This is a genomic window from Delftia sp. SD018, assembly GCF_017355445.1.
Lineage (GTDB): Bacteria > Pseudomonadota > Gammaproteobacteria > Burkholderiales > Burkholderiaceae_C > Comamonas > Comamonas acidovorans.
The window spans coordinates 112,102-159,083 of record NZ_JADDRN010000015.1; the positions used below are offsets into that span (position 1 = coordinate 112,102).

Annotated in this window: 43 protein-coding genes and 1 pseudogene (1 of these 44 running past the window's edge); 21 read left to right on the forward strand and 23 right to left on the reverse strand. The window is 69.3% G+C overall.

What is annotated here, in order from left to right; all coding sequences use genetic code 11:
- Both INR38_RS16415 and INR38_RS16420 read left to right on the forward strand, forming a co-directional pair.
- Window positions 1-171: the 3' end of a cation:proton antiporter gene (locus INR38_RS16415; RefSeq protein ID WP_043820084.1), read on the forward strand. 1,092 nt of this gene lie to the left of the window's left edge; only the last 171 of its 1,263 coding nucleotides appear in the window; the start codon falls outside the window, past its left edge; it ends in the stop codon at window positions 169-171.
- Window positions 161-1,285, forward strand: coding sequence for a YbdK family carboxylate-amine ligase (locus INR38_RS16420; protein WP_013804717.1), 1,125 nt, complete (start codon window positions 161-163; stop codon window positions 1,283-1,285). Before INR38_RS16415 ends, INR38_RS16420 begins: the two co-directional genes overlap by 11 nt.
- Before the next feature lie 20 nt (window positions 1,286-1,305).
- Here INR38_RS16420 and INR38_RS16425 read toward each other — a convergent pair whose 3' ends face one another.
- From INR38_RS16425 to INR38_RS16440, 4 genes are all read right to left on the reverse strand, one after another.
- On the reverse strand, window positions 1,306-3,426 hold the full coding sequence (locus INR38_RS16425) for an alpha/beta hydrolase domain-containing protein (protein WP_207442990.1): 2,121 nt from the start codon (window positions 3,424-3,426) through the stop codon (window positions 1,306-1,308).
- Between the two features lie 108 nt (window positions 3,427-3,534).
- Window positions 3,535-4,518, reverse strand: a complete 984-nt coding sequence (locus INR38_RS16430; protein WP_207442989.1) for a tripartite tricarboxylate transporter substrate binding protein — start codon at window positions 4,516-4,518, stop codon at window positions 3,535-3,537.
- 48 nt (window positions 4,519-4,566) lie between these two features.
- The gene (locus INR38_RS16435; RefSeq protein ID WP_016450609.1) at window positions 4,567-4,938 is read right to left on the reverse strand and encodes a hypothetical protein; all 372 of its coding nucleotides are present in this window, start codon (window positions 4,936-4,938) and stop codon (window positions 4,567-4,569) included.
- Window positions 4,935-6,383 (reverse strand): acyclic terpene utilization AtuA family protein, encoded by a 1,449-nt coding sequence (locus INR38_RS16440; RefSeq protein ID WP_199960469.1) that lies wholly within the window; start codon window positions 6,381-6,383, stop codon window positions 4,935-4,937. Before INR38_RS16440 ends, INR38_RS16435 begins: the two co-directional genes overlap by 4 nt.
- A 70-nt stretch (window positions 6,384-6,453) precedes the next feature.
- On the opposite strand from INR38_RS16440, the gene INR38_RS16445 reads away from it, so the two are divergent.
- The 5 genes from INR38_RS16445 (at window position 6,454) to INR38_RS16465 (ending at window position 11,208) form a co-directional block, all read left to right on the forward strand.
- Window positions 6,454-7,353 (forward strand): LysR family transcriptional regulator, encoded by a 900-nt coding sequence (locus tag INR38_RS16445; RefSeq protein ID WP_192368944.1) that lies wholly within the window; start codon window positions 6,454-6,456, stop codon window positions 7,351-7,353.
- 65 nt (window positions 7,354-7,418) lie between these two features.
- Window positions 7,419-8,384 (forward strand): thiamine-phosphate kinase, encoded by a 966-nt coding sequence (gene thiL / locus INR38_RS16450; protein WP_207442988.1) that lies wholly within the window; start codon window positions 7,419-7,421, stop codon window positions 8,382-8,384.
- A 38-nt stretch (window positions 8,385-8,422) separates the two neighbouring features.
- Complete coding sequence (locus tag INR38_RS16455; protein ID WP_207442987.1) at window positions 8,423-10,075, forward strand: DUF4139 domain-containing protein; 1,653 nt, start codon at window positions 8,423-8,425, stop codon at window positions 10,073-10,075.
- Window positions 10,076-10,205: 130 nt separating this feature from the next.
- Complete coding sequence (locus INR38_RS16460; protein WP_207442986.1) at window positions 10,206-10,706, forward strand: phosphatidylglycerophosphatase A; 501 nt, start codon at window positions 10,206-10,208, stop codon at window positions 10,704-10,706.
- A gap of 10 nt (window positions 10,707-10,716) precedes the next feature.
- Entirely contained in the window at window positions 10,717-11,208 is a 492-nt protein-coding gene (locus INR38_RS16465) for a CinA family protein (RefSeq protein ID WP_207442985.1), read from the forward strand.
- Here INR38_RS16465 and INR38_RS16470 read toward each other — a convergent pair.
- The 4 genes from INR38_RS16470 to INR38_RS16485 all read right to left on the reverse strand — a co-directional run bounded on the left by INR38_RS16470 (window position 11,189) and on the right by INR38_RS16485 (window position 15,389).
- Window positions 11,189-11,503: a helix-turn-helix domain-containing protein gene (locus INR38_RS16470; RefSeq protein ID WP_012202639.1), complete on the reverse strand. Its 315-nt coding sequence runs from the start codon at window positions 11,501-11,503 to the stop codon at window positions 11,189-11,191. The two genes, INR38_RS16465 and INR38_RS16470, sit on opposite strands and share 20 nt — an antisense overlap.
- 33 nt (window positions 11,504-11,536) lie before the next feature.
- Window positions 11,537-12,361, reverse strand: coding sequence for a UPF0149 family protein (locus INR38_RS16475; protein WP_065348080.1), 825 nt, complete (start codon window positions 12,359-12,361; stop codon window positions 11,537-11,539).
- 271 nt (window positions 12,362-12,632) lie between these two features.
- The gene (locus INR38_RS16480; RefSeq protein ID WP_012202629.1) at window positions 12,633-13,775 is read right to left on the reverse strand and encodes an acyl-CoA dehydrogenase family protein; all 1,143 of its coding nucleotides are present in this window, start codon (window positions 13,773-13,775) and stop codon (window positions 12,633-12,635) included.
- 48 nt (window positions 13,776-13,823) lie between these two features.
- Window positions 13,824-15,389 (reverse strand): AMP-binding protein, encoded by a 1,566-nt coding sequence (locus tag INR38_RS16485; protein WP_013804729.1) that lies wholly within the window; start codon window positions 15,387-15,389, stop codon window positions 13,824-13,826.
- A 162-nt stretch (window positions 15,390-15,551) separates the two neighbouring features.
- On the opposite strand from INR38_RS16485, the gene INR38_RS16490 reads away from it, so the two are divergent.
- From INR38_RS16490 to INR38_RS16505, 4 genes are read left to right on the forward strand one after another with little or no spacing between them, the layout of a single operon-like run.
- Window positions 15,552-16,730, forward strand: coding sequence for a thiolase family protein (locus tag INR38_RS16490; RefSeq protein WP_207442984.1), 1,179 nt, complete (start codon window positions 15,552-15,554; stop codon window positions 16,728-16,730).
- 22 nt (window positions 16,731-16,752) lie between these two features.
- The gene (locus tag INR38_RS16495) at window positions 16,753-17,532 is read left to right on the forward strand and encodes an SDR family NAD(P)-dependent oxidoreductase (RefSeq protein WP_013804731.1); all 780 of its coding nucleotides are present in this window, start codon (window positions 16,753-16,755) and stop codon (window positions 17,530-17,532) included.
- Window positions 17,533-17,578: 46 nt separating this feature from the next.
- Window positions 17,579-18,541, forward strand: a complete 963-nt coding sequence (locus INR38_RS16500) for a tripartite tricarboxylate transporter substrate binding protein (RefSeq protein ID WP_207442983.1) — start codon at window positions 17,579-17,581, stop codon at window positions 18,539-18,541.
- Between the two features lie 21 nt (window positions 18,542-18,562).
- Window positions 18,563-19,687, forward strand: coding sequence for a CaiB/BaiF CoA-transferase family protein (locus INR38_RS16505; RefSeq protein ID WP_207442982.1), 1,125 nt, complete (start codon window positions 18,563-18,565; stop codon window positions 19,685-19,687).
- Window position 19,688: 1 nt separating this feature from the next.
- Here INR38_RS16505 and INR38_RS16510 read toward each other — a convergent pair whose 3' ends face one another.
- Entirely contained in the window at window positions 19,689-20,471 is a 783-nt protein-coding gene (locus tag INR38_RS16510) for a helix-turn-helix domain-containing protein (protein ID WP_063327609.1), read from the reverse strand.
- Between the two features lie 194 nt (window positions 20,472-20,665).
- Here INR38_RS16510 and INR38_RS16515 point away from each other — a divergent pair, with 194 nt between their 5' ends.
- On the forward strand, window positions 20,666-21,490 hold the full coding sequence (locus tag INR38_RS16515) for a hypothetical protein (protein WP_065347456.1): 825 nt from the start codon (window positions 20,666-20,668) through the stop codon (window positions 21,488-21,490).
- A gap of 19 nt (window positions 21,491-21,509) precedes the next feature.
- Here the strand turns inward: INR38_RS16515 and INR38_RS16520 are convergent, their stop codons facing one another.
- Window positions 21,510-22,334 (reverse strand): IclR family transcriptional regulator, encoded by an 825-nt coding sequence (locus tag INR38_RS16520; protein WP_207442981.1) that lies wholly within the window; start codon window positions 22,332-22,334, stop codon window positions 21,510-21,512.
- 160 nt (window positions 22,335-22,494) lie between these two features.
- Between INR38_RS16520 and INR38_RS16525 the strand changes: the two genes are divergently transcribed.
- From INR38_RS16525 to INR38_RS16550, 6 genes are all read left to right on the forward strand, one after another.
- Window positions 22,495-23,475 (forward strand): tripartite tricarboxylate transporter substrate binding protein, encoded by a 981-nt coding sequence (locus INR38_RS16525; RefSeq protein WP_034389537.1) that lies wholly within the window; start codon window positions 22,495-22,497, stop codon window positions 23,473-23,475.
- Between the two features lie 27 nt (window positions 23,476-23,502).
- Window positions 23,503-25,875 carry a cytochrome P450/oxidoreductase gene (locus tag INR38_RS16530; protein WP_207442980.1) on the forward strand — a complete coding sequence of 791 codons (2,373 nt, stop codon included), beginning with the start codon at window positions 23,503-23,505 and terminating at the stop codon, window positions 25,873-25,875.
- Between the two features lie 415 nt (window positions 25,876-26,290).
- Window positions 26,291-26,842: a GNAT family N-acetyltransferase gene (locus INR38_RS16535; protein ID WP_034389533.1), complete on the forward strand. Its 552-nt coding sequence runs from the start codon at window positions 26,291-26,293 to the stop codon at window positions 26,840-26,842.
- A gap of 87 nt (window positions 26,843-26,929) precedes the next feature.
- Entirely contained in the window at window positions 26,930-27,451 is a 522-nt protein-coding gene (locus INR38_RS16540) for a sigma-70 family RNA polymerase sigma factor (protein WP_207442979.1), read from the forward strand.
- Entirely contained in the window at window positions 27,448-28,419 is a 972-nt protein-coding gene (locus INR38_RS16545) for a FecR domain-containing protein (protein WP_207442978.1), read from the forward strand. The genes INR38_RS16540 and INR38_RS16545 overlap by 4 nt, the downstream gene beginning before the upstream one ends.
- A gap of 109 nt (window positions 28,420-28,528) precedes the next feature.
- The gene (locus INR38_RS16550) at window positions 28,529-30,985 is read left to right on the forward strand and encodes a TonB-dependent siderophore receptor (protein ID WP_207442977.1); all 2,457 of its coding nucleotides are present in this window, start codon (window positions 28,529-28,531) and stop codon (window positions 30,983-30,985) included.
- Window positions 30,986-31,046: 61 nt separating this feature from the next.
- On the opposite strand, the gene sugE is transcribed toward INR38_RS16550, so the two are convergent.
- The 3 genes from sugE to INR38_RS16565 all read right to left on the reverse strand — a co-directional run bounded on the left by sugE (window position 31,047) and on the right by INR38_RS16565 (window position 33,321).
- Window positions 31,047-31,364, reverse strand: a complete 318-nt coding sequence (gene sugE, locus INR38_RS16555) for a quaternary ammonium compound efflux SMR transporter SugE (RefSeq protein ID WP_012202617.1) — start codon at window positions 31,362-31,364, stop codon at window positions 31,047-31,049.
- A gap of 191 nt (window positions 31,365-31,555) precedes the next feature.
- Window positions 31,556-32,044, reverse strand: coding sequence for a putative toxin-antitoxin system toxin component, PIN family (locus tag INR38_RS16560; RefSeq protein WP_012202616.1), 489 nt, complete (start codon window positions 32,042-32,044; stop codon window positions 31,556-31,558).
- Window positions 32,041-33,321 (reverse strand): THUMP domain-containing protein, encoded by a 1,281-nt coding sequence (locus INR38_RS16565; protein WP_012202615.1) that lies wholly within the window; start codon window positions 33,319-33,321, stop codon window positions 32,041-32,043. The genes INR38_RS16560 and INR38_RS16565 overlap by 4 nt, the downstream gene beginning before the upstream one ends.
- Before the next feature lie 115 nt (window positions 33,322-33,436).
- Between INR38_RS16565 and INR38_RS16570 the strand changes: the two genes are divergently transcribed.
- Together INR38_RS16570 and rocF are read left to right on the forward strand one after the other, a co-directional pair.
- Complete coding sequence (locus tag INR38_RS16570) at window positions 33,437-34,510, forward strand: ornithine cyclodeaminase (protein WP_012202614.1); 1,074 nt, start codon at window positions 33,437-33,439, stop codon at window positions 34,508-34,510.
- Window positions 34,511-34,527: 17 nt separating this feature from the next.
- Complete coding sequence (rocF, locus tag INR38_RS16575; RefSeq protein ID WP_207442976.1) at window positions 34,528-35,493, forward strand: arginase; 966 nt, start codon at window positions 34,528-34,530, stop codon at window positions 35,491-35,493.
- A 6-nt stretch (window positions 35,494-35,499) separates the two neighbouring features.
- On the opposite strand, the gene rtcA is transcribed toward rocF, so the two are convergent.
- The 5 genes from rtcA to INR38_RS16600 form a co-directional block, all read right to left on the reverse strand.
- Entirely contained in the window at window positions 35,500-36,558 is a 1,059-nt protein-coding gene (rtcA, locus tag INR38_RS16580) for an RNA 3'-terminal phosphate cyclase (RefSeq protein WP_099734990.1), read from the reverse strand.
- Window positions 36,559-36,567: 9 nt separating this feature from the next.
- On the reverse strand, window positions 36,568-37,383 hold the full coding sequence (locus INR38_RS16585; RefSeq protein WP_063327618.1) for a nucleotidyltransferase domain-containing protein: 816 nt from the start codon (window positions 37,381-37,383) through the stop codon (window positions 36,568-36,570).
- A gap of 158 nt (window positions 37,384-37,541) precedes the next feature.
- Window positions 37,542-38,759: an RtcB family protein gene (locus INR38_RS16590; RefSeq protein WP_207442975.1), complete on the reverse strand. Its 1,218-nt coding sequence runs from the start codon at window positions 38,757-38,759 to the stop codon at window positions 37,542-37,544.
- Window positions 38,760-38,818: 59 nt separating this feature from the next.
- Complete coding sequence (locus INR38_RS16595; RefSeq protein ID WP_207442974.1) at window positions 38,819-39,316, reverse strand: hypothetical protein; 498 nt, start codon at window positions 39,314-39,316, stop codon at window positions 38,819-38,821.
- Between the two features lie 56 nt (window positions 39,317-39,372).
- Complete coding sequence (locus INR38_RS16600) at window positions 39,373-40,512, reverse strand: slipin family protein (RefSeq protein ID WP_180318399.1); 1,140 nt, start codon at window positions 40,510-40,512, stop codon at window positions 39,373-39,375.
- A gap of 697 nt (window positions 40,513-41,209) precedes the next feature.
- Here INR38_RS16600 and rtcR point away from each other — a divergent pair.
- Window positions 41,210-42,817, forward strand: coding sequence for an RNA repair transcriptional activator RtcR (gene rtcR, locus INR38_RS16605; RefSeq protein WP_207442973.1), 1,608 nt, complete (start codon window positions 41,210-41,212; stop codon window positions 42,815-42,817).
- Between the two features lie 46 nt (window positions 42,818-42,863).
- On the opposite strand, the gene INR38_RS16610 is transcribed toward rtcR, so the two are convergent.
- The 5 genes and pseudogenes from INR38_RS16610 to INR38_RS28725 all read right to left on the reverse strand — a co-directional run.
- Window positions 42,864-44,480, reverse strand: coding sequence for an RNA polymerase factor sigma-54 (locus INR38_RS16610; protein WP_207442972.1), 1,617 nt, complete (start codon window positions 44,478-44,480; stop codon window positions 42,864-42,866).
- Between the two features lie 54 nt (window positions 44,481-44,534).
- Entirely contained in the window at window positions 44,535-45,323 is a 789-nt protein-coding gene (gene lptB / locus INR38_RS16615; protein WP_012202605.1) for an LPS export ABC transporter ATP-binding protein, read from the reverse strand.
- Window positions 45,320-45,982: a lipopolysaccharide transport periplasmic protein LptA gene (lptA, locus tag INR38_RS16620; RefSeq protein WP_013804753.1), complete on the reverse strand. Its 663-nt coding sequence runs from the start codon at window positions 45,980-45,982 to the stop codon at window positions 45,320-45,322. The genes lptB and lptA overlap by 4 nt, the downstream gene beginning before the upstream one ends.
- Before the next feature lie 171 nt (window positions 45,983-46,153).
- A complete protein-coding gene (locus INR38_RS16625) occupies window positions 46,154-46,804 on the reverse strand; it encodes a thiol:disulfide interchange protein DsbA/DsbL (RefSeq protein WP_071954005.1) in 651 nt (216 codons plus the stop codon).
- Between the two features lie 81 nt (window positions 46,805-46,885).
- Window positions 46,886-46,982, reverse strand: a pseudogene (locus INR38_RS28725) (sporulation protein); the annotation flags it as partial.

Here is a 46,982-nt window from a genome sequence, read left to right on the forward strand (position 1 = left end):
GCGCCCGAGCTGGGCGCGCAGATCGCAGGCGTGGCCCTGCCCACCATTTTGGTGATGGAGGTGCTGGGCGCCGCCCTGGCCACCGTGGCCATCTACCGCTCCGGCGAAAGCTCCCGTCCCTGGAAGCCGCTGAGCCGCACGAATACCGCAGGAGATGAACGTGAGTCTTGAAGCCTTCAACTCGTCCGAACCGCTGACCCTGGGCGTGGAGCTGGAACTGCAGCTGGTCAACACCCACGACTACGACCTGGCCCCCTACGCCGAGGACATGCTGCGCCTCATGCTCAAGAACCCGCTGCCCGGCAGCGTGGTGCCCGAGATGACGAACAGCATGATCGAGATCTCCACCAGCGTCTGCCATTCGGCCTCGGAGGTGCTGGGCCAGCTCAGCCAGATCCGCGATGCGCTGGTCAAAAGCGCCGACAAGCTCAACATCGCCGTGGTGGGTGGCGGCACCCACCCCTTCCAGCAGTGGCATGAGCGGCGCATCTACGACAAGCCGCGCTTCCAGGAGCTGTCGCAGCTGTACGGCTACCTGTCCAAGCAGTTCACCATCTTCGGCCAGCACGTGCACATCGGCTGCCCCGACGCCGACGCGGCGCTGCTGATGCTGCACCGCATGTCGCGCTACATCCCGCACTTCATTGCGCTGTCGGCCTCCAGCCCCTACGTGCAGGGCCACGACACGGCCTTCGACTCGGCGCGGCTGAACTCGGTATTCGCCTTTCCGCTGTCGGGCCGCGCGCCCTGCGTGCTGCACTGGAGCGAGTTCGAGCAGTACTTCGACAAGATGACGCGCACGGGCGTGGTCAAGAGCATGAAGGACTTCTACTGGGACATCCGGCCCAAGCCCGAGTTCGGCACCATCGAGATCCGCGTGTTCGACACGCCGCTGACCATCGAGCGCGCAGCCGCCCTGTCCGGCTACGTGCAGGCGCTGGCTGCCTGGTTCATGGACACCCAGCCCTTCACGCCCGTGGAGGACGACTACCTGGTCTACACCTACAACCGCTTCCAGGCCTGCCGCTTCGGCCTGGAGGCCGTGTACGTGGACCCGGCCACGGGCGAGCACATGCCGCTGGCCGACCACATCCTCAAGACCATGGATGCCGTGGCCGACTACGCGGCCCGCCATGGCGCCGCGCCCGCCCTGCACCTGCTGCGCAGCGACGTGGCCGCCGGCAGCAACGATGCCCGCTGGCTGCGCGAACGCCAGCGCAGCGAGCAGCTGCTGGCCGAGGTCTCGCGCCAGGCGGCCATGCGCTTTCGCGGCCAGGCCGTCTGAGGCCTGCGTTCAGCGCAGGCTCAAGGCAGCACCGCCGCCGCACGCGCGGCGGTGATCTGCGCGTCGGCGTCGCGCTGCAGCAGCAGGCGCTGGCGCACCAGGTCCTGGGCCGCGGCCGTGACGGCGCTCACGTAGCCGGCCTGATCAACATACAGCTCCTCCAGTGAAGGCCGTCCGTCACCGGCCGCCAGCCGCGCCGCGCGCGTCTTGTGGAAGGGGATGAAGCTGCCCGTGAGGTTGGACAGGTCCACGATGCCCGGCGTGGCCACGTAGTTGAACTCCATGCTGGTGCCCAGCGGTGCCCGCGCCTCCACGCTGCGGATGCCGGCGCGCGTGAGGCCGGTGGCCGCATCGACCTGGGGCACGAGGATGGCGTAGTCCTTGCCCGTGGCGCGCGGCGGCTGCAGCGTGGCGATGCCGCTTTCGTCCTGCGGCACGTACTGCGGGCCGAAGTCGAGCAGCGCAAAGCCGTTGTGGCGCGCCAGGTAGCGGAACTCGGGGATGGCGGTCTGCACGCCGCCCACGCTCCAGCTCAGGCCCTTCATGGCGGGAAAGACCAGCTTGTCGGGCCGCACCAGGGTGCCGTCGGCCAGCTTGGGCACCTGGCTGGCCGGCGGCTCGGTGCCGCGCACCACCCAGTCCTCCAGCGCGACGAACAGCGCGCGGAACGTGTCGTTGAAGTGCACCACGGTGCCGGCCGGATAGACATTGCGCGTGGGCGCATAGCCGATGCTGGCCGTGCCGCCTGCGCCGCCATGCTGGGTGCTGGCGTAGTAGTAGATGCGCGCATTGGCGGGCTGGGCGATGTCGCGCAGGCCATTGGCATCGGTCAGCACGGGCGAGCCCTGCAGCTGCCAGAACTCCGTGCCCGACAGGCCCAGGAAGAACTTGGGGCAGGTGTTGCTGGCTTCGCAGCGCTTCATCACTCCGCCCTGGCGGCCGCTGACCTCGTCGCTGTAGTCCTTGTCCAGGCCGCGCGGCGCGGTCTGTCCGAAGGCCGTGTGGTCGGTGCGCAGGCCGCCCCCGCCGCCGGGCACGGCAAAGCGCGTGTTGATGTTGGTCTGGCGCGCGGCCACGTGGGCATACATGCCGTCGAAGACCTTGCCGCCATCAAGCGCCTGGTTGAAGCCCAGGTGCAGGAAGGTCTTCATGGCATTGCCCGACTGCGAGGTGCCCTGGCCGATGGTGTGCGTGATGCGCCCGGCCAGCGGGTTGGCCTTGCCGTCGGCGTCGGCCGCCTTGGCGCGGAAGAAGCTCACCGTGTCGCGCAGCGCGGCCAGGCCCACGCCCATGACCTTGGGGTCCTTGGCCACGTAGACCAGCTCATAGAGGTACTGCGGATCGAACCCGCCCTTCAGGCAGACGCTGGTGGCCGCAGGCGTGCCGGGGAAGGGATTGGCAGCGGCATCGCAGCTGGCGAACTTCCAGTCGCCCGCAGGCACGGTCTGGCGCGCATCGGTTTCGTTGATGCGGCGCGTGAGCGAGTAGCCGGCCTGGGTGTTGTCCAGGCTGGCGGGCTCGTAGGGGATCATGGTCCCGTTGAACACGCCGCCGGGCAGGGTCATGGAGGGCACGGCGGCGGCCGGGACCAGCTCGGTGCGGTAGCTCCCCGTGATGCTGCTGCCGTCCTTGTTGCGGGCCACGGGCACGGTGACCGTCAGGCGCGCTGGCGTGGACTTGGGCACATCGCCCTGCCAGGCCGAATACAGCAGCACGTAGCCGCGCTCCAGGTAGACCGCATCGCCGGGCGTGGCCGTGGGGTTGGGCATGGTCAGGATGTTGCCGCGATTGGGCGCGTCATAGCGCAGCACGCCGCTGGCCTTGGACATGTCCTTGGGCTTGAGCATGACGAAGTCGGTGCTGTACTCGACCATGCCGCGCGCATTGACGGGCGCCAGCGCCAGGTCCTGGATCACGGCGTTCTTCGGGTCGGCCGGGTCCAGCTCGCCGCGCAGCACGCCGGTCACTTTCTCATAGGCGCCAACACTGCCGTAGCTGCCGGCAAAGTCCTCGGTGGCGCTGATGCTCAGCTGCATGCGAGGCGCCTGCGAGCCGGCGGGCGAGTCACTGCCGCCGCAGGCGGTCAGCAGGCCGGATGCGGCCAGGGCAAGGGCCAGTGGATGGGTGGATCTGATGTGCATGTTGTCTCCTTGGGGTCATGGCACAGGCAAGGCTCCGCCCTGGCCGCCGTGCATTGCGGCGGCCTAGGACGGTTCGGAAAAAAAGGGAACGGGAGAGCGGGGAGCGGCCTACTCGGGCTGGATGCCGGCGGCCTTGATCACCTGGCCCCACTTCTGGGTCTCGCCCGCCTGGAAGGCGGCCAGCTCCTGGGGCGTTGCGGTCCAGCTCTCGGAGCCGGACATCTCGAAGAAGGACTTGGCGCCCGCGCTGTGCACGGCGTCGGACAGCAGGCGGTTCAGACGGGCCACCACGGCCTCGGGCGTGCCAGCGGGCGCGTAGGCCGCGAACCAGTAGCCCATGTCATAGCCCTTGACGCCGGCTTCCTCCAGCGTGGGCACCTCGGGCAGCTGCGGGCTGCGTTTGGTGGTGGAGTAGCCCAGGGCGCGCAGCTTGCCCGACTTGACCTGGGGCACGCCGGTGGAGGTGTCGGTGATCATCAGATCAATCTGGCCGCCCAGCAGGTCGGTTATGGCCAGCGGATTGCTCTTGTAGGGCACGTGCATCAGATCCACGCCGGCCAGCTGCTTGAGCATTTCACCGGCCACGCGGCTGGAGGAGCTGCCGCTGCCGAACGACAGCTTGCCCGGCTGCTTCTTCGCCGCCGCCAGCAGATCGCCCACGTTCTTGTACGGCGCATCGGCGCGCACCACCAGCACCTGGCCGCCCTTGCCCAGCCCGGCCACGGGCGCGAAGTCCTTGACCGCGTCATAGGGCAGCTTCTTGTACAGATGCTGGTTGGCCGCATGCGTGGTGTTGGTGGTGATCAGCACCGTGTAGCCATCGGCCGCCGAGCGCGCCACCTGCTGGGCCGCGATCATGCCGCTGGCGCCGCCCTTGTTCTCGACCACCACGGCCTGCTTGGTCGCCGTGGTCACGGCCTGGCCCAGCGCCCGTGCCAGCTGGTCGGTGGCGCTGCCGGCCGCAAACGGCACGACGAAGGTGATGGGCTTGGACGGATAGTCCTGCGCCAGGGCCGGTGCTGCAGCGGCTGCCAGCGCGCAGGCGGCCAGCACGAGCGCATGGCGGCGGGGAAGGTTCTGCGAAAAGTTCATGTCTGTCTCCTTTGTTGTGATGAATGTGTGACGGGCAGGTCCTGCCGGCTACTCTGGCGCCAGGTGGGGCAGCAGCGAAGCCGGTATGTGGACCTGCATCTGCAGCAGCCAGTACGACAGCGCCTTGCCGTGGCTGTCGAGGTTGAGCGCGTCGTTGACGCCGCCGTCCAGCACCGCGTCCAGCACCCAGTTCATGGCCTGCAGGCGCTGCAGCACGAAGCGCTGCACGCGCGCCGGGCGCCGGGCGGCGAAGTGCGCGGCCACGCGCTCTTCGGTGATCTGCTCCACCAGCACGGGCCAGCAGGCGGCATTCCAGGCGATGAGGCTGATGTTGGAGCGGTTGCCCTTGTCCCCCGTGCGCCCGTGCGCCAGGCGGTACAACGGCACGGTGACGGGCATCGTGGTCTGCAGTGTGTTCATGCGGCGTGCTCCCCGGCTTCTTTCCCGGCCTCTTTCTCGACCCCTTTGTCGATCTCTTCCTCGGCCCACTTCCACCCGGTGGCTACGCTCTGCTGCGCCAGCAGGCAGGACACCGTGCCCAGCCGCGCGCGCAGCGCCGTGCGCACGCCGCCGCCGCCGGCCGGCCCGCAGGTGTACAGCGCATTGACCTCGCGCGGCAGGCGCTGCGCCTGGGCCTGCGTGGGGCGCAGCCAGGCGGCGCGCAGGCGCACGTCCTGGGGGGCGGCTGCGCTGGCCGGCTGCGCGTCGCGCCAGCGGCCGGCGTCGTCGCCCAGCACGCTGGCCACGCCGATCCAGTCCAGGCGCAGGTCGCCTGCGGCCTCGCCGCCCAGGCGCTCGCGCAGCACCTCGCCGGCCAGCCGGGCGCGCTCCAGGGCGCGCGGGCCGGCATAGGAGATCTCGCCCTCGGCCAGCCAGCCCGAGGCATGGCAGACATTGACCTTGTAGTGGCCGTTGTGCGCATGGCCGCGCACGCCGCTCAGGCGCACGGCGTCAGGCCCCACCTGGTGCACCTCGGCCTCGGACAGGTCGGCCACCACGTCGGGCGTCAGGTAGGCGGCCGGGTCGTGCACCTCGTACAGCAGCTGTTCCTTGACCGTGCGTTCGCTGACCAGGCCGCCCGTGCCTTCGGGCTTGGTGATGGTGCAGTCGCCCGAGGGCTCGATGATGGCAATGGGATAGCCCAGCCGCGCCAGGCCCTGCACGTCCTTGAAGCCCGGGTCGGCGAAGTAGCCGCCCGTGACCTGGGCGCCGCATTCCAGCAGGTGGCCGGCCATGGTGGCGCGCGCCAGGCGGTCCCAGTCGTCCCAGGCCCAGCCGAAATGCGCCATGGCCGGCCCCAGGGTCAGCGAGGGGTCGGACACACGGCCGGCCACCACGATCTCGGCGCCGGCCTGCAGGGCCTCGGCAATCGCGCGCGCGCCGATGTAGGCGTTGGCACTGACCAGCGAATCCTCGGGAAACTCCGCGCCCAGCGCGGCCCGCAGCGCCCCGCGGTACGCCGGGCCGCTGACGTCGTCGCCATGCACCACGGCGATGCGCGGCACGCGCAGGCCCAGGCGCTGCGCCAACCGCTGGATGCAGCGCGCCGCGCCTTCGGGATTCGCCGCACCGAAGTTGCTGACGATGCGTATGCCATGCGCCAGGCAGTCGGCCAGCACGGGCTCCAGCAGGTCCTCCAGCAGGGGTTCGTAGCCCGCGTCGGGCTGCTCGCGGCGCGCGAGCTGGGCCAGCGCCAGCGTGCGCTCGGCCAGGGTCTCGAAGATCAGGCAGGCGCTCTGGCCGCTGGCCGCCAGGGCGCGCACCACGGGCGCGGCGGCATCGGTGCGGTCGCCCGAGAAGCCGGCTGCGCAGCCCACCCACAGCGGGGGCTTGTCCGGGGCAAAGAAGGTTTCCAGATGGTCCATGCAGGCCAATGTAGGCAAGGGCTGCTAATCTGTGAAATCGATTATTCGGATCAACTCATCCAAAAAACAGATGAATATCTCCTCCCGCCAGCTCGATGCCTTCATCGCCCTGGCCCAGCTCAGCAGCTTCACCCTGGCCGCGCAGCGCTGCCATCTGTCGCAGCCGGCCTTCAGCGCCCTGATCAAGGGGCTGGAAGACGGCGTGGGCGTGCGCCTGTTCGACCGCAGCACGCGCCACGTGGCGCTGACGCAGGAGGGGGCGCAGTTTCTCGATGCCGCGCAGCGCATACGCGCCGACCTGGGCGATGCCGTGCACGGCCTGCGCGAGGCGGCGGCGCTGCAGCGCGGGCGCGTGTCCATCGCCCTGCTGCCTTCGCTGGCGGCGGCCTGGCTGCCGCCCGTGCTGGCGCTGTTCCATGCGCGCCATCCGGGCATACAGCTGCAGGTGTCGGACCTGCTGTCCGAGTCCTGCATCGCCCAGGTGGCCTCGGGCCAGGCTGACCTGGCGCTGGCCGCCATCCGCGCCGACACCGAGGAGCTGCAGGCCGAATGGTTCTGCGCCGACCGTCTGCACCTGGTCTGCCGCGCCGACCATGCGCTGGCGGCCCTGCCCGCGCCGACCATGGCCGACCTGCGGGACCAGCCCTTCATCCAGCTCGCCCGCCACAGCAGCGTGCGCCAGTACCTGGAATCGCAGGAGCAGGCCCCGCCCCTCAACACCTTGCTGGAAGTGGAGCACCTGGCCACCGTGATGGGCATGGTGCGCGCGGGCCTGGGCATCAGCGTGGTGCCGGCCCTGGCGCTGTTCCACTTCGTGCAGCCTGGCCTGGTGACGCGCCCGCTGGCCGATGCCGACCGCCGGCGCGACCTGTACCTGGTGCGCAGGCGCCAGCGCAGCCTGTCGCCGGCCGCCCAGGCCTTCCACGCGCTGGCGCTGGAGCATCGGCCCGGTGTGGGCGAGACCACCTGATACGGGGCAGCACGAACCTCGCAGCACAATAGCCCGATCGCCAAACGCATCCGAAAGCCGCCACCGTGGGTGAATTCGACCTGATCCGCCGCTTCTTCCAGCGCCCCGTGCGCCGCGCCGCCCTGGGCGTGGGCGATGACTGCGCCCTGCTCGCCCCGGCGCCGGGCATGCAGCTGGCCGTCTCCAGCGACATGCTGGTCGAGGGCCGGCATTTCTTCGCCGACGTGGACCCGCGCCTGCTGGGCCACAAATCCCTGGCCGTGAACCTGTCCGACCTGGCGGCCTGCGGCGCACGCCCGCTGGCCTTCACCCTGGCCCTGTCCCTGCCGCGTGCCGATGCGGCCTGGACCGAGGCCTTCGCAGGCGGCCTGCTGGCCCTGGCCGACGCCCACGGCTGCGAACTGGTCGGCGGCGACACCACCCAGGGGCCCTTGAACATCTGCATCACCGTCTTCGGCGAAGTGCCGCCCGGCCAGGCCCTGCTGCGCAGCGGCGCGCGCGCGGGCGACGACATCTGGGTCAGCGGCAGCCTGGGCGATGCCCGCCTGGCGCTGGAAGCCCTGCTGAGCCACACCACCCTGCCACCCGGCACGCTGGCCGCCGCGCGCCAGCGCCTGGAAGCGCCCACGCCGCGCGTGGCCCTGGGCCAGGCGCTGCGCGGCATTGCCAGCAGCGCGCTGGATGTGAGCGACGGCCTGCTGGGCGACCTGGGCCACATCCTCGAGCAATCCCGCGTGGGCGCCAGCCTGGATACGCGCCTGGTCACGCCCCTGCTCGATGCCGGCCGGCACACGCCCCTGGCCATCGACCTGCTGCACCAGTGCACCCTGTCCGGCGGCGACGACTACGAGCTGTGCTTCACGGCCCCGGCCGACCGGCGCGATGCCGTGCAGGCCGCAGGCCGCGACAGCGCCACGCGCGTGACGCGCATAGGCTGCATCGAGGAGCAGCCCGGCCTGCGGCTGATCGGCCCGGACGGAGCGGCCATGGCGCCCCGGTGGACCTCATTCGACCACTTCGCTGCGGCCTGACGCCGCGCCAAACCACTTTCATCCGAGAAGGACTGCCCATGGTTCAACGCTCCGCCCTGCCCGCCCTCTCTGCCCTGGCCGCCGCCTGCTTCCTGCTGGCAGGCACCCCGGTCCAGGCCCAGGCACAAGCCCAGGAAGCCACCATCGCCCGCGCCCCCATCGCACGCGTCACCCTGTATGCGGGCGTGGCCTCGGTGGAGCGCACGGCGCGCATCACGGCCGCCACGCGCCAGCTGGTGTTCGAGTGCCTGCCCGGCTCCATCGACCCGCAGAGCCTGCAGGTCAGCGCCGATGCCGGCGTGCGCCTGGGCGACTACAAGCTGCAGTCGCAGCCGCGCGAACTGGCCTCCAAGGCCTGCGCCAGCCCGCTGGAGCAGCAGATCCGCACGCTGGAAGACCAGCTGGCCGCGCTGGAGGCCGACGAGTCCGCCGCCAAGCTCGTGGGCGACTACCTGCAAGGCCTGGCCAAGCCCGGCGATGACGCCAAAGCCCCCGCCCTGCCCGCCGCCAGCCAGCTGGGCGCCGCCACCGAGGCGCTGCGCAGCACCAGCCGCGGCAACACGCTGCGCGCCCACCAGATCCTGCGGCAAAAGCAGGCGCTGCAGGAGCAGCTCAGGCCGCTGCAGCTCGAACGCGACCGTACGGGCGCCGGCAACGCCCAGGTGATGAAGGTCACCGTGCAACTGGCCAGCCCGGCCGATGCCAATGTGCAGCTCACCTACCAAGTGCGCGGCCCGAGCTGGCAGCCCACCTACCGCGCCCAGCTGGACCCGGCCAAGGGCACGGTGGCCATCGAACGCCTGGCCCTGGTGGCCCAGAACAGCGGTGAGGACTGGAGCCAGGTGCAGCTGCTGCTGTCCACGGGCCAGCCTTCGCGCAGCACGCAGGCGCGCCTGCCCAATCCCTGGACGCTGGATGTGGAACGGCCCCGCCCCGTGGCCGCCATGGCCCCTCCGCCAGCGCCTGCCCCGGCGGCCCCTGCGATGATGCTGGAGCGCACCCGCAAGCCCGGGGCGGCCAGCGAGGCCGCCGAACTGCCGGTGCTCGATGTCGCCAGCCTCAACACCGCCTACGCCACGCAGTTCTCCGTGCCCTACCGCATCAGCGTGCCCTCCAGCAGCGAGCGCGTGACCCTGGCCCTGGGCGCGCAGAACCTGCCGGCCACCTTGCTCACGCGCACGGCGCCCGCCGTGGAAGAGGCCGCCTACCTGGTGGCCCAGCTGGCCGTGCCGGCCGGTGTGTGGCCCGCAGGCCCCGTGGCCCTGTTCCGCGACGGCGCCTTCGCCGGCCAGGGCCGGCTGGACTTCGGCAACGCCGCCGCGCTGGCCCAGGGCCTGTCCTTCGGCCGCGATGACAAGGTGGTGGTGCGCAACCTGCCCGTGGACTCGGCCACGGGCAGCGGCGGCCTGCTCAGCAGCAGCACCGAACGCCAGGTCACGCGGCGCTTCCAGGTGGACAACCGCCATGACCGCGCCATCGAGCTGCAGGTGGTGGACGCCGCACCCGTCTCGCGCAATGACCAGATCCGCGTGCAGTCCCAATACAACCCGCAGCCGGCCACCACGCGCTGGAACGACCGCAACGGCATGATCGCCTGGCAGCAGCCGCTGGCCGCTGGCGCCAGCGCCAGCTTCGAGGCCCGCCACCAGATCCGCCATCCGCAGGATCTGGCGGTCGAAGAGCGTCAGTGAAGCACCAGGGCCGCGCTTATGATCTCGCCCCATGAGTGACGCGCCGCTGCGGCCGGAGGTTTCCGGCGATCCTGCTACCCCCACCTTTGCCTCTGCGGCGCGCCCACCGGAAGGCCCGCCGCAGGGCGGCATGGCACGCCCCACGCTGGAATTCATGATGTCCCACCCGGCGCACTTCATCGCCATGGGGCTGGGCTCGGGGCTGGGGCGCATCGCGCCGGGCACCGTGGGCACGCTGTGGGCCTGGCTGTCCTTCCTGCTGCTGCAGCACTGGTTCACGCCCCAGCAGATCGGCCTGCTGATCGCGGGCAGCATTCCCCTGGGCTGGTGGGCCTGCACGGTCACGGCGCGCCACATGCGCGTGGCCGACCCGGGCAACCTGGTCTGGGACGAGATCGTGGCCTTCTGGCTGGTGCTGTGGCTGGTCATGCCCGCGGGCTTCTGGGGCCAGCTCATCGCCTTTGCGCTGTTCCGCTTCTTCGACGCCGCCAAGCCCCAGCCCGTCAAATGGGCCGACCGGTGCTTCAAGGGCTTCGGCTGGCGCGGCGGCTGGGGGATCATGTTCGATGACCTGGTGGCAGCCTTCTGCACGCTGCTGGTCATCGCGCTATGGCGCCATTTCATCGGCTGAAGGAACGGGCATGAACGCATCCAACGAACTCGTCGAAACCCTGGCAGGCCTGCTGCTGCAGCGCGGCTGGATGCTGGCCACGGCCGAGAGCTGCACGGGCGGCATGATCGCTGCGGCCTGCACGGACCGCGCCGGCTCCAGCGAATGGTTCGAGCGCGGGCTTGTCAGCTACTCCAACGCGGCCAAGCACGACCTGCTGGGCGTGCCCGAGGCGCTGATCGCCGAGCACGGCGCCGTGAGCGAGCCCGTGGCGCGCGCCATGGCCGAAGGCGCCATCGCCCACTCACGCGCGCAGTGCAGCGTGGCCGTGACAGGCGTGGCCGGGCCGGGCGGCGGCAGCGCCGCCAAGCCCGTGGGCACGGTCTGGTTCGGCTGGAGCGTGTACGGCACCACGCACAGTGAATGCCTGCGCTTTGACGGCGACCGCGCCGCCGTGCGCCAGGCCACCATGGTCCATGCCCTGCAGCGCCTCAATGCGCTGATCAGCGCAAGGCTTTTATGAGCCGGTGCGCGATCTCCTGCAGCGGTGCAGGCAGGGCGCGGTAGCTTTCCAGCAGGCGCTGCTCGTCCACGGGCAGCGGCGCGTTGTCGTCTTCCAGGCCGGCCGTCAGCTCCAGCGCCGTGGTCTGCAGCGCCAGGGCCACGCGGGCCAGGGTGTCGTTCTTGAGGGTGCGGATGGCCCCCGATTCGATCTGCGACACGGCCGAGGCCGTGATGCCCGCCGCCTCGGCCAGCCGGCCCTGGGTCATGCCCAGTTCGGCGCGGCGGGCGCGTATGCGTTCACCGATATGTCTCATGGCCCGTGCATCCAAAGCCTGTGGCGCGGGCGCTCAGGCGCCGTGGCACTTCTTGAACTTCTTGCCGCTGCCGCAGGGGCAGGGGTCGTTGCGGCCCGGCTGCTCGCCCTTGACGATGGTTTCCTGGCGCGGGCCCATGCTCTTCCAGATCTGGCGCAGGTCGTACAGCGCCCAGATGGCCTCGCCGAACTGCTCCACGCGCTCCTGGCTGGTGCTGGCGGGGCCGTCCTCGTCGTACATGCAGACTTCGGGCTTGCCGGTGTCGTCCTCGGTCAGGGCCACGACGGCGTTGAGCGCCTCGTTGAGCCAGCCGGCGGCTTCCTTGTCGCGCGGGGCAGCCCATTCCTCGGCCCAGTTCTCGACCACGAACATGAAGCCCAGCGCCCAGATCTGGCCGAACGAGGGAATCTCGCCGTCATCGGGACGCTCTTCCTCGGGCAGCGACAGGATGGCGCCGCGCATGTCCATGGCCTCGGGCTGGAAGGTGCGGTCGTCTTCCAGCGTCTTCACGTCGGCGTCCAGCTGGGTGCGGATCTCGTCCATGCGCAGGCCCACCAGCTCCAGAAAGCGCGCCTGCTGCGCCGCGTCCTTGAACACTTCCATCAGCGGCAGCGGCTGGCCCTCGGCCACCTCCAGCGTGCCGCCGTCGCCCAGCAGCATGGGCAGCCACTCGGCGGCCGGCACCTCGCGGCGCGTGCAGATCAGCGCCGTCAGGAAACCGTCGCAGAACTCCCACTGCGGAATCTCGTCGCCGCGCGTGCGCAGCTCGTCGAGCAGATCGTCGAGTTCCTCCAGCGCCTCGGGCGTCAGGGCAGGCTCGTCGGGCAGGGCGGTGGCTTCGTGGGCGTCGTTGGACATGGCGGAAATCTCTAGGGAAAACAGGGGGAAGGAACCAGCCACGGCCAGCCCCTCGAATGAATGGCCCGCAGTGTAGCCGCGCCGCCATGTCCGTGGCGCCCGGTCGGAACTTGCCCCCGAAAGCCCAGCCGCCCCGATCGCCCGTGACCCCTGAGACGGGCGCGGCCCAAAGCCAGGGGCGCCGAGCAAGAGCCGCCTCGCGGCGATGGCGCCGTCCCCCTCCCTCGCGAAGCGAGTAGAGAGGGGGAAGCCGCGCAGCGGCTCAGGGGGTTCAAAGAGTCCTGGCGATGATCTCCTTCATGATCTCGTCGCTCCCCCCGTAGATGCGCCCTATGCGCGCATCGGTCCAGGCGCGGCCGATCTGGTATTCGGTCATGTAGCCGTAGCCCCCGTGCAGTTGCAGGAATTCGTCGAGCAGGCGGTTTTGCAGCGCCGTGGCATTGAGCTTGACCATGGCCGCCCGGTCGGGGGCGAGCGCGCGGCGCAGGTGCAGGGCGATGCAGTCGTCCACGAAGACGCGCAGCATGGTGGCCTGGGCCTTGGCCTCGGCCAGCTTGAAGCGCGTGTTCTGGAAGTCGAACACGGGCTGGCCGAAGGCCTTGCGCTCGCGCGTGTAGGCAATGGTCTTGTGCAAAAAGGCCTCGATGGAGGCGGCCGCGCGCACGGCCACCACCAGGCGCTCCTGGGCCAGTTCGTGCATCAGATACCTGAAGCCCGCGTTCTCCTCGCCCAGCAGGTGGTCGGCCGGCACGCGCACGTTGTCGAAGAACAGCTCCGAGGTGTCCTGCGCCATAAGGCCGATCTTCTCGAGCTTGCGGCCCTTGGAGAAGCCTGGCATGCCGTCCTCGACCACGATCAGGGACACGCCCTTGGCACCCATCTCGGGCGCGGTCTTGGCGACGACGATGACCAGCTCCGAATTGATGCCGTTGGTAATGAAGGTCTTCTGGCCGTTGAGCACGTAGTGGTCGCCCTCGCGCCGCGCCGTGGTGCGCACGGACTTGAGGTCGCTGCCCGCGCCGGGCTCGGTCATGGCGATGGCGCCGATCAGCTCGCCTGCGGCCATGCGCGGCAGCCAGCGGTCCTTCTGGGCCTTGCTGCCATAGGCATGGATGTAGGGCGCGACGATGTCCGAATGCAGCGGAAAGCCCAGCCCGCTGGCGCCCGTGCGCGCGATCTCCTCCAGCAGCACGGCGGCATGGCCGAAGTCGCCGCCGCCGCCGTAGGGCTCGGGCAGCATGGGGTTGAGCAGGCCTTCGCGTCCGGCCTTGCGCCAGACCTCCTTGGGCACGATGCCCTGGCGCTCCCATTCGGCATGGTGGGGGACGATCTCGCGCTCGAAGAAGCGGCGGGCCTGCTCGCGGAACTGTTCATGGTCTTCGCGGTAGACGGAGCGCTCGGTCAGGTCTTGCATGGGTCGGTATCCGGTGGTTGTCGGTGAGGAAAGACGGTGAAGGGCGGTTCAGGCGCTGCGCAGGTTGAAGCCCGCGTGCGGCTGCTCGCGCAGCCTGTCCTTGAGCACGCGGCGCAGCAGCTTGCCCGTGGGCAGGCGCGGCAGCTCGTCCACGAACTGCAGGCGCTGCGGGCGCTTGAGGCGCGACAGCGTGGCGCCGGCCTCGGCGACGATGGCGCGCGCCATCTCGGCGCTGGCCGCATGGCCCTGGCGCAGCACGACCACGGCCATGGGCTGCTCGCCGAAGTCGGGCTCGGGCACGCCGACCACGGCCACCTCCTGCACGGCCGGGTGCGTGGCCAGCGCGTTCTCTATCTCCTGCGGATAGAGGTTGACGCCGCCCGACAGGATGAGGTCGGCCCGCCGGTCGCTGAGGAAGAGGTAGCCCTCCTCGTCCACATGGCCCAGGTCGCCATAGGTGGCCCAGCCGCGCTCGTCGATGGCCTCGCGGGTCTTGGCGGGGTCGTTGAGGTAGGCGAAGGGCGCCACGTCCGAGAAGAACACGCGGCCGATCTGGCCCGCAGGCAGCTCCTGCCCGTCGTCGCCCACGATGCGCAGCCGACCGTAGCTGGCGCGGCCCACGGAGCCTGGACGCCGGCGCCATTCGGCGGAGTTGATCAGGGTGATGCCGCAGCCTTCGGAGCCTGCGTAGTACTCCAGCAGGATGTCGCCCCACCAGTCCAGCAGCGCCTGCTTGACGGCCACCGGGCAGGGCGCGGCCGCATGGATGGCGCAGCGGTGGCTGGACAGGTCATAGCCGTGCCGCACCTCCTCGGGCAGCTGCAGCAGGCGGCCCAGCATGGTCGGCACCCACTGGCTGTGGGTGATGCGGTAGCGCTCGATCATGGCCAGCGCCTGCTGGGCGTCGAAGCGCGCCGTGATCACCACCGCGCCGCCGCCGTCCAGCGTGCGCAGGCAGTAGCGCAGCGGCGCTGCGTGGTACAGCGGCGCGGGCGAGAGGTAGACCGCGTCGGCATCAAAGCCCATGTTGCGCTGCCAGGCCAGGAATTCGGGGTCGGCCTGCGTGCGGTAGAGCGCCGCCGGCAGCGCCTTCTTGATCCCCTTGGGCCGGCCCGTGGTGCCGGAGGAATACAGCAGGTCGCGCCCCAGCGGACGGCTGGACAGGTCGATGGGCGCGGGCGCCTGCGCACGCCAGGCGGCCAGGGCATCGGCCAGCGACGGCAGGCCCGTGGATGCGCAGTCTCCGTCCACCGAATGCACGGTCGCGGCCAGCGCGGCCGGCAGCTGCGCCGCCGTGGCGGCCGAGGCAAAGACATGGCGCGCCCCGCTGTCGCCCAGGATGTAGGCCACCTCGGGCGCCGTCAGGTGGGTGCTGATGACCACCGCGTACAGGCCCGCCAGGCGCGCGGCCAGCACCAGCTCCAGGATCTCCACGCGGTTTTCCATCAGCACGGCCACCGTGTCGCCGGCCGCCAGGCCCTGCCCTGCCATCCACTGCGCCACCTCGCGCGAGCGCTGCGCCAGCGCGCCCGCCGTGTGCTGCTGGCCGCTGTCGCCCATGGTCAGCGCAACGCGGTCGGGCCGGGCATCGGCCCAGCTGTGAAAGTCATGCACGCCTGTCTCCTTTGCTTTTTTGAATCCGCCGTCTCGAATTCATCGGGTTTTCAGCAAGTATTTTTGTTTACGCTCGGTTTTTCATCCGGGAAAACGCTTTGTTCAATGCAAATTTCGAGACTTATCATTCATTTCATGAACCTTCAGTCTCATTAAATCCGCATGAACACACCCGTCATCGTCGATGCCATCCGCAGTCCCATGGCCCGGGCCAAGCCCGATGGCGCCCTGGCCCAGCTCCACCCCGTCGATCTGCTCAGCCAGGTGCTGGATCAGCTCGTGCAGCGCAACCGCATCGACCCCGGCGCGGTGGACGATGTGATCACCGGCTGCGTGAGCCAGGCCGGCGAGCAGGCGGGCACGCCGGGCCGCCTGGCCTGGTTGGCCGCAGGCCTGCCGGCCCATGTGCCGTCCACCACCATCGACCGCAAGTGCGGCTCCAGCCAGCAGGCGGTGCACTTTGCCGTGCAGGCCATCATGTCGGGCACGCAGGACATGGTGATCGCCTGCGGCGTGGAGTCCATGAGCCGCGTGCCCATGGGCAGCTCGCGCATGGGGCAGAACACCACGGGCGCGCGCTTCGATGCGCGCTTTGCGCCGGGGCTGGTGGGCCAGGGCGTGTCGGCCGACCTCGTGGCCGCGCGCTGGGGCCTGGGCCGCGAGGAACTGGATGCCTATGCCGCGCGATCGCACCAGCGCGCCCATGCGGCCCAGTCGGCCGGGCACTTCGAGCGCGAGATCGTGGGCATCACCACGCCTGCCGGCCTCGTCAAGGCCGACGAGACCATCCGCCCGGGCACCACGGCGCAGAAGCTGGGCGCGCTCAAGGCCGTGTTCCAGAACGACGAGCTGTCGGCGCGCTTTCCGCAGATCCGCTGGCACACCACGGCGGGTAATGCCTCGCAGATGACCGACGGCGCCAGCGCCATGCTGCTGATGAGCGAAAAGCGCGCCCAGCAACTGGGCCTGCGCCCGCGTGCGCGCTTCGTGGCGCTGGACGTGGTGGGCGACGATCCGCTGTACATGCTCACGGCCCCCATTCCCGCCACGCGGCGCGTGCTGGCCAAGGCCGGCATGCGGCTGGAGCAGATGGACCACTGCGAGATCAACGAGGCCTTCGCCTCCGTGCCGCTGGCTTGGCAAAAAGAACTGGGCGCCGACCCTGAGCGGCTGAACCCGCGCGGCGGCGCCATCGCCCTGGGGCATCCGTTGGGGGCCTCGGGCATCCGCCTGATGACCACCATGCTGCACGCGCTGGAGGACAGCGGCGCGCGCTATGGCCTGCAATCCATGTGCGAGGCCGGCGGCATGGCCAACGCCACCATCATCGAACGCCTGTGAGCCAGGCACCGGAGACACATCCATGCAACTGCAAGAGAACATGACAGCCCTGGTGACGGGCGGCGTATCGGGCCTGGGCGAGGCATCGGCCCAGGCGCTGCTGGAACGCGGCCTGAACGTGGTGGTGGTGGACCTGAACGAGGACCGCGGCGCAGCCATGGTGGACGCCGCACGCCAGCGCCACGGCAGCCGCCTGCGCTTCGTGAAGGCCGACGTGGCCGACGCCGACCAGATGGCCGCCGCCATTGCGGCCGCCGAGGACTTCGGCGAGTTCCGCGCCCTGGTGCACTGCGCGGGCGTGGGCGGGCCGCTGCGGCTGGTGGAGAAGGACGGCAGCCCCGGCTCGCTGGACAAGTACACGGGCATCGTGCGCGTGAACCTGATCGGCACCTTCAACACGCTGCGCCTGGCCGCCGCCAGCATGGCGCGCAACGAGCCTGTGCAAGGCGAGCGCGGCGCCTGCGTGCTCACGGCCTCGGTGGCGGGCTACGAGGGGCAGATCGGCCAGATTCCCTACGCCTCGGCCAAGGCCGGCATCATCGGCATGACCATCGTCGCCGCGCGCGACCTGGCCACGCGCATGATCCGCGTGTGCACCATTGCGCCGGGCCTGTTCGACACGCCCATCCTGGCCAAGCTGCCCGACAACATCCGCCAGTCGCTGGCCGCCTCCGTGCCCAACCCCGCACGCCTGGGCCACCCGTCCGAGTACGCGATGACCGCGCTGCACATTCTTGAAAATCCCATGCTCAATGGTGAGACGATTCGCCTCGACGGCGCCATCCGCATGAGTCCTCGCTGAGCGCCTTCCGGGCCTCGCAAAACCCAAGGCGCACAGAGGAGACACCATGTTCAAACGCCTCACGCTGGCGGCGGCTGCCTGGCTGTGCGCCACGGCAGCCATTGCAGCCGATGCCTGGCCCACGCGGCCCATCACCCTGGTCGTGCCGGGCGCGGCCGGGGGCTCCACCGACATTCCCGCGCGGCTGCTGGCGCTCAAGCTGGGCGAGCGGCTGGGCCAGCCCGTCATCGTGGACAACAGGCCCGGCGCGGGCGGCTCCATCGGTGCCAGCCAGGTGGCACGCGCGCAGCCGGACGGCTATACGGTGCTGGTGGGCAACACGGGCTCCAACGCCATCAACTACACGGCCTACAAGAAGCTGCCCTACAGGCCCGAGGACTTCGTGGCGCTGACGGACATGATCTCGTTTTCCAACGTGCTGGTCGTGCCGCAGGCATCGCCGGTGCGCTCGCTGGAGGATCTGCTCAAGGCCGCGCGGCAGGCGCCGGGCAAGCTGTCGTTCTCTTCGGCCGGCGTGGGCCAGACCACGCACCTCATGGGCGAGCTGCTGCGCGAGCGCACGGGCGTGGACGTGGTGCATGTGCCCTACCGTGGCTCGGCACCGGCGACGGCGGCCATCGTCTCGGGAGAGACGCAGTTCATGTTCGACAACCTCACGGCCTCGCTGGTGCATATCAAGGCGGGCAAGCTGCATCCCATCGCCGTGACCGGCGCGCAGCGCGAGCCCGAGTTGCCCGAGGTGCCCACCGCCACCGAACTGGGCCTGCAGGACTTCGACAAGGTCGGCTGGATGGGTTTCTTCCTGCCCGCGCAGACGCCGCCCGCCGTGGTGCGCAAGCTCACCGACGGCCTTGTCGCCGTGCTCCGGGACCCCGAGGTGGCGCGCCGCTACCGCGAGCTCGGCGGCCGCCCTGGCGGCATGCCGCAGGCGCAGTTCACCCAGCTGGTGGACAACGACCGCAAGAGCTGGGGCGCGCTGATCACCAGCCGCCAGCTGCAACTCGACTGAACTGATTTCGACGGAGACACCATGAAGGTGCTGGACAGCGTGCGCGTGCTGGAGATTGGCGGCATCGGCCCGGGGCCATTCTGCGCCATGCATCTGGCGGACCTGGGGGCCGATGTGGTGTCCATCGTGCGGCCCGAGGCGGAACCCGCAGCCACCTCAGCCGCCTCCGCGCTGTCGCGCGGCAAGCGCTCGGTGTTCGCCGATCTCAAGTCGCCCGAAGGGCGTGACCTGGTGCTGGCCCTGGTGCGCGATGCCGATGCGCTGATCGAAGGCATGCGGCCCGGCGCCATGGAGCGCCTGGGCCTGGGACCCGAGGCCTGCCAGGCCCTCAACCCGCGCCTGGTCTATGGCCGCATGACGGGCTGGGGCCAGGACGGCCCGCTGGCCCAGGCAGCCGGCCACGACAACAACTATGCGGCCGTCTCGGGCGCGCTGTGGGGATGCGCGCCGGCCGATGCCCGGCCGGTCTCGCCCTTTGCCACGCTGGGCGACATCGGCGGCGGCGCCATGTACCTGATGACGGGGCTGCTGGCCGGCATCGTGCAGGCACGCACCACGGGGCGCGGCACGGTGGTGGATGCAGCCATCGTCGATGGTGCGGCGCACATGCTCAACCTCATGCTGCACGCGCGCCAGCGCGGGCTGGTGGCCGACGAGCGCGGCAACAGCATCCACGACAGTGCGCCGTTCTACGAAACCTATGCCTGTGCCGATGGCGGCTTCATCACCGTGGGCGCCATCGAGCCGCAGTTCCACGCCCTGCTGCTGGACAGGCTGGGCCTGGCCGGTGCCGCAGCGTTCCAGGGCCCGCAGTGGGACCGCGCCGCCTGGCCCGCGCGGCGCGCGCAGCTGCAGACGCTGTTCGCCTCCCGGCCCCGCGCGCACTGGCAGCAATTGCTGGAGGGCAGCGATGCCTGCTTCGGCGCCGTGCTCAGCCCTGTGGAAGCCGCCAGCCATCCGCACCTTCAGGCGCGTGGCGTCTATCTGCAGCCCGAAGGCGGCGCCCTGCAGGCCAGCCCTGCGCCGCGCTTTGACGGCCAGGCCTATGCGCCGGGTCCTGCAAATGCCGCAGGCTCCGACACCGCCAGCGTGCGGGAGAAGGTGAGCGCAGGGCGCGCGCAGGAAGTCTGGCGCAGCGCCCGCTGATTCACGAGAGGCTGGAAGCGCCCAGCATGCCCTCGACCAGGCGCACCAGCGTGATCAGGCGCGGCCCGGCATCGCTTTCCAGCGCGCGGCTCTGCGGGCTGTAGATGGGCAGGGAGACCGAGAACACCCAGTACTCGCCGTCCTTGGCCGTGGACATGGGCACGGCAATGGACTGGATCTCGCGGTGCAGGTCGCCGTGGCTGCGGCAAAAGCCGTGCTCGGCCAAGTCGCGCCGCGCATCGTCGAGCCGCTCGCGCAGTTGCTGGGCGCGTGCGGGATCGTCGGCCTGCAGTTCCGCGATGAAGGCTTCGCGCTCGGCCTCGGGCAGGCTCAGCAGGTAGGCGCGGCCCGTGGCGGTGCGCGACAGCGAGATGTGCACCCCGATCTCGGGCAGGAAGACCTTGTTGGTCAGGCCGTTGGCCAGCTCCACCAGGCACAGCTGGCGGCCGTGGCCGACGGCCAGCTGGATCTGGCCCTCCAGGTGATTGGCCAGCTCCTGCATGTGCGGCCGCGCGAACTGGCGCATGTGCATGCGCGCCAGCACGGGCGAGGACAGGTTCAGCAGCCCCACGCCCGGCACGTACTTGGACAGGCGGTCCGAGTAGCGCATCAGGTTCAGTTCGCACAGGGTGTCGATCAGGCGGAACAGCGTGGGCTTGGGCAGGCCCGTCATGTCCATCAGTTCACGGGCGCTGAGTTCCTGGTGCTTGTTGGAAAAGCACTGCAGCACGGAGATGCCGCGCACCAGGGCGGCCACCAGCTTGCCACTGTCTTCTGTGTTCATGAATGGTTTTCGGCACTGCTAAAGATGAAACGATTGTCTCAATTTTCCGGCTGCCAAGCGGCAAATCCACCGGCCTTGCCGCAGTGCAAACCCTGGCGCCCCTGCCGGCCGGCGCAAGTGGCCAGTCCTGGCACGGCACAATTGCCGCATCCGGCTGGCGTTGCGCGCCAGCCACTCACTTTCCAGAGCCTGCCGTGTCCGAACCGTCCTTCGCCGTCCCGCCTACCGAGCCGCCAGACTACGACGCCTTTTTGCGCGCCCATGTGCTGAGCCAGCCCCTGAGCATCCAGCGCTATGACCGGGAAGACGAAACCATCTGGGTCAAGCGCGCGGGCGCCAGCAATCCGGCATGGCGCTATCGCGCGCTGGCCCTGCTCGCCTTGTGCCTGCGCCTGCCCGTGCTGCGGCCCGTGCCCAATCCCGGCGGCCACGAAGCCATCCGCACCGAGGTGCGCCGCCTGCGCCAGCTCGCGCAGCGCGGCCTGCGCGTGCCTGCCGTGCTGGCCGAGTGCGAGGACGGCTTTGCCATGCGCCACCTGGGCAGCCCCGGCGTGGAGGCGCCCTCGCTGGGCAATGCCATGGAAGCCGCCCTGCCCCGGGGGGATGGCAGCACGCTGGCGCTGTGGCTGCAGGGCCTGCAGACCCTGCAGCAGGTGCATGGCAGCGGCGACTGCCTGAGCCAGGCCTTTGCGCGCAACATGGTCTGCTGTGCCGATGGCGTGATCGGCTTCATCGACTTCGAGGACGACCCCGCCGCCCACCTGCCCCTGGCGCTGTGCCGCGTGCGCGATGCCCTGTGCTACGCCCACTCCACGGCCTGGATACTGGAGCAGGCCGGCGCCATGCCGGCCGCGCGCACGGCTTGGCGGGATTTCGTGCAGTCCATGGAGCCCGAAACCCGCGCCCTGATGGCGCGCACCGTGAAACAGCTGGCCTGGGTGCGCCGCCTGCCCGAAAGCCGCCGCCTGGGCCGCGACATGCAGCGCGTGCGCATGGCCTACACGCTGGTGACGCCGTAGCGGCAGCGGCCTGAAGGCCTCAGCCGGGCAGATGGCCCAGCGAGGCGCTGACGCGCGCCGCTTCGGCGCGCAGGGCCCGGGCCACCGCGCCCTGCGGGTCCGGGTCGAAGCCGCCGCTGGCGCCCAGCGCGCACAGCACGCCCACCACATGGCCCGTGTAGTCGTGCAGCGGCGCCGCCACGGCGCTGATGCCCGGCAGGTTGACGTCGCGCACCGAGGCGCAGCCCGCAGCGCGGATCTCGCGGCGCAGCGTGCCCAGCGGGTCCGCGCCATCGAGCAGCGCGCGCCGCGCGGCCGGCGCCTCGTCCAGCTCCCGGGCCAGCAGCGCATCCACGCGGGCATCGTCGTCCATGAAGGCGAAGAAGGCGCGCCCCGTGGCCGACCACAGCAGCGACATCACCGAGCCCACGCGCACATTGACGGTGACCGGCAGGCCCGGCTCCTCGAAGCGCACGATGGTCGGCCCCAGGTTGCCCATCACGGCCACGAAGCTGGTGACCTGCAAGGCCTCGCGCAGGTGCAATAGGGCCGGCTCGGCCAGGCGGATGGGGTCGGACTGCCGCATGGCGGCCAGGCCCACGCGCATGGCCTCGGCCGCCAGCGCGTACTGCGTGCCGCCACGGTCCTGCTCCACCAGCCCCTCGGCCATCAGGCTGGCCAGGTAGCGGTGGACCTTGGCCGGGCTTTCCTCCACCGCGCCCGCGATGGCCGTGAGGCTGGCGCGTCCGCCCAGCGTGGCCAGGGCCTTGAGCACGGCCAGGCAGGTCTCGGCGGCCTGCACGCGCTGGCGCCTTTCGCGCGGCGGCGCGGGCTCGTCAATCTCGGAGGCAGCAGTGGAAGTCATGGCGGCAGGGCGGGTCTGGAAAGGCCTGTTTTAAGGGCTGGCGGGGCATTGTGCCGCAGCTTGCGGGTAATCCCGGGCGGTGTTTTTACGCAATGCGTAGAAAAATTACGCAAAACAAGATTCCATGGATTCCACCCAGGCCTCACCGGAGACAAGCCCCATGCACAAGCGCCTTTTCCTCACCACACTGGCCGCAGGCCTGCTATCGGCCACCGCCCTGCCCGGCGCGCTGGCCCAGGACGGATTCCCCAGCAGGAACGTGCGCTGGATCGTTCCCTACGCGGCCGGCGGCGGCTCGGACTTCCTGGCCCGCACCATAGGCCAGGCCTGGGGCGGCCAGGTGCACCAGCCCATCGTGGTGGACAACCGCCCGGGCGGCAACACGGCCATAGGCGCCTCGGAAACCGCGCGCGCCGCCGCCGATGGCTACACCGTGCTGTCGGCCGACAACGGCACCCTGGTCTTCAATCCCGTGCTCTACAAGAGCCTCAGCTACAACCCCGCCAGGGACCTTGCGCCGGTCACGCTGATGGGCCGCTTCCCGATGATCCTGGTGGCCGGCCCCGGCATGGCAGCGGCCACGGCCAAAGACTTCCTGGCCCAGGCGCGCACCAGCAAGGACGGCGTGAACTACGCCTCGGCCGGTGCCGGCAGCCCGCACCACCTGGCCATGGAACTGCTCAGGGTGGAGGCCGGCCTGAAGCTGGTGCACGCACCCTACAAGGGCGCGGCACCGGCCCTGGGCGACGTGGCTGGCGGCCAGGTGCCCGTGATGATGGTGGACCTGGCCGCGGGCGCAGGCTTCATCAAGGGCGGCAAGGTCCGCCCGCTGGCCGTGGCCAACGCCACGCGCCTGCCCCAGTTGCCCGACGTGCCCACCTTCGCCGAGCTGGGCCTGCCCAAGGTGCAGGCCGCCGCCCTGGTGGGACTGGTGGCCCCCGCCAGGACCCCGGCCCCGGTCATCGCGGCCCTGCACAGGCAGGTCGTGGCCGCGATCAACGAGCCCGCCGTGCGCCAGAAGCTCGTGGATTTCGGCGTGGAGCCCGTGGGCAACACGCCCGAGCAGTTCGCCGCGCTGCTGGCCAGCGAAAGCACGCGCTGGCACCAGCTGATCCGCGACCAGAACATCACTTTGGATTGACCCTCCGCGCCTGCCTGCGAACCTGCCATGACTGCCTCCGCCGCCTCCAACGCCGCCCCGTCCACCTCTGCGCCAGCCTCCGCGCGCTGCCCCTTCGACCACCGCCAGCCCAGCGGCCAGACCGGCCCCACGGGCTGCCCCGTCAGCGCGGGTGCCGCGGCCTTCGACCCGTTCAGCGACGGCTACCAGCAGGACCCGCCCGAATATGTGCGCTGGGCGCGCGAGCAGGAGCCGGTGTTCTACAGCCCGCAACTGGGCTACTGGGTGGTCACGCGCTTCGACGATACCAAGGCGGTGTTCCGCGACAACATCGCCTTCAGTCCCTCGATCGCGCTGGAGAAGATCACGCCCACGGGCGAGGAGGCCAATGCCGTGCTGGCCTCCTACGGCTTCGCGCTGAACCGCACCCTGGTCAACGAGGACGAGCCCGCCCACATGCCGCGCCGCCGCGCGCTGATGGACCCGTTCACGCCCGAGGAGCTGCGCCACCACGAGCCCATGGTGCGCGAGCTCGCGCGCGCCTATGTGGACCGCTTCATCGACGACGGCCGCGCCGACCTTGTGGACCAGATGCTGTGGGAGGTGCCGCTGACCGTGGCCCTGCACTTTCTCGGCGTGCCCGAGGAGGACATGGACCGGCTGCGCGAGTACTCCATCGCCCACACCGTCAACACCTGGGGCCGGCCCCGGCCCGAGCAGCAGGTGGCCGTGGCCCATGCGGTGGGCAACTTCTGGCAGCTGGCCGGCAAGGTGCTGGCCAAGATGCGCGAGAACCCCGATGCGCCGGGCTGGATGCAATACGGCATACGCAAGCAAAAGGAGCTTCCCGAGGTCGTCACCGACTCCTACCTGCACTCCATGATGATGGCCGGCATCGTGGCCGCGCACGAGACCACGGCCAATGCCACGGCCAACGCCGTCAAGCTGCTGCTGCAGCATCCCGGCGCCTGGAAGCAGATCTGCGAGAACCCCGCGCTGATCCCCAATGCCGTGGAGGAATGCCTGCGCCACAACGGCTCGGTGGCCGCCTGGCGGCGCCTGGCCACGCGCGACGTGGTGATCGGCGGCGTGGCCGTGCCGGCGGGCTCGAAGCTGCTCATCGTGACCTCGTCGGCCAACCACGACGAGCGGCATTTCGCCGATGCCGACTTCTTCGACATCCACCGCGACAACGCCGGCGACCACCTGACCTTCGGCTATGGCTCGCACCAGTGCATGGGCAAGAACCTGGCGCGCATGGAGATGCAGATCTTCCTGGAGGAGTTCACGCGCCGCCTTCCCCACATGCGGCTGGCCGAGCAGCGGTTCACCTACGTGCCCAACACCTCGTTCCGGGGCCCCGAGCACCTGTGGGTGGAGTGGGACCCGGCCCTCAACCCCGAGCGCGCCCGTCCCGCCCTGCTGCAGGCGCGCCAGCCCGTGCGCATCGGCGAAGCCCTGCAGGGCGGCGCCAGCCGGCCCATGGTCGTGGCCGAGGCCGAGGCTGCCGCCGAAGGCGTGCTTCGCCTGCGCCTGAAGGCCGCCGATGGACACGCCCTGCCGCGCTGGACGCCGGGCTCGCACATCGACCTGCAATGCGGGGACACGGGCCTGTCACGCCAGTACTCGCTGTGCGGCGACCCGCAGGACACCGGCAGCTACGAGATTGCCGTGCTGCGCGAGGCCAACGGCCGTGGCGGCTCGGCCTGGGTGCATGAGCATCTGCACCGCGGCGCCACCGTACAGCTGCGGGGCCCGCGCAACCATTTCCCGCTGGACGAAGGCGCCAGCCACCTGATCCTGGTGGCCGGCGGCATCGGCATCACGCCCATCTCGGCCATGGCACGGCGCGCCAGGGCGCTGGGCCTGTCCTATGAAATCCACTACAGCGGCCGGCGCCGCGCGGGCATGGCGCTGCTGGCGCCGCTGCTGGCCGAGCATGGCGCCAGGCTGCATCTGTACGTGGCGGAGGAAGGCCGGCGCGCCGACTACGCCGCCTTGCTGGCCACGCCACGCGCCGGAGCCCGCATCCATGCCTGCGGACCGGCGCGCCTGCTGGACGGCCTGGAGGCGGCCAGCCGCCACTGGCCCGAGGACAGCCTGCGCGTGGAGCATTTCGTCTCCACCGTGGGGGCGCTGGACCCTGCCAGGGAGCAGGGCTTCGAGGTGGAACTGCGCGCCTCGGGCCTTGTGCTGCAGGTGCGCAACGACCAGACGCTGCTGGACGCCCTGCGCAGCGCGAAGATCGAAGTGCAAAGCGACTGCCGGGAAGGGCTGTGCGGGTCCTGCGAAGTGCCCGTGCTCGACGGCGAGGTGGACCACCGCGACATGGTGCTCACGCGCGGCGAGCGCGCGGCCTGCACCAAGATGATGAGCTGCTGCTCGCGCGCCAGGAGCGGCCGGCTGGTGCTGGGCCTGTAGCCAGGGTTCGGGCAGCCCGGCGCCCGCAAGCCCGGCGCCCAGAAACACAAAAGCCCCAAGGCCATCATCGGCAATGGGGCGATCGCATCGGTGGGCGCGCTTCAGGGCGCACCTGCCTCCAACCGGATTACTGGTTGGCGATTTCGAGCTCGGCGTTGCGGGCTTGCTGGATGAAATCGATCAGGGAATAGATTGCTTGGCGCATGGTGAACTTCCTTACTGAGACGCTCAACAATCACTGGCGGCATGCATCTCAAGTGCCGCGAATGCCGGGAAAACCCTCTAAGCGTTTACCCTATGTCTAAGTATAAACCACTAGATCCACCCGTGCAAAGGCATAGTTGTAAGCGCACGTCAAGATTCCGCAGAGGCGCCCAACTGCGTCCCAATGTCAGGCATGGGATGATTCAGGCTTATGACCGCGCCTTCCGTTTCCCTCGCACCCTGGCACATAGAGCCGCTGAACCCGGCCGAGGCGCCGTGGCCGCTGCTGCTGTCGGCGGATCCGTCGCGGGAGAAGGTGCGCGGCTATCTGGCGGGCTCCACCTGTTTTGCCGCGCGCGAGTCCTTCCAGCGCGAAGGCCAGCCGCCGCGTCCCGGCGGGCGCGGCGAGGTATTGGGCATGTGCGTGCTGGTGCCGCTGCGCGCCAGCGGCGATGAGGCCTCAGGCCCACCCGCCTGGGAGCTGATGAACATCGCGGTTGCGGAATCGCTGCACCACCGGGGCCTGGGCAGCGCCCTGCTGCGGCGTGCCATCGAATGGGCGCGCTCCCAGCGAGCGCCGCGCATCGAGGTCGGCACGGGCAGCTTCGGCGACCAGCTGGTCTTCTACCAGCGCGCGGGTTTTCGCGTGACGGGCATAGACCGGGATTTCTTCCTCAGGCACTACACCACCCAGCTGTGGGAGCGCGGCGTGCAGCATCGCGACATGCTGCGCCTGACGCTGGAGCTGGGCACGGGCCGCTGAGGGCCTCGCGGGCGAGGTGAATCACGGGGAGTGAGGGCATGGCGTGATAATTGAGACGCATTCCCATCCCATCACCTGTCCTGCCGCATGCCCGCCCATTCCCTGCCGCCACCTCCCGTCGCCGTGCTCTACGCAGACCACCATGGCTGGCTGCAAGGCTGGCTGCGCCGCAAGCTGGGCGACACCGCACAGGCGCAGGACCTGACGCACGACACCTTCGTGCAACTGCTCACCACCCGCCACCTTCCACCGCTGGACAACCCGCGCGCCTACCTGACCACCATGGCCAAGCGCACGCTGTTCTCCTTCTGGCGCAGGCGCGACCTGGAGCAGGCCTACCTGGAGGCGCTGGCGGCCCAGCCCGCCATGCACATGCCCTCGGAAGAGGAGCGCTATGCCATCGTGCAGGCGCTGCAGGCCGTGGACCGCGTGCTGCAGTCGCTGCCACCCACCACGCGCCGCGTGCTGCTGCTCAACCAATTGCACGACATGCCCTACCGGGAGATCGCGCTGCGCCTGGGCATTGCCGAGATCACCGTGCGGCGCCACATGGGGCGCGCCATAGCCGCCTGCTGCGCACTGGACTGCGCAACGGCGCTGCCGCAATGAGTGCCACCTCGGCCGCCGCCCTGCGCCAGCAGGCCATCGCCTGGCTGGTGGAGTCGCGCTCGGGAGCCATGACCGAGCACCAGCGCAAGGCCCTGGACCATTGGCGACAGGCCGACCCGGCCCACGAAGCCGCGTGGTCCCAGGTGAGCGGCTCGCTGGAGCGCGTGCTCCAACCGCTGGCGCCCCACACCTCCAGCCATGCGTCAGCCGATGCAGCGCTGAGCGCACTGCTGCAGCCCGACCGCCGCCGCAGGCGCATTGCGGGCGGCGCACTGGCCTTTGCGGGCGCGGCCCTGGGAGGCCTGGTAGCCCACCGATTCACGCCTTTGCCTGGCCTGCTGGCCGATGCCCATACCGCCACGGCCGAGCGGCGCAGCCTGGAGTTGGCCGACGGCAGCCGGCTGCTGCTGGACGCGCGCAGCGCCATCGATATCGACCTGGGCGCCGACCGCCGCCGCGTGCATCTGCGCCAGGGCGCGCTGATCGCGCAGGTGCCGGCCGGCAGCCCCTTCACCGTGCAGACCCGGCATGGCCAGGCCCAGGTGCCGGCAGCGCACGGCGCGCGCTTCATGGTGCGCCTGCAGGAAGAGCGCACGCAGGTGGCCGCGCTCGCGCAGGACGTGGACCTGCACACACGGCTGGGCGCACAGTCTCCGCTGCAGGCCGGCGCCAGCGCCTGGATGGACGGGGCCGCCATTTCCGAGGCCCTGGCGCGCGCCGAGGCGGCAGCGGCCTGGCAAAGCGGCATGCTGGCCGTGGACGATTGGCCGCTGGACTCGGTGGTCGACGCCCTGCGGCCTTACCGGACCGGCCTGTTGCGCGTCGCCCCTGCCGCCTCCCGGCTGCGCGTGCTGGGCACCTTCCCGCTGGACGATACCGACCGTGCGCTGCAGGCGCTGGCCAGCAGCCTGCCCATCCGCGTGACGCGTTACCGAGGCGGCTGGCTGACGCTGATCGATGCGGCCTGAGGCCCGGTCAACGCGGGGCTCCAAAAAAAAACTGCGCCAGAGGTGATCACATCCGGCCCGCTCGCGCGACATGTCATGTGTCATCCCCCATTCTCCGGAGTCCACAAGCATGTCCCGCTCTCTTTTCGCATGGCGCCCCGTGGCCCATGCCGCAGCCCTGGCCGCCCTCATCGCCACCCTGCCCGTCCAGGCCCAGACCGCCCAGGAGGCCGCGATAGCCTCCGGCGCCGAAGCCGCCCAGCGCCAACGCTATGACCTGCCAGCCGGGCCACTGGCCCGGACGCTGCTGGCCATTGGCCAGCACAGCGGCCGCACGCTGTCGCTGGACCCCGCCCTGGCCTCGGGCAAGCAGGCGCCGGCGATCCAGGGCAGCTACACGGCGGAGCAGGCGCTGCAGGCCGCGCTGGCCGGCAGCGGCCTGGTGCTCACGCGCGATGCCCAGGGCGTGCTCGGCGTGCGGCCAGCGCCCCAGGCCAGCGCCCTGCCTGCGTCGGCAGCGCCTTTGCCGGAGCAAGGCGTCAGCCTGGCCACGGTGACCGTGTCCGGCAAGGCCCCGGGCTCGACCACGGAGGGCACGGACTCCTACACCACAGCATCGTCCAGCAGCTCCACGCGCCTGAACCTGGCTCCCCAGGAGACGCCCCAGGCGCTGACCGTGATGACGCGCCAGCGGCTGGAGGATCTGGGCACCACGCGGCTCAGCGACATGCTGGAGGCCGCGCCCGGCATCATCGTCACGCGCGACGGCCTGGGTGCCGAAAGCGACGGCTACTGGTCGCGGGGTTTCGAGATCCAGAACTATGAGATCGATGGCGTGCCCACGGCCGCCGGCCTGAACCAGTACACCCAGCACATGGCCATGTACGACCGCGTGGAGATCGTGCGCGGCGCCACGGGCCTCATCAGCGGCATGGGCAACCCCTCGGCCACCATCAACCTGATCCGCAAGCGCCCCACGGCCAGACCCCAGACGCAACTCAATGTCGATGCCGGCAGCTGGGGACGCCGAGGCGCGGGCCTGGACATCTCCCGCCCGCTGAACCAGGACGGCTCGGCCCGCGCGCGCCTGGTTGCGGACTACCAATCGGGCGATGCCTGGCTGGAGCGCTACCACCAGGACTCGCGCCTGCTGTACGGCATCGCCGAGGTCGATCTCGACGACCGGACCCTGTGGACCGTGGGCTTCAGCTACCTGCGCAACGATGTGGATGCGCCGATGCGCTCGGGCCTGCCGTCGCGGTTTCCGGACGGCAGTGCCACCCGGCTGCCCCGCGCCCTGAACGGATCGCCGAACTGGTCGTACAACAACCATGAGCAAAGCGGCTTCTTCACCTCCATCGAGCGCGAGCTGAGCGGCGGCTGGACCGGCAAGGTCGAGTACGCCTACGGCCAGGACCGCTACGACTCGGTCTACACCTACCTCAACGGCACGCTGCAGGCCGATGGCAGCGGCACCAGCCTGCTGCCCGTGCGCTTTCAGGGCCAGCCGCGCCAGCACAACCTCGACATGTACCTGACCGGCCCGCTCAAGCTGTTCGGCCGCGAGCACGAGTTGATCGCCGGCCTGACGCTGTCGCGCTTCGAGGACAAGGGACCCACCTCCGGCAGCTGGCTCTACGACTACTCCGACTCGGCCGCAGGCCGCATAGACAACCTGTTCACCTATGACGGCAGCAATCCCGTGCCCGACTTCGCGGCCAGCGGCCGGTTCTCCACCAAGGAGCACCAGTACGCAGGCTATCTGACCGGACGTTTCCGCATCTCCGAGCCGCTGCGCCTGATCCTGGGCAGCCGCCAGATCTACTGGGGGCGCGACACCGCCAGCACGCCGGACACAGGGGAAGCCACCACCACCCGCGCCCGGGAAAACGGCGCCTTCATCCCCTACGTGGGCGCCGTCTACGACATGACGCCCCAGTGGGCGCTGTACGCCAGCTACACCAAGATCTTCAATCCCCAGGCCTCCTGGGTGCGCGACGAGAACAATGCCACGCTGGCGCCCATGGAAGGGCGAGGACTGGAGGTCGGCATCAAGGGCAGGCACCTGGACGGCAAGCTCAACTCCAGCCTGGCCCTGTTCAACCTCAAGCAGGACAACCTGGCGGTGTGGCAGGCGCAATTCCCGGGCAGCAATGTCTACAAGGCCGAGCAGAACACCACCTCCCAGGGGCTGGAGATGGAACTGAGCGGCGAGCTGGCGCCGGGCTGGCAGGTCTCAGCCGGCTATGCCAACACCCTGACCACGAATGCAGAGGGCCAGCGCATCAACACCATGCTGCCGCGCAACAGCGTCAAGCTCTTCAGCAGCTACCGCCTGGGCGGCGCACTACAGGGGCTGACACTGGGCGGCGGAGTGAACTGGCAAAGCGAGGTAGGCGACGCCACGGTACGGCAGGCCAGCTATGCCGTGGTGAACCTGATGGCACGCTATGACATCGACCGGCACTGGAGTGCTTCGGTGCACCTGAACAACGCGCTGGACCGCAAGTACTTCAGCTACGCGGGCTACTACAGCCACTACGGCACGCCGCGCAATCTGATGGTGGGCGTCAAATACCGCTTCTGAGCCAGGCTCTGAGCCCGGTCCCCGACCTCCTGCCGGCCTGGCCGGCAGGGGGCGGCCCCGCTCAGTCCGAGGACAGCTTCATCAGCACCAGGCCCGAAACGATGAGCACGGCCGCGCCGATGCGCATGGCGCTGACCTGCTCGCCCAGGACCGTGATGCCGACCAGGAAGGCGCCCACGGCGCCGATGCCGGTCCAGATCGTGTAGGCCGTGCCCAGCGGCAGGCTGCGCATGGCCACGGCCAGCAGGCCGAAGCTGGCGATCATGGTGACGATGGTGATGGCGCTGGGCACCAGCCGCGTGAAGCCGTGCGATTGCTTCATCGAAAACGCCCAGACCACTTCGAGCAGCCCCGCCACCAACAGATAGACCCATGCCATGGAAAACTCCTTGTGGAGCCGGGTCGTCCCGGCGCATGCATGTCCCGATGTGGGGGAGGCCGTCCTCCTGGCAGAAGGGCTTGCGCCTTGCTGCATGGCCGCCAGTTTAGGAGAAAGCCGTCCAGTGGGCCGCACCCAGGCTGTTGCCCCATTGCCGCCTGGGTGGTTGCTGCACAACAGCGGCCAGGGCGTCAGGCGGCCAGCGCCTCTTCCTGCTCGGCCAGCAGGATGTTGCCCACGGTGGCGCCCAGGCCGGCCACGCGCTTGCGCAGCTTGAGCACGGCCTTGTCCTTGCTGATCAGCAGCGCCTGGTGCTGGCTGGCCAGGTCCAGGAAATGCTGGTCGTCGGGGTCGGTGCAGGCAAAGCGGATGCGCGGCGCATCGGCCACGTATTCGACCGCTCCGTCAAAGGCCGAGAGCACGCCCTCGACCGTCTTGCCGTAGAAAGCCACGCGCGGCGCGATCTGGCTGTAGTGCAGCACGCGTTCGAGTTCGAGGCGCTGGGCCTGGTCGGCAATCCAGCGCATCTGTCCCTGCTCCACCAGTTCGCGGATCGGCGGAACATGCGGATCGTCGAAGATCAGCATGTCAAGGACCACATTGGTATCGAGCACCACGGGCCGGGGCAGGGGACCTTCGTAGCCGTCGTTGCACTGCGGCCAGCGCAGCACGATCTTCATGGCGCGGCGCCCTCTGCCGGGCCTTCGGCGGCCTTTCTGGGCTTGACTGCGCCACGGATCATGTCGAAACGGAACAGCCGGCATTCGATGGGGCCGTTCCACATGGGCGTGCGGCGCGCCTCCTTCAGGCGCATCTTGCCGGGCAGCTTGAGGTCGGGCGTGAGCATCCAGGCGCTCCAGCCGCTATAGTTCTTCTTCCAGTGGGTGGCCAGCTGGCTGAAGAATTCCACTCCGTCCTCGGTCTGGGCCGTCTCGCGGCCCGCGCGCTCGACCACTTCCATGCGTTCACCGGCACTGCGGCCGGCCGAGCCGGCTGCGGCAATGCGCTCGCCATAGGGCGGGTTCAGCAGCATCAGGCCGGGCTGCTCGCAGGGCGGCATGCGCTGCAGCGCGTCGCCACCGCGCAGTTGCACGGTCTGGCCCACGCCAGCGCGCTCGGCGTTGCGCTGGGCAAAGTCCACCATGCGGTGGGACACGTCGGAGCCATAGATGGCCACGGGGCTGTCGGGCAGGATGGCGGCCTCGGCCTCGTCCAGCATGGCTTCCCACACATGCCTCTGGAAGGGCACCAGCTTCTCGAACGCGAAGCGCCGCAGGATGCCGGCCGGAATGCGGCGTGCAATCTGCGCAGCCTCGATCAGCACCGTGCCGCTGCCGCAGCAGGGGTCGTACAGCGGCTGGGGATCGTCGCCATGCGGGTCCCAGCCCGTGGCGGCGATCATGGCCGCGGCCAGGGTTTCCTTGAGCGGCGCATCGCCCTTGTCCTCGCGCCAGCCGCGCTTGAACAGCGCCTCGCCCGAGGTGTCGATGTAGATGGTGGCCTCGTCGGTCGTCAGGTGCAGGTGCACGCGCACGTCGGGGTGGCGCGTTTCCACGTCGGGGCGCACGCCCTTCCTGTCGCGGAAGCGGTCGGCAATGGCGTCCTTGACGCGCAGCGCCGCGAAGTTGAGGCTGGTCAGCGGGCTGTGCTGGGCCGTGACCTCGATCTTGAAGCTCTCGCGCGGGGAGAACCAGATCTCCCAGGCCACTTCGCTGGCGGCGCGGTACAGGTCGTTCTCGTTGCGGTACAGGGTCTGCGACAGCTGCACCAGCACGCGCTGGGCCAGCCGGCTGTGCAGGTTCAGCAGCAGGGCGTCGCGCCACAGGCCGCGCACCATCACGCCGCCACGGCCCACCATGAGGTCGTGGCCGCTCAGGCCGGTGATCGCGTGGACCTCGTCGGCCAGAAATCCCTCAACGCCGGCGGCGCAGGGCAAAAACAGATGCAGTTGGTTCATAGCTTGGGTGCCGAGCATACGCGCACCGCGATTCCCCGCGCAGGCGCCAGCCGAAACCCGCTTGCCTGCGCTTCGGCCCGGGCCTACAGTGGAAGCAACCGCGAGGGAGAGCACCATGAAGCCTCGAACCACGCCCGTCCACACGGATTTCCTCGGCGCCACGCAGGCCGCACGCCTGGTGGCGCAGGTCGGCGTTGCCGCCTGCCTGGCCGGCCTGGCCGATGCCATCGAGGAAGACTTCGCACGCTGGCCCGATTTCGAGAAATCGGCCCGCATCGCCCACCATTCGCCCGGCGGCGTGATCGAGCTCATGCCCGTGTCCGATGCGCTCGACTACGCCTTCAAGTACGTCAACGGCCACCCGGACAACGCCGATCGGGACCTGCCCACGGTGATGGCCTTCGGCGCCCTGGCCGACGTGGCCACGGGCCTGCCGGTCTTCCTGTCCGACCTGACGCTGGCCACGGCGCTGCGCACCGCCGCCACCTCGGCGCTGGCCGCGCGCCGGCTGGCACGGCCGGGCTGCCGCAGCATGGCGCTGATCGGCGCAGGATCGCAGTCCGAATTCCAGGCCCTGGCCTTCACCCACCTGCTGGGCGTGGAACGGCTGCGCATCTTCGACATCGATGTCCAGGCCATGCGCAAGCTGGTGGACAACCTGGGCCATGCGGGCATCGCGGCCCAGCGCATCACCTGCTGCGCCAGCAGCGCCGAGGCCCTGGAGGGCGCCGACATCGTGACCACGGTGACGGCCGCCAAACACCGCGCCTGCGTGATCGCCGATGCCGACGTGCGCCCGGGCACCCACATCAACGCCGTCGGCGGCGATTGCCCCGGCAAGACCGAGCTGCCTCTGGCACTGCTGCGGCGCGCGCGCATCTTCGTGGAGTTCACGCCCCAGACGCGCGTGGAAGGCGAGCTGCAGCAATTGCCCGCCGACGCGCCCGTGACCGAGCTGTGGCAGGTCATCAACGGCCAGGCGCCGGGCCGCGGGCATGACACGGAGATCACGCTGTTCGACTCCGTGGGCTTTGCGCTGGAGGACTATTCGGCCCTGCGCTGGTTGCGCGCGCTGGCCCACGACACCGGACTGATGCAGTCGATCGACCTGGTGCCTGCGCTGGCCGACCCCCGCGACCTGTACCGGCTGGTGCGCGAGGCCGGGCAGGCAGAACGCGGCTTTGGCTGACACGGGGACTGCATACCATGGGTCCCATGAGCATGAACACCCATACGACCCCGCAGACCGCGCGCGCCCTGAGACTCATAGGCGTGCCCACCGACATCGGCGCCAGCCGCCTGGGCAGCGCCATGGGCCCCGACGCACTGCGCGTGGCCGGCCTGGGCCCGGCGCTGCGCCAGCTGGGCTGCCAGGTGAGGGACATCGGCAATCTGGCAGGCCCGCCCAATCCGCAGACACCGCCCGAGCAGGGGCTGCGCCACCTCGCACCGGCCCGCGCCTGGATGGACGCCGTGCACCAGGCCGTGGGCCAGGCGCTGGACGACGGCGAGCTGCCGCTGATGCTGGGCGGCGACCACAGCCTGGCCATGGGTTCGATCAGCGCCGTGGCCGCCCACTGCCGCCGACGGGGCCGCGCGCTGCGCGTGATCTGGCTGGACGCGCACGCCGACTGCAACACGCCCGATATCTCGCCCAGCGGCAACCTGCACGGCATGCCCGTGGCCAGCCTGTGCGGCCTGGGGCCCGCGGAGCTCACCGCGCTGTCCCAGGGCGGCGATCCGGCGCTGGCAGCCGCCTCGCTGTGCCAGATCGGCCTGCGCAGCGTGGATGACCAGGAAAAGCGCCTGCTGCATTCGCTGGGCGTGGAGGTCTATGACATGCGCGCCATCGACGAGCTGGGCATGCGCGAGGTCATGCGCCGCGCGCTGGAAGACCTGGAAGGCAGCGACACCCACCTGCACCTGAGCTTCGACGTGGACTACCTCGATCCCGACATCGCGCCCGGCACCGGCACCCCCGTGCGCGGCGGCCCCAGCTACCGCGAGGCCCAGCTGTGCATGGAGATGCTGGCCGACACCGGACGCCTGGGCTCGATGGATCTGGTGGAGCTCAATCCCGCACTGGATGTGCGCAACCAGACGGCCGAACTGGTGGTGGACCTGCTGGAGAGCCTGTTCGGCAAGAGCACGCTGGTACGGGCCGATCGCTGAGGCCGCTCAGGCTGGCGAGAGCGAAACACGCCAGCCGTCGCCCGTTGCGTCCGTGGTAAGGCGCACGGGCACAAAGCGCACAGGCACAAAGCGCTCGATCACCTCGAAATTGCTGCGCGCATGCGGCGTCAGTTCCGTGCAGGTGTAGCTGGCGCCGCGCCCGCTGCGCCAGACGGCCAGCGCCAGCGGCAGGGCCCATTGGTCGGCCAGGTACGGGCCCAGCGCGGCCCGGCTGCCCTGGTGGCGGCGCACCTCGCGCGCCAGGTCATGCGCCACCTTTTCGGCGCTGACGCCCTTCATGCCGAATTGCGTGAACACTTCGCTCAGGTGCTCATAGGCCAGCGTGGCAAGCAGCGCGTTGCCCGGCCCCTCGTTCTGGCGCACGGCAGCCACCTGCAGCTGCTCGCCAGACCAGCCCAGGGCCTGGCCCAGATGGTCCAGTTCGCGCTGGGCCACCGCGCGTGGCAGCGCGGGCGCAAAGCATTCGGCATGGCTGGCCACGGGGGCGCCGCGTTCGGTCATATCGAAAGGCACAAGCCCATTGGTTGCCGGTGTGATCGTCACGTCCATCTCGCCGCCACCGGCCGGATAAAAGCCCAGCCGGCGCAGCCGCAGTTCGCAGCGCGCGCCCAGCCTGTGCAGCAGCGGCGCATAGCTGCGCTCCAGGAAATGGAAGGGTGGCGCGGCCGGGTTGTGGGTGCCGCCGCCCAGGGTCAGGCGGCTTTCGCCATCGGCCAGCATCAGCGCGGGCCACAGCGTCTGCAGCAGCAGGGTGCAACTGCCCGCCGAGGCGATCACGAAGCGGTACTCGCCCGCACGCACCGGCCCCGGCGCAAATTGCAGCGCCTGCGAATTCATCTCGGCGCCCTGCATCTGCGCGCCGCAGATTTCGGCGGCGGCATTGACGCAGGCCAGGTGCTGGCGCATCAGGCCCGGCTTGGCGCGCCCGGCACGGATGCGCTGCATGGCAAAGGGCTGACCCGTGCACATGGACAGCGCCAGCGCGCTGCGCAGCATCTGGCCTCCGCCCTCCCCGGCGGAGCCGTCGATCTCGATCACTTTCATTTTTCTCTTTCATTCATTGCCGCCAAAGCGCGCCACGGCATCCCGCAGATAGCGGTCCAGCGGCGCCGCATCGGCCTGCTCCCCCGGATCGGGCGCATGGGCCATGGCATGGGCCAGCTCGCGCTCTAGGAAATCATGGACGCGCACCCGGCGCGGCCCCTTGGCGGCCTCGCCCAGGCGCATCTTGAGCTCCAGCAGCTCATTGAGCTCGGCCAGCAGGCCTGCATCCTCCAGCGTGCCCGCCGCCAGCTGTGCAAAGCGCATGGGCGGTGCACCGCGCCCATCGCGTATCCAGCGCGCGGCCAGCAAGGGGCGCAGCACGTAGAAGTATTTCTTGTAGCGCACCACATCGCCCTGCAGGTGGGCGCGCAGGTTCTTGCGCGCCATGGCCACATAGTGGTGGTAGCCGCGCACCGGCGAAAAGCCCTGCTCGGCCAGCAGATGCAGGCGCTCGGCCCAGGGCTGCTCCTGCCGGTAGACCACGGGCGAGCGCAGCCATTCGAGCAGCGTGGGGTTGGAGGCGCGCAGCAGCCCCAGCGCCTTGCGCAGCTCCCAGCCGCTGACATCGAGCTCGCCGCTGAGCGGCTGCTCTATGACATCGCGGCCCGGCGCCACCGTCAGATACCAGGGCAGGCGGTGGACATAGATGAAGCGCACGTCATAGTCGCTGTCAGGCGAGGCAAAGCCCCAGCCGCGGCTGCCCGACTCGCAGGCAAACAGCACCGTGACCTCGTGCCTGCGCTCCACCTCGGCCAGATTGGCCAGCACCGTGGCGCGCATGGCATCGGAGACCGGATGCGCGCTCAATACCTTCTCTTCCCTCATGCTCTCATCCTGCTTTCTTTTCAATTGCCACGCCTCATAAGACTGGCAAGCCCCAAGCGAGGGACACCGAGGAAGGGCCGCCCCGCACCGAGGGGGTCGTCCCCCTCCCCCGCGAAGCGGGTAGAGAGGGGGAAGCCGCATAGCGGCTCAGGGGGTGCCTATCCTTTCACGCACACCACTTGCTTCAGGGTGTGCACCACCTCCACCAGATCCTGCTGCGCGGCCATGACCGCATCGATGTCCTTGTAGGCCATGGGAATCTCGTCCACCACATTGGCATCCTTGCGGCATTCCACGCCCTCGGTGGCCTTGATGTGGTCCGCCACGCTGAACATCTTCTTGGCCTTGGTACGGCTCATCACGCGGCCCGCACCGTGGCTGCAGCTCTCGAAGCTCTCCGGGTTGCCCAGGCCGCGCACGATATAGCTGCGCGCGCCCATGCTGCCCGGGATGATGCCCAGCTCGCCGCGCCGCGCGCTCACCGCGCCCTTGCGGGTGATGAACACGTCCTGGCCGAAATGGCGCTCCTGCTGCACGTAGTTGTGGTGGCAGTTCACCGCCTCCACATGCGACTCGAAGGGCTTGGCGATCACCTTGCGCACCGTGGCGATGAGGTTGGCCATCATCACCTCGCGGTTGCGCATGGCGAACTTCTGCGCCCAGGACACGCCGCGCACATAGTCGCCAAAGTAGCGGGCCCCTTCCTCGAAATAGGCCAGGTCCTTGTCGGGCAGGTTGCGCTGATGCAGTTCTGCGTCCTTCTTGGCCAGCTCGATGAAATGGGTGCCGATGGCATTGCCCACGCCGCGCGAGCCCGAGTGCAGCATGAACCACACGAAGCCCGCCTCGTCCAGGCAGATCTCGATGAAGTGGTTGCCGCTGCCCAGCGTTCCCAGGTGCTTGCGGTTGTTGGTGTTGGCCAGGCGCGGATGCAGCTCGCACAGCAGGTCGAACTCATCGGCCAGCGTGGCCCAGACCTGGTCCACCGACACGGGCGGGTTCTCCCAGCTGCCGGGATCACGGCCCCGGTGGCGCGGCACCGAGCCATGCGGCACGGCCTGCTCTATCGCCGAGCGCAGCGGGCCCAGGTTGTCGGGCAGGTCCTCGGCGCGCAGCGTGGTCTTGGCGGCCATCATTCCGCAGCCGATGTCCACGCCCACGGCCGCCGGGATGATGGCCTTGATGGTCGGAATCACCGAGCCCACGGTCGCGCCTATGCCCAGGTGCACGTCGGGCATGGCCGCGACATGCTTGAACACCACGGGCAGGCGCGCGGCGTTCTCCAGCTGCCTGCGCGCCTCGTCCTCCACGGGCACGCCCTTGGTCCACATCTTGATGGGGACGCCGTTTTCCACGTTGTGTTGCAGGTAGTTCATTGCGTTGTCCTTCAGTCTTCTTGTCTGTTCGTCTTGTTTAGGTCTTGCTGCCGCGCGGCTCATCCACGCATCAGGCGAGACAGGTCCCGCTTGCGGATGGCGCTGCCCAGGCTTTGATAGTCCCGCAGCGGGAATTCATGCTCCAGCCAGCGCTTTCTGTATTCCTCTACACCCATGCCGCAATAAATACCGTCCAGCACGCGGTACACGCTGCGCACCACGTCCTCGCGGGCCACCTGCCCACGGGCCAGCACTTCATAGTCATCCATGGCGGTGATGCCCCAGCTGGCCCAGTCCGCGTACTGCCGCAGCTCGTATGAAAGGGTGTCGCGGTCACCCTCCATGCTCAGGTGCACTTCGCCGGGCTCGTCCATGAACACGGCGGCAGCGCGGTGCGCGCCCTTGGCCAAGGCCAGCGCCATGGCGGCCAGATCACCCAGCGAATCATGCAGGTAGGACACGGCACACACCAGGTCCTCCTCGGGCGTGCTGAACTTCAACGTCGCCCAGCCCGCCTTGCCCACCTCATAGCTCCATAGTTCTTCGAATGCGACCATGGCCGTACCTCTCTTTTGTTTCTTCGTTGTCCGTTGTGTCCCGACCAGCCTGCCGGTCAACGCATCTTCACCAGCCCGTTGAGCACCTGGTCCAGCCCGCCGAACACGGAGATCTTGTCGATGCGCTCGGCCACGCGTTCCAGCGTCTCCAGCTCCTTCATGCGCAGGGCCACGGGGTTGTCCTCCATGACCTTGGCGGTGTTGAGCAGCGAGCGCGTGGCCGCCGTTTCCTCGCGGCGGCGGATCACGTTGGCCTGGGCCTGCTTTTCGGCCTGCACCACCTGGGTCAGGATGGCCTTCATCTCGCCGGGCAGCACGATGTCCTTCACGCCCACGCTCTCCACCACCATGCCGAAGGGCTGCAGCTTGGCCGCCATGTGTGCGGTCACCACGTCGTCGATCACCGTCTTGTTCTCCAGCAGCTCATCGAGGGTGCGGGTGCCCACGGCGGCGCGCAGCGCGAACTGCAGTTCGCGGTACAGGTGCTCGGCGGGCTTTTGCAGCTGGGCAAAGGCGCGCAGAACGTCGGTGTGGCGATAGGTCGCGCTCAGGTTCAGGCGCAGGCTCACCTTGTCGCGGGTCATGATGTCCTGGCCCGAGACCTCGACGGCCTGCAGGCGCAGGTCCACCAGCTCCACGGCAATGCTGCGGCCGAACTTCCAGAACGCATGGCTGCCGGCCTGCAGCAGGCGGTCCACCTTTCCGTCGATGGTCAGCAGCGCGCACTGGCCTGCGGGCACCTGCACCTGCAGCACGCCGTTGAGGCCGGACACGCTGCGCTGGCGCAGCTGCGTCTGGGTCAGGCGCGCCGCCAGGGCGGCGGGCAGCTCGGCGCCGGCCTGCAGGTCGACCACCTGCACGCCCACGTCCACCAGTCCCTTCCAGTACAGGCGGCGCGTGCCGGGCGGCAGGATCTCGACCAGCACGCCGTTTTCGCTGCGCAGGCCCGCCTCGGTTTCGGACAGTTCCACGCGCAGGAATTCGGCGGCCACCACGGCGGGCTCCTGGGCCATCAGGTAGTCGGCCAGGCCGTGCGTGAAGGCGGGCTGCTCCAGGGCAAAGGTTTCCACGCGCAGCTGGTCGGTGCCGGCAAACAGCCAGTGCCGGCCGCTGTGCAGCACGCGCTCGAAATCGCCATTGCGCAGCAGCAGGGCGCGTTCGTTCTTCTTGATGGTGATGCGTTGGATCTTCAGCATTTCTTCTTCTCCTCGTTCGGCGTCTTCGCCGCAATCAATAGGGGTGCCGTTACAGCAGCGGCGGGGTTCCAGGGGGCACGGCCCGGGCCTTGCAGTGCGCCGTGGCGGCAACCCTGGAAACAGGTTGCAGCGTGGCTGGCTGCGGGCGCGGACCGTGCCGGGACCTGGCACAGCCGCCGCCGCTGACGGGTGGCGGCCTTGGGCTGCATCGCAACCCGGTGGCCACCTCCCGCGTTCGGCGGGTGGTCTTTCGACCGTTTCAATAGCCCGGCCTTGCGGCCGGAAGAGTGGACAGGAATCGAACCTGCGACAGTCCTCTTGCGAGGGTGCTCTACCAGACTGAGCTACCAGTGGCTGGCAAGCCTGGAGTCGAACCAGGCGTCCCTTGCGGGACGGTTTCCACAACCTTGCCGTTACCCAGCGCCTGCGGCGTGCGGCATGCGGGAAATCGACAAGCCCCTGAGGGCCCGGACTTCCGGCACCGGCGGGGCGGGCCTTTGCCCCAACCCCGGCCTGTGAGCGGTCACCGCCTGCACTGGATGCCTTGGTTATTGCGAGATGCGTGCCAGCCTGGCCTCAGGCGCCAAACAATTCTTCAACCCATTGATTTATTTGAATAAATCTCAAATCACACTTTTCTTGACTTCTTATTCGATTCAAAGAAACTAGAATTTCAGCTATTCAACTAGACAAAAAAATGAAAAAGAAAAAGGTCGTCATCGGCTTTCTGGGTACGCAGCTGGACTCCGGCAGGGGCGCGGGGCGCTGGGAAAAATGGCGGCCGACCCTCTCCCTCATGCAGCACGAGGATCTGGTGGTGGAGCGGCTGGAGCTGCTCTACACGCCGCCCCATCTGGCCCTGGCGCAGCTGCTGCAGGGCGACATCGCCACGGCATCGCCCGAGACCCAGGTGAACCTCGTGCCCATGGACATTGCCGATCCCTGGGATTTCGGCGAGGTCTATGCGCGGCTGTTCGACTGGACGCAGGCCTACCGCTTCGACCCCGAGCGCGAGGAGTACTGGACGCACATCACCACGGGCACGCACGTGGCACAGATCTGCCTGTTCCTGCTGGTGGAGTCGCGCCGCATTCCCGGCGTGCTGGCCCAGACCTCGCCACCCCGGCGCCAGCGCATGGGCGACCCTGGCAGCTATGCGCTGATCGACCTGGACCTGTCGCGCTACGACGTGATCGCCCAGCGCTTCGGCGCCGAGCAGAGCGAGGCCGTGCAATTTCTCAAGAGTGGCATCGCCACGCGCAATGCCGGGTTCAACGCGCTGATCGACGAGATCGAGCGCGTGGCCGTGCGCTCGCGCGCGCCCATCCTGCTCACGGGTCCCACGGGTGCGGGCAAGTCGCATCTGGCGCGGCGCATGTACGAGTTGAAGAAGGCCAGGCACCAGGTGCAGGGCGATTTCGTGGAGGTCAATTGCGCCACGCTGCGCGGTGATGGTGCGGCCTCGGTGCTGTTCGGCCACAAGAAGGGCGCGTTCACGGGCGCTGCGGCCGACCGCGCCGGCCTGCTGCGCAGCGCGCACCAGGGCGTGCTGTTCCTGGACGAAATCGGCGAGCTGGGCCTGGACGAACAGGCCATGCTGCTCAAGGCGGTGGAGGAAAAGCGCTTCTATCCCATGGGCAGCGACCGCGAGGTCAGCAGCGACTTCCAGCTGGTCGCCGGCACGCACCGCGACCTGCGCATCGACGTGGCGCAGGGGCGCTTTCGCGAGGATCTGTTCGCGCGCATCAACCTGTGGTCCTACGCGCTGCCGGGCCTGGCCGGGCGCCCCGAGGACATCGAACCCAACATGGACCACCTGCTCGCGCGCTCGGCCGACGAGACCGGCCAGATGGTGCGCTTCAATGTGGAGGCCCGCGAGCGCTATCTGCGCTTTGCGCGCTCGCCCGAGGCGCTGTGGAGCGGCAACTTCCGCGACCTGTCGGCCAGCATGACGCGCCTGGCCACGCTGGCCGACGGGGGGCGCATCTCCACGGCCCTGGTCGATGCCGAGATCCAGCGCCTGAAGTGGCTGTGGCAAAGAGGCGATGCCGTGCAACCGGCCGGCGCCAGCCTGCAAAGCCTGCTGTCTGCCGAAGTGCTGGAACCACTGGATCTGTTCGACCGCATGCAGCTCGAAGCGGTGGTGCGCGTGTGCCGGGAGTCGCCTTCGCTGTCCGATGCGGGGCGCCGCCTGTTCGACCGGTCACGCACCCAGCGCAGCGTGGTCAACGATGCCGACCGCCTGCGCAAGTACCTGCTGAAATTCGGCTTGAAGTGGGATGACGTGGCCGGCCGAACGCCATAGACACCACGATGGCGCGATGGCGCGATGACGAGTTTGCGCGCCTGGGCTACAGCGCCTTGCGCAGCGTGGTCGGCGGGATCTTGAGCAGCTCGCGGTACTTGGCCACCGTGCGCCGCGCGCATTCGATGCCCTGCTCCTTGAGCATGTCGGCCAGCTGGTTGTCCGACAGCGGCTTCTTGGGGTCTTCGGCCGCGACGAACTGCTTGATCAGCGCGCGCACGGCCGTGCTGGAGGCATTGCCACCGGCCTCGGTGCCCAGGCCCGAGCCGAAGAAGTACTTGAGCTCGTAGGTGCCCTGCGGCGTGGCCATGTACTTGGCCGTGGTCACGCGGCTGATGGTGGATTCATGCAGGCCCAGCGCATCGGCAATGTCGCGCAGCACCAGCGGGCGCATGGCCAGCTCGCCATGCACGAAGAAGTTCTTCTGGCGCTCCACGATGGCCTGCGACACGCGCAGGATGGTGTCGAAGCGCTGCTGGATGTTCTTGATGAACCAGCGCGCCTCCTGCAGCCGCTGCTGCAGCGCTGCATGGCCTTCGCTGCCCCTGTGGCTGCGCAGCGCGCTGGCATAGATGTCGTGCACGCGCAGCTTGGGCATGACGTCGGGGTTGAGCTGCACGCTGAAGTCCATGCGGCCCGCGCCGCTGCGCACGGGGCGCACGATGACGTCGGGCACGACGATCTGGCGCTGCACGTCGGCAAAGCGCCGGCCCGGGCGTGGCTCCAGCCGGGTGATCAGCACCAGCGCCTCGCGCAGCCGCTCCTCGCGCGCACCGCACAGGCTGGCGAGCTTGCGCAGGTCGCGCCGCGCCAGCAGGTCCATGGGCTGGGCGCAGATGTCCAGCGCGGTGCGCAGCACGGCCTGCCGGTCTTCGTCCTCGGCACTGCCGTTGCCTTCGCGCTCGGCATCGGCCAGCTGGTCGCGCAGTTGCAGCGTCAGGCATTCGGCCAGGTCGCGCGCGCCCACGCCCACGGGCTCCAGGCTTTGCAGCAGGCGCAGCGCCACGGTGAAGCGGTGCACCAGTTCCTCGCACTCCTCCAGGTCGTCGCCCGCCAGGCCCTGTGCCAGCTCGTCAAGCGGATCTTCCAGGTAGCCGTCGTCGTTGAGGTTCTCGATCAGAAAGCGCAGTGCGGCGCGGTCCACCTCGCCCAGGCGCAGGCTCAGGGCCTGGCGGTGCAGGTGGTCGGTCAGGCTTTCGGCGCTGCGAGCCAGTTCGGTGGCATCGGCCTCGTCTTCCTCGCCCTGCCCGCGCGTGCGGCTGGAGGGCGCATCGCTGCCCCAGTCGCGGTCATCGTTGCCCGAGTTGGTCTGGCCGTCGCCTTCCCAGCTCAGGGACTCGGCCGTGCCGGAAGTCTCCACGGCATCGCCGGAGGATGCGTCCGCCGAGGGCTCCCACTCCACCGCCGCCGAAGGCTGGTCTGCGCGGCTTTCCTGGAAGGACTCCGTGGCCTCGGCGCCGGGCGCGGCAGGCTCGCGGGTGCCGGCAGCCGCATCGTGATCGCCCTCCTCGTTCGCCAGCTCCAGGAAGGGGTTGTCGCCCAGCATCTGCTCCACTTCCTGCGCCAGCTCCAGCGTGGACAGCTGCAGCAGCTGTATCGACTGCTGCAGCTGGGGAGTGAGCGAAAGATGCTGGGAGACGCGCAGCGACAGACCGGGCTTCAAGCGGCAGCTCCTTCGCGCAGACAGTCTCGCAGACGGGCCAGGCAGGGCATGGCGCTACATCCGGAAGTGTTCGCCGAGGTAGACACGCCGCACTTCGGCGTTGTCCACGATCTCCTCGGGTGTGCCCTGGGCGAGCACGTGGCCGTCGCTGATGATGAAGGCATGGTCGCAGATGCCCAGCGTCTCGCGCACGTTGTGGTCGGTGATCAGCACGCCGATGCCGCGCGCCTTGAGAAAGCCGATGATGCGCTGGATCTCGATCACGGCGATGGGGTCGATGCCGGCAAAGGGCTCGTCCAGCAGGATGAAGCGCGGCTGCGTGGCCAGGGCGCGCGCGATCTCGACGCGGCGGCGTTCGCCGCCCGACAGCGCCAGCGCAGGCGATGCGCGCAGATGGTCCACGCGCAATTCCTGCAGCAGCGCCGTCAGGCGCTCCTCGATGACGCTGCGCGCCAGCGGCCGGCCCTGCTCGTCCCTTTGCAGCTCCAGCACGGCGCGCACGTTGTCCTCGACGCTGAGCTTGCGGAAGATCGATGCCTCTTGCGGCAGGTAGGACAGGCCCAGGCGCGAGCGCTGGTGGATGGGCATGTTGCCCACGGCCTGGCCGTCGATGAAGATGTCGCCGCCGTCGCTGCGCACCAGGCCCACGATCATGTAGAACGAGGTGGTCTTGCCCGCGCCGTTGGGGCCCAGCAGGCCCACGACCTCGCCCTTTTTCACGGACAGCGACACGTCCTTGACCACCTTGCGGCTGCCGTAGGACTTGGCCAGATGGCGTGCCTGCAGGCTGCTGCCCTGGTCGGCGCGTGCAGTGGCAGCCGGGGCTGCGGCTTGCCCGCTCATCGCTTGGTACCGCCGAGGCTGTCCAGGCTGTTGCTGGGCTGCAGGGACGTGCCCGGCGTGCCCGCTGCGGGGGCGCGCGGCTGCGAGCCCGGCGTGCCTTCCTTGGGCGCCAGCACGGCGCGCACGCGACCGCCCTGGCCGGCCGTGGAGCTGGGCTGGCCACCGCTGGTCTTTTGCCCGTCAACGGTGAACACGTCGGTGAGGTTGTTGTAGACGATGATGGAGCCGGTGATCTCGTCGCTGAGCTGGCCGCCGCGATAGCGGCGCAGTTCGCCGCGGCGGATGAACTTCACGAGGTCGGCCTTGCCGTCGTATTCGATGACCTCGCCCTCGCCTTCCACGAACTCCTCGGGCTGGCCCGGCACGGTATCGCGCTTTTGGCGGAAGAAGGCACGCTTGCCCGCCTCGGCCGTCACCACGCCGTACTGAAAGCCTTCAGGGTCTTGCCGCACATCGAGCTGGGCGCCGCGCAGCACGATGGTGCCCTTGGTCATCACCACGTTGCCAGTGAAGACGCTGGTCTGCTTGAGTTCGTCATGGCGCAGCGCATCAGCCTCGATGTTCATGGGCTTGGTGCTGTCGGCCTTTTCGGCCTGGGCCATACCGGCGAAAGCCGCCAGGGCGGCGGCGAGCAGGAGGGAGGAAAGTCGTTGTTTCATGGAGGGCACGCTTCTTGCATCCATTGTAGGGGGTGTCGCGCGCAACCGTTCCTGGCGTCTTTCAACGGGCACGGAAAGCGCTGACACAAAGGCACAAAAAGAGGTTTCCAAAAGCGACAGGCCCGCGCAATGGCGGGCCTGTCGCGGACTGGCTGGGCCGAGGCCCGGGCCTCAGCCCTTGCGGCTGGTGGCGATCAGCTGATCGACCACGCGCAGCACATTGGTCATGTTGCCGGCCTTGGTGCCGTCGGTGTAGTAACGGCCCGCCACGCCCATGGCCGGCACGCCTTCCACGTCATAGTCCTGCTGCAGCTGGGTGGCCTTGCGAACCTGGTTGGAGACGCTGAAGGAGTTGTAGACCTCCTTGAACTTGGCCACGTCCACGCCCTGCTTGCCCACCCAGGCGAAGATCTCGTCGTCCTTGGCCAGGCGGTTGCGTTCCACATGGATGGCGTGGAAGGCGCGCGCATGCATGGTGTCCAGCAAGTTCATGCCTTCGAAGGCGTAGTAGAGCTTTTGCTGGGGCACGAAAGTGGCGTTGAAAGCCACGGGCACGCGGTGCACGACCACGTCGGCCGGTGCCTGGTTCTTCCAGGCGGCAAAGGTGGGCTCGAACGCATTGCAGTGCGGGCAGCTGTACCAGAAGAACTCGACCACCTCGACCTTGCCGGCGCCGGCGCTGGTGGGTGCGGGTTTGGCCAGCTTGATGTAGTCCTTGCCCTCCTTGGGCGCTGCGGCCTGGGCCTGGGCGGCGGAAGTGCCCAGCGTCAGTGCGCTGGCAGCGGCTGCCGAGGCAGCCAGGGAAAAGTCGCGGCGATTCATCAAAACAAACTCCTCGTTCAATGCTGCAGGTTAGGAGGCAGGGGCCCGCCAAAAGTTCAGCGCTCTTGTTGCAACGCGCTTTCAGCGTGCGGCGCGCACCAGCGTGGACTCGACCCCGGCGCCATCGAGCTTTTGCTTGAGCTGCTCGGCATCGTCGCGCTTGGTGAACGGACCCACA

Bases quoted from the DNA above. Each gene is read 5' to 3' on its own strand.
- INR38_RS16425 (WP_207442990.1), bottom strand. From the start codon at position 3,426: ATGCACATCAGATCCACCCATCCACTGGCCCTTGCCCTGGCCGCATCC.
- INR38_RS16430 (WP_207442989.1), bottom strand. From the start codon at position 4,518: ATGAACTTTTCGCAGAACCTTCCCCGCCGCCATGCGCTCGTGCTGGCC.
- INR38_RS16435 (WP_016450609.1), bottom strand. From the start codon at position 4,938: ATGAACACACTGCAGACCACGATGCCCGTCACCGTGCCGTTGTACCGC.
- INR38_RS16440 (WP_199960469.1), bottom strand. From the start codon at position 6,383: ATGGACCATCTGGAAACCTTCTTTGCCCCGGACAAGCCCCCGCTGTGG.
- INR38_RS16445 (WP_192368944.1), top strand. From the start codon at position 6,454: ATGAATATCTCCTCCCGCCAGCTCGATGCCTTCATCGCCCTGGCCCAG.
- INR38_RS16455 (WP_207442987.1), top strand. From the start codon at position 8,423: ATGGTTCAACGCTCCGCCCTGCCCGCCCTCTCTGCCCTGGCCGCCGCC.
- INR38_RS16460 (WP_207442986.1), top strand. From the start codon at position 10,206: ATGGCACGCCCCACGCTGGAATTCATGATGTCCCACCCGGCGCACTTC.
- INR38_RS16465 (WP_207442985.1), top strand. From the start codon at position 10,717: ATGAACGCATCCAACGAACTCGTCGAAACCCTGGCAGGCCTGCTGCTG.
- INR38_RS16470 (WP_012202639.1), bottom strand. From the start codon at position 11,503: ATGAGACATATCGGTGAACGCATACGCGCCCGCCGCGCCGAACTGGGC.
- INR38_RS16475 (WP_065348080.1), bottom strand. From the start codon at position 12,361: ATGTCCAACGACGCCCACGAAGCCACCGCCCTGCCCGACGAGCCTGCC.
- INR38_RS16480 (WP_012202629.1), bottom strand. From the start codon at position 13,775: ATGCAAGACCTGACCGAGCGCTCCGTCTACCGCGAAGACCATGAACAG.
- INR38_RS16490 (WP_207442984.1), top strand. From the start codon at position 15,552: ATGAACACACCCGTCATCGTCGATGCCATCCGCAGTCCCATGGCCCGG.
- INR38_RS16495 (WP_013804731.1), top strand. From the start codon at position 16,753: ATGCAACTGCAAGAGAACATGACAGCCCTGGTGACGGGCGGCGTATCG.
- INR38_RS16500 (WP_207442983.1), top strand. From the start codon at position 17,579: ATGTTCAAACGCCTCACGCTGGCGGCGGCTGCCTGGCTGTGCGCCACG.
- INR38_RS16505 (WP_207442982.1), top strand. From the start codon at position 18,563: ATGAAGGTGCTGGACAGCGTGCGCGTGCTGGAGATTGGCGGCATCGGC.
- INR38_RS16510 (WP_063327609.1), bottom strand. From the start codon at position 20,471: ATGAACACAGAAGACAGTGGCAAGCTGGTGGCCGCCCTGGTGCGCGGC.
- INR38_RS16520 (WP_207442981.1), bottom strand. From the start codon at position 22,334: ATGACTTCCACTGCTGCCTCCGAGATTGACGAGCCCGCGCCGCCGCGC.
- INR38_RS16525 (WP_034389537.1), top strand. From the start codon at position 22,495: ATGCACAAGCGCCTTTTCCTCACCACACTGGCCGCAGGCCTGCTATCG.
- INR38_RS16530 (WP_207442980.1), top strand. From the start codon at position 23,503: ATGACTGCCTCCGCCGCCTCCAACGCCGCCCCGTCCACCTCTGCGCCA.
- INR38_RS16535 (WP_034389533.1), top strand. From the start codon at position 26,291: ATGACCGCGCCTTCCGTTTCCCTCGCACCCTGGCACATAGAGCCGCTG.
- INR38_RS16540 (WP_207442979.1), top strand. From the start codon at position 26,930: ATGCCCGCCCATTCCCTGCCGCCACCTCCCGTCGCCGTGCTCTACGCA.
- INR38_RS16545 (WP_207442978.1), top strand. From the start codon at position 27,448: ATGAGTGCCACCTCGGCCGCCGCCCTGCGCCAGCAGGCCATCGCCTGG.
- INR38_RS16550 (WP_207442977.1), top strand. From the start codon at position 28,529: ATGTCCCGCTCTCTTTTCGCATGGCGCCCCGTGGCCCATGCCGCAGCC.
- sugE (WP_012202617.1), bottom strand. From the start codon at position 31,364: ATGGCATGGGTCTATCTGTTGGTGGCGGGGCTGCTCGAAGTGGTCTGG.
- INR38_RS16560 (WP_012202616.1), bottom strand. From the start codon at position 32,044: ATGAAGATCGTGCTGCGCTGGCCGCAGTGCAACGACGGCTACGAAGGT.
- INR38_RS16565 (WP_012202615.1), bottom strand. From the start codon at position 33,321: ATGAACCAACTGCATCTGTTTTTGCCCTGCGCCGCCGGCGTTGAGGGA.
- INR38_RS16570 (WP_012202614.1), top strand. From the start codon at position 33,437: ATGAAGCCTCGAACCACGCCCGTCCACACGGATTTCCTCGGCGCCACG.
- rocF (WP_207442976.1), top strand. From the start codon at position 34,528: ATGGGTCCCATGAGCATGAACACCCATACGACCCCGCAGACCGCGCGC.
- rtcA (WP_099734990.1), bottom strand. From the start codon at position 36,558: ATGAAAGTGATCGAGATCGACGGCTCCGCCGGGGAGGGCGGAGGCCAG.
- INR38_RS16585 (WP_063327618.1), bottom strand. From the start codon at position 37,383: ATGAGGGAAGAGAAGGTATTGAGCGCGCATCCGGTCTCCGATGCCATG.
- INR38_RS16590 (WP_207442975.1), bottom strand. From the start codon at position 38,759: ATGAACTACCTGCAACACAACGTGGAAAACGGCGTCCCCATCAAGATG.
- INR38_RS16595 (WP_207442974.1), bottom strand. From the start codon at position 39,316: ATGGTCGCATTCGAAGAACTATGGAGCTATGAGGTGGGCAAGGCGGGC.
- INR38_RS16600 (WP_180318399.1), bottom strand. From the start codon at position 40,512: ATGCTGAAGATCCAACGCATCACCATCAAGAAGAACGAACGCGCCCTG.
- rtcR (WP_207442973.1), top strand. From the start codon at position 41,210: ATGAAAAAGAAAAAGGTCGTCATCGGCTTTCTGGGTACGCAGCTGGAC.
- lptB (WP_012202605.1), bottom strand. From the start codon at position 45,323: ATGAGCGGGCAAGCCGCAGCCCCGGCTGCCACTGCACGCGCCGACCAG.
- lptA (WP_013804753.1), bottom strand. From the start codon at position 45,982: ATGAAACAACGACTTTCCTCCCTCCTGCTCGCCGCCGCCCTGGCGGCT.
- INR38_RS16625 (WP_071954005.1), bottom strand. From the start codon at position 46,804: ATGAATCGCCGCGACTTTTCCCTGGCTGCCTCGGCAGCCGCTGCCAGC.